The sequence below is a fragment of the Haloarchaeobius litoreus genome, assembly GCF_024495425.1.
Classification (GTDB): domain Archaea; phylum Halobacteriota; class Halobacteria; order Halobacteriales; family Natrialbaceae; genus Haloarchaeobius; species Haloarchaeobius litoreus.
Window position 1 is genome coordinate 932,905 of record NZ_JANHJR010000002.1, and the last position, 56,829, is coordinate 989,733.

Consider the following 56,829-nt stretch of genomic DNA (forward strand, 5'->3'; position numbering starts at 1 on the left):
GACCTGGCGCTCGACTCGCTCGATAGCCTCCTCTAGCCCGTCCGCCGAGGCATAGCCCTCGCCGGAGTCGGCCACGAGTTCGCCGTTCCCGGACCGGAGCCGCCACCGGTGCTCCCCTGCCGTATCCTCGTACCGCTCGAACTCCAGACTGCCGCCTTCAAGCCCCGACCTGACCGCGTCGATAGCCCGCTTCGCGTTCCGGCGTCGGGTGTAGCCCTGCCCGGAGTCGCCGATGATGTTGCCGTTGCGGTGGACGAGCCGCCAGCGCCACTTCCCGCCCCGGTCCTGGAACACCTCGAACGACACCGGATCGAACCGCAGGTAGTCCGCCGGTCCGACGTTCCGCCGCACGCCCTTCAGCGCGCGGGTCAGCCCGCTCCGCGTCGAGTAGCCCTCGCCCGAGTCCGCGATGACCTGGCCGTTCTCGTGTCTGAGTCGCCAGCGCCACTCGCCGCCGCGGTCCTCGTACAGCTCGAACGTCGCGTCGCTCTCCTCCCTCTCGGTCTCGGCCGGCAGCAGCGGCATGTCGTCGAGGGCGTCCTCGCCGGTCTCCGCGGGCTCCTCGTCCGCGGCCGCCGCCGGCGTGGCGTGGACGACCGTCGCGCCGAGTGCGTTCCGACGCACGCTCTGGAGGCCCTTCTGCGCGTTGTGCTTCCGGGTGTAGCCCTCGCCGCCCGTGGCGATGATGTTGCCGTTGCGGTGCCGGAGCCGCCAGCGGAACTCGCCCTTCCTGTCGGGGTAGAGCTCGAACTGCGCCCTGCTCGTCCGGAGCGCGTCGAGTTCGTCCGACAGCGCCGTCACCTCGCCCTCCAGCTCTGTCTGCTTCGCCTCGGCGTCGGCGCTGGCCTGCTCGCTCGCCGCCACCCCCTCCTCGACTTTCCGGGCGAGGTCGTCGCGCTCCTGCCTGACGGATTCGAGTTCGTCTCGGAGCGCCGCCTTCGCCGTCTCGGCGTCGGCGCTGGCCTGCTCGCTCGCTGCAGCCCCCTCCTCGACCTGTCGGGTGAGTTCGTCACGTTCGTCGGCGAGTTCGTCACGTTCCCGGCTGACCGACTCCAGCTCGGCTTCGAGTTCGGATGCACGCCCGCTCGCCTGCGCCGCCGCCGCACCCGTCCGCGTCTCGGTCGGGCTCACGAGGGGGACGAACACCCCACCGACGCCGATGATGGCGATACCGAGCGCGTACAGGATGGCGACCGGCTGGTTCCCCGTCGTCGTGCTCCAGTCGACTGGGAAGACGACGGTGAACCAGACGACAGCGATGGCGCACATCGCCAGCCCGGTGTACGTCGTGTACGTCGCGGTTCGCTGGAGGGGGAGCCTGATGACCGGACCCGCGACCAGTAGCGCGATGCCCGCTGCCGAGAGCACGATGCTCGTCTCCCGCATCATCGTCGCGCTCTCGCTGGTCAGAAACAGCGCGATTCCAGCGACGCCGAGCACGACTCCCACCGCGAACACCCAGTAGCCGTACGCCTCGTCCCCCGTGTTCGCCGCCCCGATTCGGTCCTCGTAGGCCGACACCAGTGTACCGCCTTCCTTGTCGTCTGTTGCCATATAGCACATGCTGGACGCGATACAGAAAAGTGCTTTCACGGTTCTTCATGAATTCCAGCGGAAGGGACCCCCTGTCGTCCGGATCCTGCTTCCAACGAACGGTCGACGATGAGAGACAGCATCGCGAGTGATCGGCTCGCCGGCGGTCGCTCGAAACCGCACTACTGCTTGCAGGTCGTTCCTCCCCGCTCGCGTCTCGGAGACCCCTCGCTGCGCTCGGCGTCTCCCTACTCCTCGAACCCGTCCTCGAACCTGAACGTCCCGTCGCGCTGCACGACCTCGCCGTCGACCTCGATGTACGAGTCCTCGCTCATGTCGACGATCATGTCCTGGTGGACGACGGAGTCGTTACCCTCGTTGTTCTCGCCGATGTTCTTGTCGTAGGCACGGCCGAGCGCGAGGTGGATGGTGTCGCCCATCTTCTCGTCGAACAGCATGTTGTAGGTGAACCGGTCGATGTCGCGGTTCATCCCGATGCCGAGCTCGCCCAGCCGACGGGCTCCCTCGTCGGTGTCCAGCACGGCCGAGAGCACCTCCTCGTTCTTCTCCGCAGAGTGCTCGACGACCTCGCCGCCTTCGAACTTCAGGTAGACGTTCGTGACCTCGCGGCCCTGGGCCATCAGCGGCTTGTCGAACAGCACCTCGCCCTCGACGCTGTCGGGGACGGGCGCGGTGAACACCTCGCCGCCGGGCATGTTGTTCTCGGCGGTGTCGTTGATGGTGATGTTGCCCGCGACGGACATCGTGATGTCGGTCGTCTCGCCGCTCACGATGCGGACCTCCTCGGCGGGGTCGAGTATCTCGACCATGTGCTCCTGGAACTCGCGCTGTTCGTCCCAGTCCTTGTTGATGGCGCTCCAGACGAACTCCTCGTACGCCTCGGTGCTCATCTCGGCCTTCTGGGCGTCGCCCGGCGCTGGGTACTGCGTGACGACCCAGTTCGACTCCATCACCGTCTCTTGGATGGGCTTCATGTGCTGGCTCCGTGCCTGGTTCTTCTCCGGGGGCACGTCGCTCGTCTCGAACATGTTCGCGGAGCCACGGATGGAGATGAAGGCGTCGGTCTCCTCGGCGGCGGCGAGCGTGTGGGAGGGCGTGTCGAAGTCCTCGGGGTCGGCGGCGAGCATGTACGCGCGGTTGACGCGGCTCGACTGGAGGCGTGTCTGCGGGTGGGCACCCTTCTCGCCGAGGAGTTCGGCGATGGCGACGGCGAGGTCCTCCGCCTCGGGCGGTCCCGTCACGGTGACGTTGTCGCCGGCTTCGACCTCGGCACAGTCCTCGACGAGTATCTTGGCGTGTTCCCGAACGCGTTCGTCCATACCCTCGCTTACGACAAGCGACTGATATTCGTTTCGAAACACCGCCATGGATAGGCATGGACGAGAACGGCTTCGGGAAGAACGCGGTTACCGTCGGCTGCCGGGCTGCGGGTCGACGTGCGGTTCGCCCATGAGGTCGTCGAACGGCTTGTCGTCGAGCCAGCCGAGCAGGGCGACGAGCTGCTCGGTCGCGGCCTCGAACAGCTGCTCGCCCTTCTCTGCGGTCGCGTCGGTCTGGTCGCCGAAGACGCCGTTCGGGGAGTTGTCGATAGCGTCGTAGTAGTTCCGTGCGCCGTGGACCGTCGGCTCGCCGTCCACGAGGTTCACGCGGCCACCGTCGCGGGCCTCCGCGAGCCGGTCCTCGTGGACGTTCTCCGGGTCGAGGTACTGGAGCATCGCGGTCTCCTTCGGGCCGCCGTGGGGCCCGTTGTGCTCGAACAGCTCGTCGACGAGGTCGGGGATGGACTCGTCCCACATCCACTCGACGGCGAAGGCGACGCGGTCGTCGCGGAGCCGCCGACCGACCTCGCGGAGGTGCTGCATGTTGCCGCCGTGGGCGTTGACGTAGACGACGCGGTCGATGCCGTGGTGGGTGAGACTCCGCGTCATGCTCTCGACGTAGTCGCGGAACGCCGGCGGGTCGACCGACATCGTCCCGTGGAACTGCCGGTGGTGCATGCTCACGCCCACGTTCACCGTCGGCGTACAGAGGTAGCCGGCGCGGTCGGCCGCCTCGCGGGCGAGGTTCTCGGCGATCACGTGGTCGGTGCTCTCGGGGAGGTGTGGCCCGTGTTGCTCCGTCGACCCGAGCGGGACGACCGCGAGCGACTCCTCGGCGAAGTAGTCTCCGAGGTCCGGCCACGCCTGGTCGGCGAGGTACATGAACGTGGACGGGTCCCGGTCGGACAAAAGCATGGCCCTCCCGGCCAGCCACGGGGTGGAGTCCGCGTTCGAACGATGGCCGCTACTCGCTGCCGCGACGGCTGCTCCCGCCGCGACGCGAGGACTCCTCACGGTCACCGGACGACTCGTTCCGGGCGCGGTCGCCGGAGCTCCCGTCTCGTGACCCGCTGCCGGAGGAACCGCTTCGAGACCGGTCGTCATCGGCGCTCCGACGGGCCGTCTCGACCGACGACCCCGTTCTCGAACGGGTATCGCCGCCCGTGGACCCGGAGTTCGACGCCGACCGGTCCGACTGTCCACTCGCCGAGCGCCCCTTCGCCGAACGCCCCTTCGCCGAGCGCCCCTTCGACGAGGGGTCGCTCGACGACGTACGTTTCGAAGGTCCTCCGGTGGGGTCACTGCTCCGTCCCGTTCGGGTCTCCATTCCCGAGGCGCGCTGGGGGGTGCCCGGCGTGGTCGCTCCAGCGCGTCCGATGGATGCGCTCTCGGTCCCGGCCTCGACGGCGTCGGCGACGACCTTGTACGTCGTCCCGGCCATCCCGGCGAGCCAGACCGCGACGCCAGCGAGGACGAACACGCCCCCGATGAGAACCGCGAGCAGGCCGCCGCCGGTCGACCCGTTGTCGACGGCCGCGATACCGAAGGCACTCGTGAGGAAGAAACCGACGAGTGCGATACCGCCACCGACGACCGTCACGAGCAGCTGGTACCCCATCAGTTTGAACCCGTACTTGATCCCGTCCGCTGTCGAGACAGCTGTCATGATCCCACCATGGGTCAATCTTGTCAAACGGATGTATAGTTCTTCTCGCCGACTGGTGGCCGGCTCGTGACCGCTCCGTCGCTCACGCCTCAGCGAGCCACTGCTGTCGCCACCAGAGGTAGAGCCCGGTGACGACGAGGTTCAGGTACGGCACCGCGAGGAGGTAGTACGCGGCCGATGGCGTGCGACCGGTCTCGTGGGCGACGTATCGCCGGTCGAAGTAGAGGGCGAAGGGGGCGAGCGTCGGCGTCAGCACCACCCCGAGTTCGAGCAGGCCGCCGCCGTCGCCGATCCACGGCACCGTTCCGGCCGCGATGGCGGTCGGGTCGGCCGCGATTCCGATGGCGGCACCGAGGACCGTCAGGGCCGCGGGGACGAGGACGCCGAGCCACCAGCGACTGCTCGGGACGGCCGGTTCGTACGGCGTCTCCGCGTCGGCCCGGCGGGCGGCCTGCCGCTCCGCCAGGCGCTCGCTCCGGTCGCGGTCCGGGACCGACCGTTCACGGGATGGTCGCTCACGTCGGCGGCGTTCACGGTAGCCGCCAGCGGCCTCGCGCGGTGGTTCGCGCTCGGAACCACCGGGTTCGGCCCGTCGTTCCGGTTCGGTCCGTCGCTCGCGTTCGTACTGGACCTCGCCGCCACCGGCCCCGGTCGTTCGGTCACGGCCCTCCCGTGGCGGCTCCCGACGCTGGCGGCGGTCACGCGACTCGTCCCGTCGGTCGCGTCGAGGCCGCTCACGATAGTGGCTCTCGCCAGCCTCGCGCCGTCGCTGGGGCGACTCCGGGCCGTCCGAGCCGGTGTCGGCTGCGCCGTGCTCGCGCGCCGGTTGCTCCCGTCCGTCCGCGTCGGTGCCGACACCGTCTCCGTCCGGCTGGTGCGCGCCACAGCCGGTACACCGGACCGCCTGTACGACGAGCACGGCACCGCACTCTGGACAGTGCTTCTGCCACGGCTCCAGGCTCGCCTCGTCGGTGTCGGTGGCATCGGCCCGGCCGGTGTCGTCCCCGTCCTCGGCCTGCGCGCCGGCGTCGGCCGGCGGTGTGGCTCCCTCGTCGGTGCCCGTCGATGCGGGTCTGGATGGGGCTGTCTCCCGCGGGTCCGGGTCGGTCGCCCACACCATCTCCGGCGACTCGGGGGACTGTTCGTCGTCGTCGGCCTCCCCGTCAGCCGGGCTGTCGCCGGACGCAGCGTGTGGCCCAGCGGGGGCCGTCGCCCCGGCCGACTCGCCGCCTCTGTCGGCGGCGAGCGCCGTCCCACAGGCCGAACAGAACCGGTCCCCGGCGTCCGCCCGCGTGCCACAGGATGGACACTCCGTCGCGTCGGCACCACCGTCACGACTCATTGGATGTTGACACGTTCGGCTGGGGGAGGCAAATAAGTTCCTGCGCAGACGGACGAACTCAACGCCTTTCATCCTGCACTCCGTACGTGGGAACGATGCGCCGCCGTGCCCTGCTCTCCACCCTCGCCACCGCCTCCATCGCCGGTTGTAACGGCCTCACAGACGACGGGCGGACGACGCGGCCGCCACTGGACGTCGAGACTGCCACGCCGACGGCGACCGAATCACCGTTCCGGGAGCCGAGCGTCGCGCCCACCCCGACCACCGGGACCGAGGTCGGTCCCGACCACCGGCTCGTCTCGCTCCGAGCCATGGGCGTTCCCGACGGACTCGCGCTGGAGGCCGGCTTCGTCGGCGCGGCGACCGAGTCGCATCCGGCACTGCTCTGGGTCGGGCTCCGGAACGTCTCCGAGGCCGACCGGACGGTCGAGTTCGGGGCGACGCCGCCCGTCTCCACGTACCGGCTCCGCGGCGGCGATTTCCCGCTCTACCTCGTCCCCGCGCCCCGCCCCGAGCCGACCGATGGCGTGCGACTCTGGAACGCCTGCTGGAAGACCCGCTCGCAGTCCGTCGTCGAAGCCGAGGACACCACCCGGTCGGTGACCATCCCGCCCGGGGCGACCGTCGGCGGCCGCTACGGCGTGGTCGTGATGCGCGGCGCGGACGTCTGCCTCCCGACGGGGCAGTACGAGGTCGTCGGTGACGGCGGCTGGACGCTCGGGCTCTCGGTGTTCCCGTGGCGTGGGACGGCACCGCAGGACTCGCAGTTCGAGGACCCGTCGACGCCCGCACTCGCGGCGAACGACGGTGTCGTTCGCTGGTTCCACGAGTCCGATGCCGACACGACCCGCTACCTCGAACCGAGCGCCGAGCAGGTCGGGCTCACGAACGGGCGACTCCGGGCGACGCTGCACAACTACGGGCCGGGCTCGCTGGTCCACGACGAGACGTGGGCGCTCCTCCACCAGCACGAGGACGACTGGAATATCGTCGCGCCGCTCGCGACCGCCGTCGAGGACGATGAGACGGTCGTCAGACCCGGCCAGCGGGACCCGACGACGCTCGGCCTCGGCAGGCTGCCACGCCTCGACTACGGCGACCCCGCGACGGTCGGCGGACTGGTGCCGGGGCGCTACGCGGTCGTCTACCCACGCGTGGCGGTCTGGAGCGGGAATCGACGGACTGGAACCGACGTGTTCGCCGCGCTCGTCGACCTCGTCGGGGATGCGCCCGACCTCGCGCCGTCTGGCATGGTCGAGTCGACGGACCGCGTCGGGGACCGGCTACAGGTCCTCGCCACCGGGGACTCCGGCCCCTCGAACGCCGTCGTGACCGTCGAGCGCACCGCAGCCCTGCCGGACCGGTCGCTCGTCCTGTCGCAGGTGCTCCAGTTCGAGGTGCTCCGGGACACGCTGGCCTACCTCGACGACGACGGCGACCTCCGTCGGGTCGAGCTCCGGACGCCCGAGGTCCGCCGCGAACGGTTCGCCACCGGGGCGGCGAACCTGGTGCTGCCGACGGTCCCGGGCGGCGGAATCGTGTTCGCCTTCCGGGGGAGCGGCTACCGCGTCGAGATGGAGTCCGGCTGAGTTCCCACGACGGCCACGGACCGCTCGACAGCCCGCAGCGGGGCCCCGGAAGCCGCACACCCGCCGTCGCCACACCGTATTTGGGTATCCGGACCGAAGCCGAGGCATGGAGCTCTTGGAGGACAGCCTCGTTCCGGAGGAGGCCCACGGCATCAAGGCCGAAGCGCGCGAGTTCGCGGCCGAGCACATCGAGCCGAACGCCAGGGAGTGCTTCCAGCGCGGCGAGTACCCGTGGGAGATACTCGAAGCCGGCCAGGAGGCCGGGCTGGTCGCCCAGGACATCCCCGAGGAGTACGGGGGTCGAGGGCTCGCGCTCTCGGAGATACTCGCGATGGCCGAGGAGTTCTACAGGGCGGACGCGGGCATCGCGCTGACGCTCCAGCTCGCCAGCTTCGGCTGCGAGATAATCTACGAGTACGGCGACGAGGACCAGAAGGAGGAGTACCTCCGTCCCGTGGCGGAGGGCGACCAGATATCGGGGCTGGCGGTCTCGGAGCCCGACACCGGCAGCGACCTCGCCGGGATGGAGACGACGGCGACGAAAGAGGGCGACGAGTACGTCCTCGACGGCGAGAAGTACTGGATCGGCAACGGCGTCGAGGGGGACTGGATCACCGTCTACGCCCGCACCGGCGACGACGAGGACAACCGCTACGGCAACCACTCCGTCTTCATCGTCCCCACGGACATCGACGGCTACGAGGCCGAGCACATCCCCGAGAAGATGGGCTTCCGTGCGTCGAAGCAGGCCCACATCACCTTCGACGGTGCGCGCATCCCGGCGGAGAACCTCGTCGGCCACGAGGGGAACGGCTTCATGATGCTCGCGGACTTCTTCAACCACGGCCGCATCGTCGTCGCGGGCCACGGCCTCGGGCTGGCGGCCGCCGCCATCGAGGAGGCCTGGGAGTTCGTCCACGACCGCGAGCAGTTCGGGCGCACCATCGCGGACTTCCAGTCGGTCCAGCACGACCTCGCCGACATGCTGCTCGAGTTCGAGTCCGCCCGGTCGCTCGTCTGGCGTGCCTGCGGGAAGGTCCAGGACGGGCAGAACCCGGGCTACTGGGCCGCGATGGCGAAGACGAAGGCGACCGAGACCGCCACCCAGAACGCCGAGCTGGGGATGCAGCTCCACGGCGGTCGCTCCGTGCTCGACGAGCGCCGCATCGCACGGGTGTACCGCGACGTTCGTATTCCGGTCATCTACGAGGGGGCGAACGCCATCCAGCGCAACCTCATCTACCGGCAGGCGTAGCCCGGCAACCGCTCGCGTTCGGCGACTCCCCCTGGGCCTGACCGGGGGAGACAACCACAAGCGTCTTTATCGCGACACCGAAACAGAAGCTCAACCGAATCGCGACCGGTCACCCACGGCGAGACGCGCCCGGTCGGGAGCAGGACTCCACACAATGACGGCCACGAAACGGGTTCTCATCATCAGCAACGACGCGCAGTTGCGCGCCAGTCTCGCCGCGCCGCTGCAGTGGTCCTACCCGAACGTCGAGGTCCTGACCGCCGCCGGCTTCACCGGCGTCATCGAACACCTCGCCGACGGTGACCTCGACTGCATCGTCAGCGACATGGCGACCATCGACGCCGCCCCGGCGGTGCTCCAGGCGACCCGCGAACGCCACCCCGACATCCCGCTGCTCGTGCTCACCGAGTACGAGGCCGAACGCGGCAGCGGCGCGGCCGTGATGGAGGTCGTCGACTTCATCGACGGCGTCGGCGACGCCGGCTCCGACGACGCCTTCGCCGCCTGGGTCGCCAACTCGGTCGTCCGCAACCCGACCGACGCCGCCCCGCCCGGCGGGAGCCGCCCAGAGGACCTCGTCCGCGACGTGAAACGGGCACTCGTCGACGCCTCGTCGCCGATGGACATCGAACAGGCCGTCTGCGAGCAGCTCACACTCGGCGGCCGCTACACGTTCGCGTGGATCGGCGAGTACGACAAGCGCGAGGGACAGGTCGTCCCGTGGGTGTCAGCGAGCGCGACCGACGACTGGCCGGTGAGCGTCACCTTCCCGGTCGGCCGCGGCGGCGGCCAGCAGACCGTCATCGAGCGCGCGCTGCGGACCCGCGAACCCCAGGTCGTCAACGACATCGACGCGCACCTGGCGGCCGTCCCCTGGCGCTCGGCGGCGACCGAACGCGACTGCAACGCCGTCGTCGTCGCACCGCTGTACTCCGACGACGAGCTCTACGGCGTCCTCGGCGTCTACTCCGACGACCCCGGCGGGTTCTCCGAGATGGAGGTCAGCGCCCTCTGGGAGATCGCCGGGAGCGTCTCGCACGTCCTCGACACCATCGCCATCCGGGGGCGCATCGACCAGCAGGAGCGCGTGCTCAGACGGTACGAACGGCTCGTCGAGACCGTCGGCGACGGGATGTACGCCCTGGACGCCGACGGCCACTTCATGACCGTCAACAACGCGATGCGGTCGATGACCGGCTACAGCCGGGAGGGCCTGCTCGGCGAGCACATCTCCATCGTCCTCGATCCGGCGGATGTCGAGCGCGGTGCGGAGCGCATCCGTGAGATGGTCGCCAGGGACCGGATGGAGGGCGAGACCGCGGAGGTGACCGTCCACACGAAAGAGGGTCGTAGCTATCCCTGCGAGGTCCAGTTCGCGCTGCTGCCCTACGACGACGACGACGAGTTCCGCGGCACCGTCGGCGTCATGCGCGACATCACCGAACGGAAGCAGCGCGAACGCGAGCTCCAGCGCCAGAACGAGCGCCTCGACGCGTTCGCGAGCATCGTCAGCCACGACCTCCGGAACCCGCTCGGCGTCTCGCAGGGCTATCTCGAGCTGGCGATGGAGAGCGCCTCGGAGGACGTCGGGGCCTCGCTCGAACACGTCGCCGACGGCCTCGAACGGATGGAGGACATCGTCGCCGACGTGCTCGCCATCGCCAGGCAGGGCCAGACGGTGACCGAGACCGAGTCGATGGAGCTGGAATCGCTGGTCCGCGAGGCCTGGACCAACGTCGAGACGCCCGCGGCGACGCTCACCGTCGAGTGCTCCGGCCGGGTCGAGGCGGACCGCTCACGGCTCCTCCGGGCGTTCGAGAACCTGTTCCGGAACGCCATCGAGCACGGCGGCGACGACGTGACCGTCGAGGTCGGGCTGTTGTACGAGGAGCCCGAGCACACCGTCGACACCGGTGGGTTCCAGTTCCCGGAGGAGGGTGGTACCGGCGTCGAACACGTCGAGGCGGAGACGCCGACGATGGTCGGGTTCTACGTCGCCGACGACGGCGAGGGGATGCCCGAAGAGGTGCGAGAGAACGCGTTCGACTCGGACTTCTCCACGTCGGACGAAGGTCTCGGTATCGGACTGTGGGTCGTCAGAGAAGTTGCGAGTGCGCACGGCTGGACGACGCGAGTCGTCGAGAGCGAGTCCGGTGGGGCGAGGTTCGAGTTCTCGAACGTGGAGTCACCGTGATCAGCTGCCGCCGGGGAGGTCCTGGAACGCGCCGACGAAATCGTCGTGGTCCTGCATCCCGGAGACGGTCTGGTCGACGCGCTCCCGGAGTTCGTCCACGCGCTCGCAGAGCTCCCTGTACTCCTCGTTGTCTTCGAGCTCACGTTCGGACTTCTCGGACTCGAGGAGGGACTTCTTCGAGACGAGGGCGTAGTACTCCTGGATGTCGGTCTCGTACTCGGACCGGCCGGTGACGCTCTCGACGACCTCGAGGAGCTCGTCCTTCGAGACCGGCTTGACGAGGTAGTCGTCGAAGCCCATCTCGATGATGTCGAAATCGGGGTCGACGGCGGTGACCATCACGACGCGACAGTCGTAGCCGTCCTCGCGGATACGGTCCAGCACCTCGTCGCCCGAGAGACCGGGCATCCGCCTGTCGAGCAGTACGATCTCGACAGAGTCCTCCATCAAATCCAGCGCTGACTCGCCGTCGTAGGCCGCCTCGACGTTGTAGTCCGCCTGGAGCCACGCGGCGAAGAGATCCGCCAGTCGTGACTCGTCGTCGACGACGAGCACCTCGAGGCCACCAGATGTGTCGCCAGCCCCTTGACCGTCGTTTTCTGCCACGTTCGGCCAATGGTGTCTATGGTTCATAAATGCCGCGCCCACGTTTCTTGCTTCTGATACAATATCGCGGAGATAACAACAGTCGGCGGGTTCTCCCTGTCACATCTACCCGAGATGAACGTGTCCAGTGGGACTACGGGGCGACGCGGTCGTACCGTCCCGAGAGATACTCGACGACACGGTCGACGACGTCCGGGTCGTACGTCCAGCAGCCGTAGAATCCCTCTATCTCACCCTCGCGAGCGATGAGCGCACACTTCCCCTCGGGCGTGTCACCGCCGTCGAAGGCGACGAACCAGGTGAGCCGGAGCTCCTCGTTGTCGTTCGCGTGGACGTGCAGGCCGTCGACGTCGACGCTCGCGTCCGGCGACCCGTAGATGTGTATCTCGAGGTCGGTCGTCGCGAGGCGACGGTACACGTCGGCCTGGCCGGAGAAGCGCGAGAGCTGCTGGAACCCGACGTGGAGCTCGCCGGTCGCATGCCGGAACGCGCGGTCCTCTATCTCGCGGGTCACGTCCATCATCCGGCCGGTGTCGTAGGACGTGAACGTCGTCTCCTTCAGCGGCGAGAGCAGGTCGGCGTGGTCGGCGTCGTCGATACCGAGCCCGTCGCGCCCCGGCGTCGGGCCGTCCAGGAGTGCCCGCAGTTCGTCGCCGGTGACGGCGGTGTAGAACTCGTCGGGCGCGGTCAGCGTTGCGAACGTCGGTGCGTCGGCGACCGTCTCGTCGACGTCGACACGGACGTTCATGTCCTCGACGAACGACGCGAGTTCGGTGTCCAGCGACGACGCTGCCGGCAGGTTGAACAGCGTCAGCGTCTTCTCGCTCGACCGGACCCGGTCGACGATGTCGAGGAGTGTCACACCCTTACTCGCGTACGGGAGGATTTGAGGTTTGCCCCTCGAAGCGTGGCCCGTGTGCACGCTGTCGGCTTGGAATCGGGACGAAAAATTCGCCGTCGCAGCCGGACGTGGCCGCCGCAGTTGGTGTCGTTACTTGCCCTCGAACTCGGGGTCGTCGTCGCCGAAGAAGGCGTTGATGCCCTCGTGGACGTCCTCGCTGGCGACGACGTGACCGAAGCCGAGCGACTCGACCTCGAGGCCGGCCTCGACGTCGTCCCAGCCCTTCAGCATCGCGCGCTTGGTGAACCGCTGGGCGAGCGGCGGGCCACCGGCGAGCTTCTCGGCGTACTCGACGGCCGCGTCCGCGAACTCGTCGGGGTCGTACACCTCGTTCACGAAGCCGTAGTCCGCCATCGCCTCCGCCTCGAAGCGCTCGGCGGTGAGGATGATCTCCTTCGCACGACCCATGCCGACGATGCGCTGGAGACGCTGCGTACCGCCCCAGCCGGGGATGAGACCGAGGTTGAACTCGGGCTGGCCGAACTCGGAGCGCGTCGTCGCGACGCGCACGTCGGCACAGGTCGCGAGCTCCATGCCGCCACCGAGACAGTAGCCGTCGATGGCCGCGACGACGGGCATCTCGACCTCCTCCAGACGGCCGAAGGTCTCCTGGCCGTACTTCGAGAGTTCGACGGCGTTGAACGGGTCCGCGCCGCCGCCGGCGATGCTCATGAAGTCCGCGCCCGCGGAGAACGCCTTCGAGCCAGCGCCGGTGAGCAGGATGGCGCGAACGTCGTCGTCCTCGTCCATGAGGTCGATGGCGGCGTCCAGCTCCTCGATGAGTTCGAGGCTGATGGAGTTCATCTGCTGGGGCCGTGAGAGCTCGATCTGGCCGACCATGTCGCCGGGGTAGCTGACCTCGAGCGTGTCGAAGTCGGGTGCGCCCTCCGCATCGCCCTCGTCCTGGTCGTAGAAACCGCCCTCCTCGGCGACCGTCGCGAGGTAGTCGAACGCCTCGTAGCGCGGGTGGCCGGACGCCTCGTACGCCTCGTCCAGTGCGTCGGCGAGCTTCGCGACGCCGTACTCGTCGGCGAACTTCGCCGGCCCCTTCGGCCAGCGCCCGCCGAGCTTGACGGCGGTGTCGATCTCCTCGGGCGAGGCGACGTCGTCGCCGACGAGGTAGGCGACCTCGTTCGCGAGCACCGCGAGGAGACGCTCCTTGACCGTCTCGCTGAACAGGTCGTCGTCCATCGGAACGTCCGCGCCGTCACCGTCCTCGTAGTCGTAGAAGCCCGTCCCGGACTTCTGGCCGAACTCCTCGTTCTCGACCTTCTCGACCATCATCGGCGCGGGCTCGTAGCGGTCGCCCGCGACCTCGTGCATGTAGTCGAGGACGTGGTAGCCGACGTCGATGCCGACGTAGTCCGACAGCTCGAAGCTCCCCATCGGCAGGCCGATGTCGAACTTCGTCGTCGCGTCGACCTCCTCGATGGTGGCGACGCCCTCGTCGACGAGCCACGCGGCCTCGTTCATCAGCGGGACGAGGACGCGGTTCACGATGAAGCCGGGGACGTCCTTGCGGACGCGGACCGGCGTCTTGCCGAAGTCCTCGGCGAGGTCCTCGACGATGTCCAGCGTCTCGGTGTCGGTGTGCTCGCCGGAGATGACCTCCACGAGGTCCATCCGGATCGGCGGGTTGAAGAAGTGCATCCCACAGAAGCGCTCCGGCCGGTCGGTGAACTCGGAGAGGTCGGTGATGGAGAGCGAGGACGTGTTCGTCGTGAAGACGGCCCGGTCGGGGGCGTACTCCTCGACGTCCGTCCACGTGTCCTCCTTGATATCCATCTTCTCGGGGACGGCCTCGATGACCACGTCGGCGTCGGCGACGGTCTCCTCGAGGTCGACGAGCGGCGTGACGCGGTCGAGGGCGGCGTCGGCCTCGTCCTCGCCGATCTGCTCGCTGTCGGCGAGCTTGCCGAGCGACCACTCGATCTTGTCGTAGCCGCCCTGGACGAACTCGTCCTTGATGTCCCGCATGTTCACATCGTAGCCCGCGAGTGCTGCGACTTCGGCGATACCGTGTCCCATGTTGCCCGCACCGAGAACTGCGACGGTGTTGATTTCTTCCAGCTCCATGGGCCACAACTCAATTGGAACCCGTTTCAAGGTTTCCCTTAGCGAACACGAAAACTCCTTGCCAGTTTAGAACCGGGTACATACCTTTTTAACGAACAATGCGTTAATGGTTTACTATGGATTTCGCGCTGTCAGACGAGCAGAAACAGATCAAGGAGGAGGTCGCTCGCTTCGCCGAGAACGAAGTGAAGCCGGTCGCACAGGAGTACGACGTCGAGGAGAAGTACCCGTGGGAGGTCATGGAGAAGGCCGCCGACGCCGGGCTGCTCGGTGCCCACATCCCGTTCGACTACGGCGGAGCCGACTACGGCAACCTCGAATCCGCGCTCATCACCGAGGAGCTGTTCGCGGTCGACCCCGGCATCGGCCTCTGTCTCACCTCCGCGTCCTTCGGCGCGGACGCCATCATGGAGTTCGGGACCGAGGAGCAGAAGGAGCGCTTCCTCTCGCCCATCCCCGAGGGTGAGGCCATCATGGGCGCGGCCATCTCGGAACCCGACACCGGCTCCGACGTCTCCTCCGTCTCCACGCAGGCCGAGAAGGACGGCGACGAGTGGGTCATCAACGGCACCAAGATGTGGATCACCAACGGCTCCATCGGCGACTACTACGTCGTCCTCTGCCAGACCGACCCCGACGCCGAGGGCCGCTACAACGGCTTCAGCCAGATCGTCGTCGAGGCAGACCGCGACGGCTTCGAGGCCGAGAAGATCACCGGCAAGCTCGGCATCCGTTCGTCGGACACCGCCGAGCTCATCCTCAACGACGTGCGCGTCCCCGAAGAGAACCTCATCGGCACCCGCGGCATGGGCTTCCTCCAGCAGATGCAGTTCTTCGACGAGACCCGCACCGCCGTCGCCGCACAGGGCGTCGGCATCGCCAAGGGCGCGAACGAGGCCGCGCTCTCGTACGCCCAGGAGCGCGAGCAGTTCGACCGGCCCATCTCGGACTTCCAGGCCATCCAGCACAAGCTCGCCGACATGCACACCCGCACCGAGGCCGCCCGGATGCTGACCTACAAGGCCGCCTGGAACGTCGACCAGGGCGAGGACATCACCAAGCTCGCCTCCATGGCCAAGGAGTACGCCTCCCGCGTCGCCGTCGACGTCGCCAACGAGGCCGTCCAGATCCACGGCGGTGCCGGCTACGTCAACGACTTCCCCGTCGAGCGGTTCTACCGCGACGCCAAGATCACCCAGATCTACGAGGGCACCACCGAGATACAGAAGAACATCATCGCCCGCGAGCTGCTCGGGAAGGGCTACTAGGCGACGACCTTTTTCTTCGTTGGGTCGCTCGCTGCGCTCGCGACCACTCCTCGAAAAAGCTCGGCCAAAAAGGCCGGGCGCTCACTGCGTTCGCGCCCGGTGAACCGCGCAAAGCGAGGCGACGCAGTCGCCTCGTTGGCGAACGGGCCGGAGCCCTCGGAGGCCCGTGAGCCCGCTTCGCTCGCGCGGACGTTCACCTCCTTTCTGTGTCGGCTCGGGTTCGTGGAGCGGCCGTGGAGGGTCGTGTCACCGGGTGGTTGGTCGGTCGTTGCCGCACAGCTGCTACTCCGGCTTCGGCACGTAGACGAGCGGGACGTGGCCCCAGGCCCACCGCTTCTCGGGCTTCTCGGCGACCGCCCAGATGCTGCGGGGCCAGGTGCCGACGGCGTTGCGGATGGCGTCGAACGAGAGCGTGCTCTCCTCAGCCATCACGAGGCCGAAGCGCTCCCCGTACTCGCCGGGGTCGCGCCGCGGGTCGTCGCTCTCCTCGAGTTCGGCGTGCTGGGCGCGGAACTGGGCCGCGCCGAACTCGTTCACGTACCCGAGCACGAGGTGGCCGCCGGGTGCGACCGCGTCGTACATGTTCTGGAGGGCCTGCTCGGACTCGGTCACGTAGGCGAGGGTGCCGTAGCACAGGACGAGGTCGAACTGGCGGCCGGGGTCGAACTCGGGGAGGACCGTGCGCTCGAAGCTGACGTTCTCGAGCCCCTCTCCCGTGGCACGTTCGCGGTTCTCGTCGAGGATGGCCTCGGCTGCGTCGTAGCCGACGACGTCCGCGTCGGGGTACCGTTCCGCGAGGTCGAACGTGACGACGCCCGGACCGCAGCCGACGTCCGCGACGGAGTCGATACCGCCCGTTTCGGTGATGAGGTCGGCGAGCGCCTCCCTCACGTGGTGTGCGCTCGGAGTCGCGCTCTCGTGGTCGTCCGTGTCCGCGGTGCGCCAGAACTCGTCCCAGTCGATGGTCTGCTGGTGTGTCTCTGTCATCGTTATTGTCGGTCTTCGTCTGTTTTCCGTCGTTGTCACTCGGCGTCGCTGTTCGCTGACGTGGCGTATTGCCGGCCTGTCGGGCTTCTTGCCGGGATTGAGGGATAGCTGCCGCTACTCCATAAAAGTTGCCAAAATTGTTTAGCTTACTCCTTGCTTACATATTCTCCCGCCGGGCACTTAGTCGTTTCGGGAGTGGAGTGGACCGCTTATCCCCGTCCGGGTCCTGGGGTCCGGTACACAGATGAGTCAGGACGCGTACGACCACCTCCGAACCGACCCCGAGCTGGGTACCGTCGTCGAGGAGCACGGTGCGCTCGAACTGGAGCCGGCCGACGACCTGTTCGAGCGGCTGGTCCGGTCCATCGTCAGCCAGCAGGTCTCCACGTCGGCGGCGACCGCCATCAGGGAGCGCCTGTACGACGCGGTCGAGATAACGCCGGCGGCCATCCTCGCCGCCGATGAGTCGACGCTGCGCGACGCCGGGCTCTCCGGGCAGAAGGTAGGGTACGTCCGAAACGTCGCCACGGCGTTCGAGGAGCACGGCTTCACGGCCGCGTACTTCGACGAACTGTCCAACGAGGCCGTCGTCGACGAACTCACCGACATCAAGGGAATCGGCGTCTGGACCGCCAAGATGCAGCTCATGTTCAGTCTCGCTCGCCCCGACGTGTTCCCGGTCGAGGACCTCGGCATCCGGAACGGTATGTGCGCGCTCTACGGCGACGAACTGACCCGCGGCGAGATGGTCGAGACCGCCGAGCGGTGGCGGCCGTATCGTTCGTACGCGTCGCTCTACCTCTGGCGGACCGTAGACTGAGCGAACCCCATCGGCAGACCGGTAGAAACGACGGGCAAGTTCACCGCTGTCCCCGGGGAGAGCGTAGTTCTCCCGCCACCGTCGGTAAAATTAGGCCGTCCACACGTCCACCGTAGCACAGAACCGCGGACCACTCGTTCTCCTTTCACTCGGCTTGGGAGGCGCAAGTGGCACTTTCACCACGGACGAGGCGAACTGAGCCGGTGAGACCGGTTCACACGACAGCGAGCGGGACGGTCTCGGGATAATTCGCGCAGTTTTAACGAGTGCGCGACTGACCCCTCGCCCAATGGTAGAGACGGAGTCGGCCGAACCTGCCGATGCATCGGACCCACCCGACCTGGAGTTCTACGGTGGGCGTGCCGCGAGCGCGGTCCCGCTCGCCGTGTTCGTCGCCTGGGCAATCTTCCAGAGCGGCGTCCTCGGTGTCGGCGACACGCAAGGACTGGTCGTCGGGATGCTCGTCGGCCTCATCGCCGGGCTGTTCCTGGTGAGGGGCTCGTGGAAGGACTACGCGGACACCATCTTCGACGGGATGACACAGCGCGTGGCGGCGACCGCGGTCGTCGCCTGGCTCTGGGCGGGCATGTTCGCGAACGTGCTCCGGGCGGGCCAGTTCGTGAACGGCCTCGTCTGGGCCGCCGACGTCACCGGTGTCGCGGGCGACCTCTTCCCGGCGCTGACGTTCGTGCTCGCCGCGCTGCTCGCGACCGGTATCGGGACCGGCTACGGCACCGCGATCACGTTCACGACCGTCGTCTTCCCCGCGGGTCTCCTGCTCGGGGCGAACCCGACGCTGCTCTTCGCCGCCATCCTCTCCGGTGCGGTGTTCGGCGACAACCTCGCGCCGGTCTCGGACACGACCATCGTGAGCGCGGTCACCCAGGACGCCGACATCGGGGGTGTCGTCTCCTCGCGGCTGAAGTACGCGCTCGTCGCGGCGGTGTTCGCGTTCGCGGCGTACGTCCTCGCCGGCCTGTCGATGTCCGGCATCGAGGTAACCGGTGCGGGGACGAGTCTCGCAGAGCAGGCGAACGTGGCTGGCCTCGTCCATCTGGTCTCGATGGGCGTCGTCATCGTGACGGCGATACGGGGCCGTCACATCGTCGAGGCCGTCTCCTGGGGGCTCCTGACCGCCGTCGTGGCGAACCTCGCCCTCGGGCTCTCCTCGCTGGCGGACATCGTCGTGTTCGTCGCGCCCGCCGAGACGAGCCTCGCGTCCGAGTTCGCGTGGCTCCCCATCGTCCGGATCGCCGGGCCCGACGAGTCCGTCGCCGTCGGTGGGGCGCTCTACGACGGTGCGGTCGGGTTCTTCCCGCTCATCGTCCTGACGCTGCTCATCGTCGCGGCCGCGGAGATCATGATCCGCGGCGGCGGCTTCGAGGCCATCCTCGACTTCCTCATCGGCTCCGTCGCGACGACTGTCCGCCGTGCGGAGCTGACGATGGTTCTGGGGACGGCGCTGGTCAACGGGATGATCACCATCAACACCGCGGCCGAGATCGCCATCGCTCCGTACATCGCGCGGCTGGGTGGGCGGTTCAACCTGAACGGCTACCGGCGCGCCAACATCCTCGACGCGAACACCTCTGCCCTCGGCTACATCTTCCCGTGGGGTGGCGGCCTGCTCGCGGGCTACGGCGCGATGACGAGCCTGACCGAGAGCGTCCCCTGGTTCACCGAGGCGATGGTGGTCAACCCGGTCACCGTCTGGCCGTACGTCTTCCACGGCTGGTTCCTCGTGGCGGTGTTCGTCTTCGCGGCGTGGACCGGCTACGGCCGCGAATACGTCCACGACCGCCAATCCGCGGAGGTGGAGCGCGTATGAGCGTCCTCTCGTCCGTGTTCGCCGGCATCGGCTTCCGGACGCGAACCCCGTCGTTCACTCCCGGGCAGGAGGTGACCGCGTTCGTCAGCGGGGTCCAGGACGGCGACGCGGTGCTCCGGATCGGCGACTCGCGGCTCGCCGTGTCGGGCGTCGACGACCCGAGCGCACTCGTCGACGAGCGGGTCCTGGTCCGCGTCGAGGCGTTCGACGAGTCGAGCCACTCCGGCAGTGCGACCCTCGTCGACGTCATCGAGGGGCGCGGACTGTAGTCGGCGACTGCCCGCCCGTTAACCGACGAACCGGCGGGAGGAGACGGCGAAGCTACCCGCGAGCGAACCACCTATTGGCCTCGGTTGCGTCGCCCCGACGATGACAGGCGTCCGTCGTGCTGGCGAGGTGTCGCGCGAGTGAGCGTCCGGAGCGACGCGGCCGAGGGAGCCCGCGCCATCGGCCCGTTCATGCTCGGAGTCGTCCCGTTCGGGCTCATCACCGGTATCAGCGCGATCGAGGCCGGATTCGATGCCGTGCAGACGGTCGCGATGTCGGTCCTGGTCTTCGCCGGCGCGTCCCAGCTCGCGCTCATCGAGCTCGTGGGTGACGGGGCCCCGGTCGCGGTCGTCGTCGCGACCGCGGCCGTCGTCAACCTCCGCTACCTGATGTACAGCGCGTCCATCGCACCCTACTTCCGTGACTTCTCGCCGCCGTGGAAGTGGCTCTCGGCGTACGCGCTGACCGACCAGTCGTACGCCGTCGCCGTCACGTCGTTCCGCGACGACGAGCCGTCCAAGCACCGACGGCGCTGGTACTACCTCGGCGCGGCGTTCGCCCTCTGGGGGGTCTGGGTCGTGTCGACGGCCGTCGGGGTCGTCATCGGCGGGAGCGTCCCGCCGGGCCTCTCGCTGGAGTTCGCCGTCCCGTTGACGTTCCTCGCACTGCTCGTCCCGTCCCTGAAGGACCGCCTCAGCGGGCTGGTCGGCGTGATCGCGGGGGGCGTGGCCATCCCGGCGGCCGCACTCCCGCTGGACCTCGGGCTTGTCGCCGCCGCGCTGATCGGGCTGACCGTCGGCGTCCTCGTCGACACGTTCACCGACTGGGCGGACGACGAGCCGGCCGGCGAAACGGAGGGCGAGCCATGAGCTACGACGCCACGACGCTCTGGGGTATCGTGGCTGCCGTGGGCGTCATCACGCTCGCGCTTCGGCTCTCGTTCATCCTGCTGTTCGGCCGGGTCGACGATATCCCGAACCGCGTCGAACGGACGCTGGAGCTCGTCCCGGCGGCGGTGCTCGCCGCACTCGTGGTACCGGCGGTCGTCGCGCTCGACACCAGCCTGGCGCTGCAGGCCGAGCCGGCGAAGGTCGTCGCGGCGGTCGTCGCCGCGGCTGTCGCCTGGCGCACCGAGAACGTCCTCGCGACCATCGCGGTCGGCATGGGCGCACTCTGGCTTGTCGGGATGGTCGTCTGAGCAGGCCACGAGGACGACGAATATCCGTATGTCACCCCAGTATCGTCTGATTCTGACCATTCTAACGGTTCCAATGGTGATATCTGGAAAGGGGCCGTCATATACCTGCTATCGGGAGAAGCAGGCGAACCTTCGTAAATGACACAGTATTAAGTGTGGTGGCCACAACTTGGGCAAGTGTCATTCCCACCTGTCAGGGAATGGGGAACCATGGGAACCACGACTGACACCACCACGACAGAGACCACACCGACCGACTCGAATCGACCACCGGACGGCGGCGGCCCGTCGAAGGGGGAGCTGTTCGAGGCGCTCTCGAACGACCGACGCCGGGAGACGCTGCGGTACCTGCTCCGACAGGAGGACGGGGAGACCACGAAGGGGGAGGTCGCCCGTCACATCGCTGCGCAGGAGACCGACAAACCCGTCGAGCAGGTGACCTCCGACGAGCGGAAACGGGTGTACATCGCCCTCCACCAGACCCATCTGCCCAAGCTACACGACCTCGGGCTCGTCGAGTACGACTCCTCGCAGGGGGCCCTCCGACTCAGCGACACGTGCGATGGACTGGCCGTGTATCTGGACGTCGAGGCCGGCGACGACGCTGGTGACACACATCCCTGGGGACGGTACTCCCTCGGCATCGGCCTCGCAGGCCTCGGCGTCAGCGGCGTCCTCGCGACCGGCATCGGCCCGGCGACGGTCGGGCCGGGGCTCGGTGTCGCGGCGGCGCTCGCACTCGCGGTCACCGTGACCGGTGTCGCACAGACGTACGGGGAAGAACTGGACCCGCTACCCGCTGGCGAGGAGCTCGAACGGTAGCTACTCGAGGGTCTCCTCCTCTTCCTCGCGGTCCTCGCTGTCGCTCCCGGCGTCGACGCGCTTGGACACGTCCACCTGGTAGTTCCCGAGGATGTCGCGGCCGAGGAGGATGGGGTAGTCCATGTGCGAGCGGTCCTCGACGCTCGCCGTGACGGTGTGCTGCTGGCCGCCCACGCCGACCACGAGATCGACGACGGGCCGGGACTTTCCCTGCTTCAGGCTGCCGGATTTGACGCGCATCACGGACTTGATCGGGCCGGCACCGACGTCGGCCGCCAGCCGGGTGTCGATGCTCGTCCGCGTCGCGCCCGTGTCGGACTTCGCGATGACCGTCTTCGAGCCGGAGGTGCCGGAGACGACGACCTCCTCGGTGTAGCCGACGACGAGCGGCTCGTCGCTCGTCGTCTTCGACTTGATGGGCGTACACGCCGGCATCGAGTCGTCGAGCGTCGCGGAGAGCTCGCGGACGCGCTCGTCGTCGACCTCGCCGCCGGCCTCCTCGATGGCGAGCTTCGCGATGTACGGCGCGGGCGACCGCTCGGTCGCCTTGTACAGGCCCTTGAAACCGGCCGTCGGGTTCACCTCGAGGACGAACCAGCCGTCGTCACCCTCGACGATGTCGACGCCCGCGTAGTCCAGGCCGACGACCGAGGCGGCCCGCTTCGCAATCTTCTTGACCGTGGTCGGCAGGTCCTCGGTCGCGTCCTGCACGTCGCCACCCAGTGCGACGTTCGTCCGCCAGTCGTTGTCCGGCGCGTAGCGGTACATCGCCCCGACGACCTTGTCGCCGACGACGTAGACGCGGATGTCGCGGTGGCGCTCGCCGTCGCGCTCGATGAGCTTCTGGAGGAACGCGTACCGGTTCCCGACCTTCGCGTTGACCGGGTCGCCCTGGCCGACCTTCCAGGTGCCGCCGCCGTGGGTCCCGATGGCGGTCTTGTAGACGGCCTCCTCGCCGAACTCGTCCCGGTGGGCGTTCAGCTCGTCCGAGTCGAGCGCCATCAGTGCCTCGGGGACCTGGATACCCTCGTCCGCGAGGGCCGCGGCGCTCGCGATCTTGTGGGTCGCCCGGAGCGTCGCCGACGGCTCGTTCAGCATCGGTCGCAGCGTCGCGATCGTGTTCGCCAGGCCGAGCTCCTCGCACGGCTGTTCGGTGTTCGAGAGGAGCATCCGGTTCGCGACGACGTCCACGTCCGGCTTGAGCGTGGCCCCGTCAGGACCGACGCGGACCGAGGTGTTCTCGGTGCGGAGCCACTCCGGCTCGTGCCCCAACTCCTCGATCGCGTTGCAGATCGCCTTCGATTCCTTGCTGCTGTGGAGACTGAGAACCCCCACCGTCACTGGAGAAGATGTACCCATAGCGGATTGACTCGACCCCACATCAAAAACGTTGCCAGTTCCGAGCAGCCCTGTGCCGGTCACGCACGGGGGATGCGAGTCTCAGAGGTAGGCCGCGTCCCAGCGAGTCGCCTTCCGGCGGTTCCCGCAGCTGTTGCAGACGACCTCCTCCATCGTCCCCATCGCGGTGTCGAAGGAGTTGCACGCCCCGCAGTACAGGCCGTAGCGCCGTTCACGCTCGGGGTCGACGTACGCCTCGTAGAACTGGCCCTCGGTGCCACGATGGGCCTCGGCGTAGTTCACGTACGCGGTCTCGTCGTCGACGGTGACCTCGTCGAGCGCCTCCCACTCGACGTGTTCCTCCTCGGTCGCGACGAAGATGTTCTCCGTCAGCGTCTCGTCGGCCACGGTGACGGTCCGGTCGCCGGCGCGCTCGAAGGCGTGGGCCGCGTAGAACTCGTTGCCGCGCCGGTTCCCGTCCAGCACCGCGCCGGATATCTGCTGTGCGCCGTGTTCGACGAGAGCCTCCTTCGTCTCGGTCAGCAGCCGCGACCCGTAGCCGTGGCCCCGATGGTCCGGGTGGACGTGGAGCCAGAGTATCCGGCCGTCGGACGGGGTCTTCCCCACGATCTCGCTCTGGGAGAAGGCGACGATACCGGCGTCGTCCTCGGCGACGAGGAGGACGGCCTCGTCGTCCGCGAGCTGCTCGGCGAGCAGGTCGGCCGCGTACCACTCCTCCAGGGCCACGTCGATGGTCTTCGGGTCGAGCATGTGGTGGTAGGAGTCGTGGAGCGACGCCGCTGCGACGGCCCGCAGCGCCTCGAAGTCGTCGGCGGTTGCATCCCGGATCTGCATACATGCCCCTTGGGTCGGAACTGACATAATACTCCGCCAATGGCGACAGCGAGTGGCCGTTCGTCCACTTTCACGCCGCGGTGGTCCGCCCGTCTGTAGTTTTCGGCGTAGAGAGCCCACACCCGGAGATACCACCGACCTGACGGCGACGGGGACGGACGCACACACTCTTATGCCGTGAGCGTCGCAGATGAGGTATGGCATCGGACACGGTTCCCTCGGAGGACAACGAGCCCTTCACCTACAACGGTGGGCGCGTCGACCCCGGGGAGACCGCGAACATCAGATACGGCATCAGCGAGACGTATCTCGGCGACCCGGTCCGCATCCCGGTCACGATACTCAACGGCAAGCACCCCGGACCGACCGGCTTCCTCTCCGCGGCGGCCCACGGGGACGAGCTCAACGGTATCGAGGTGGTCCGCGAGGTCGCCCACGAGTGGCCGCTCGACGACCTCCACGGCTGTCTCGTCTGCATGCCCGTACTCAACGTTCCCGGCTTCCTCGCCCAGCAGCGCTATCTTCCCATCTACGACCGCGACCTGAACCGGTCGTTCCCCGGGCACGAGGAGTCGACGAGTGCGAAGCGGATGGCGCATCGCATCTTCACGAACTTCGTCGAGCCCTGTGACTTCGGCATCGACTTCCACACCTCGACACGTGGCCGGACGAACATGCTCCACGTACGCGCTGACACCGGTCACAGCGGCGCGAACCGGGTCGCACGCGCGTTCGCCTCGAACGTCATCATCTCGAGCGAGGGCCCCAGCGGCTCGCTCCGCCGGGAGGCCTCGGAGGCCGGGACGCCGACGATCACCGTCGAGATGGGCGAGGCACACCGCTTCCAGCGCGAGTTCATCGACAACGCACTGGACGGCGTGATGAGCGTCCTCGCGGAGTACGGGATGCTCGACACGGAGGCGGTCCGCTGGCCGGGCTGGCGCACCATCATCCAGGAGAACGACGAGAAGACGTGGCTCCGGGCGGACGTCGGTGGGATGGTCGACATGCACTACGAGTGCGGCTCGCTCGTCCACGAGGGCGACAGCATCTGCACCATCACCAGCCCGTTCAAGACCGACAACACGTCCGTCGACGCACCCTTTACCGGCGTCCTCGTCGGCGTGCTGGAGAACCCGGTCGTCTACCCGGGGAACCCGCTCTGTCACCTCGTCGAGCTCGACCAGAAGACCCTGCGGGCGGTCGAGCGCGAGCAGTCGCCACCGGTCGGTCGGTCCTGACTGGACTGTCGCGCCGACCCCTCCGGAGCGACTTCCGGCAGGGGCCGCGAAAGAAGTAACTTCTATACCCCCACGGTCCAACCCTCCCACAGAGAGCATGAGCCAGTCTTACAATCGTGGCCTCGTCGAGGACTTCAGTCGCTGGAAGGAGTTCTCGGCCGGCATGTGGGCGTGGATATTCCACAAGTTCACGGGATGGGTTCTCATCGGGTACCTGTTCACCCACATCGCCGTGTTGAGTACGGCGATCTCGGCACAGCAGGGAGGGACGGTGACCAACAGCGCAGGCGAGACGGTCGACGTGTACACGAACACGCTGACCTTGCTCGAGAGCACGTTCGTCGTCCGGCTGCTCGAGGTCGGGCTGCTCGCGGTCGCCGTCTTCCACATCCTGAACGGCATCCGCCTGCTGCTGGTCGACCTCGGTATCGGGCTGGAATCGCAGGACAAGACGTTCTACGCGTCGCTCGTGCTGACCGGCGCCATCATCGTCGCGAGCGTCCCGACGTTCATGGCGGGAATCGGGGGGAGCTGAGATGTCGGCAGGCGCACCCACCTCCTTCGAACGCGGCGGACGCATGTGGCTGCTCCAGCGCGTGACGGCGGCGTTCCTCGTCGTCGTGCTGGCGTTCCACTTCTTCCTGCTCCACTTCTACCACCACGCCTTCGAGATCACGCTCATGGGCACGCAGACGCGGATGCAGGACGTCGGCTACTTCGCGACGATGTGGCTGTTCCTCGTGACGGCGACGTTCCACGGGGTCAACGGCGTCTACAACGCGCTGGTCAACCAGGGCATCTCCGGCACGCCCAAGACGGCCGTCAAGGTCATCCTCGGGCTCGCCGGTCTGCTGCTCGTCGCACAGGGTACGCGAGTCGCGCTGTACATGAACGGGTTTCTAGCATGAGTACGCAAGTTCCCGAATCCGAGACCGAGACAGAGACCGAGGCGGAACCGGCCGGCGAGTCCCACCAGGAGCGCCGGATGGCCGAGAAGGCGGCCAAGCGGGAGTACCGCGACGCCGAGAAGAAGGCTGAGGCGGAGCTCCGGGCGGCCGAGGAGTCGGTCCACCTCAAGGTGTTCCGGTACGACCCCGAGGTCGAGGACAAGCAGGAACCCCGCTTCGACGACTTCTACGTCCCGTACACGAAGGGGATGACCGTCCTCGACGCGCTGATGTACGCCCGCGACCACTACGACTCGTCGCTGACGTTCAGACACTCCTGCCGGCAGGCGGTCTGTGGCTCCGACGCGATGTTCGTCAACGGTCGACAGCGACTCTGCTGCAAGACCCAGCTCTCCGAGATGGCGGAGCCGGTCCGCATCGAGCCGCTCCCGCACCAGGACGTGGTGAAGGACCTCGTCGTCGACATGGAGCACTTCTACGACCAGATGCACGCGGTCGAGCCGTACTTCCAGTCCGAGGACGTCCCCAAGGAGGAGCAGCGACAGAGCCGGGAGAACCGGGAGAAGATCAAGATGTCCACGCGCTGCATCTGGTGCGGTGCCTGCATGTCCTCGTGCAACATCGCCGCGGGCGACAACGAGTACCTCGGACCGGCGGCCATCAACAAGGCCTACCGGTTCTACATGGACGAGCGGGAGGACGAGGAGGAGCTGAAGGAGCACCGGCTCCGCATCCTCGAACAGGAACACGGCGTCTGGCGCTGTCAGACCCAGTTCTCCTGCACCGAAGTCTGCCCGAAGGACATCCCCCTCACCGAGCACATCCAGGAGCTCAAGCGCGAGGCGGTCAAGAACAACCTCAAGTTCTGGTAATCAACAATGTACGAACACGACGTCATCGTGGTCGGCGGCGGTGGCGCGGGACTCCGCGCCGCCATCGCGGCCCAGGAAGAAGGAGCGGACGTGGCTATCGTCACGAAACTCCACCCCGTCCGTAGCCACACAGGCGCGGCCGAGGGTGGCATCAACGCGGCGCTGCGCGAGGGTGACGACTGGGAGCTCCACGCCTACGACACGATGAAGGGGTCGGACTACCTCGGTGACGCCCCCGCAATCGAGACGCTGGCGCAGGACGCCCCCGAAGAGGTCTTCCAGATCGAACACTGGGGCATGCCGTTCTCCCGCGAGGAGGACGGGCGCGTCTCCCAGCGCCCGTTCGGTGGGCTCTCGTTCCCGCGGACGACCTACGCCGGTGCCGAGACCGGTCACCACCTGCTGCACACGATGTACGAGCAGGTCGTCAAGCGGGGCATCCAGGTGTACGACGAGTGGTACGTGATGGACCTCGCCGTCACCGACGAGGAGACGCCCGAGGACCGCTCCTGTCACGGCATCGTCGCCTACGACGTGCAGTCCGGCGAGATAGCTGGCTTCAAGGCCAACGACGGGGTCATCCTCGCGACCGGCGGTCCGGGACAGGCGTTCGACCACACGACCAACGCGGTCGCCTGCACCGGTGACGGCTACGCGATGGCCTACCGCGCTGGCGTCCCGATGGAGGACATGGAGTTCGTCCAGTTCCACCCGACGACGCTCCCGAGCACGGGGGTGCTCATCTCCGAGGGTGTCCGCGGCGAAGGCGGTATCCTCTACAACGCCGACGGCGAGCGGTTCATGTTCGAGCACGGCTACGCGAACAACGACGGCGAGCTCGCCTCGCGTGACGTGGTCTCACGTGCGGAGCTCACCGAGGTCAACGCGGGCCGCGGCTTCGAGGACGAGTACGTCATGCTCGACATGCGCCACCTCGGCGAGGAGCGCATCGTCGACCGGCTGGAGAACATCCTCCACCTCGCGGAGGACTTCGAGGGCGTCGACGGGCTGAAGGAGCCCATGCCGGTCAAGCCCGGCCAGCACTACGAGATGGGTGGCATCGAGACCGACGAGAACGGTCACACCTGCATCGACGGCCTGTACGCCGCGGGCGAGACGGCCTGTGTCTCGGTCCACGGCGCGAACCGCCTCGGCGGCAACGCCCTGCCCGAGCTCATCGTCTTCGGCGCGCGTGCCGGAACGCACGCGGCCGGCGGCGACCTCGGCGAGGCCCAGATCGAGACGGGCGAGCGCGGCGACATCGAGTACGACGACACCGAACTCCCGTATCAGCCCGGCGAGGTCGGCATGGACACCGGCGGCGTCGCGGCGGACGGCGGTGCGGTCGCGGCCGACGCCGACGCGGTCGTCGAGCGGGAGGTCGAGGCCCAGCGCGAGCGCGTCGCGACCCTGATGGAGCGCGACGAGGGCGTCCAGCACTCCCAGATCCGCGCGGACCTCCAGAAGACGATGACGAAGAACGTCAACGTCTTCCGCGAGGAGGAGGGCCTGAAGCAGGCACTCCGTGACATCCGCGAGATCCGCGAGGCCTACCAGGACGTCTACGTCGACGACCCGTCGCGCACGTTCAACACCGACCTCCAGCAGACCATCGAGACGCGCAACCTCATCGACGTCGCCGAGACCATCACGCTCGGCGCGCTCGTGCGCACGGAGTTCCGCGGCGCGCACTGGCGCGCGGAGCACCAGGAGCGCAAGGACGACGAGTGGCTGAAGCACACGCTCGTCGGCTGGAACGACGGCGACCCGACCATCTTCTACCGCCCGACCATCCTGGAGGGCGAGAACAAGACGTACGAGCCGAAGGAACGCTCGTACTGAGGGCCCTTCGGTCGGGGCTTCGGCCGTCGTTTTCTCACGGCTCGACGCTCACCCGTCGACCGCACTCACACAGCGCATCGGCTACGGGATGACGCCGTGCGCTTCCGGCGTCGACATGAAGAACATCGCCCAGAGAATCATCAGGGCGACGACGACGAGCACGAGGAGCCTCGCCCGTGGCATGGAGTCAGGTCTGCTGCGGGACGCGGAGGGCGGTCGACCGCGGGACATGGATCATCGGACGTGGACTGGAGCCAAATAACTACTCCAGCACGGACAGAACAGAACTCGTATCTCCCGGCTGGCGGAGAGTACCCCCGGTCCGACCTCAGAGCCCGAGTGCGGTGAACAGGTCGTCGATGGTCACCCCGAGCTCCGACATCACCTGGAAGCCGAGGAAGATACCGACGATACCCATGATGCCCGCGAGGTTCGGGGGAGCGGGGATGGGGATCTCGACGAACTTGAACAGCGCACCGACCGTGAAGCCGGTGAGCGTGGCGAGGAAGACCTGCATCGTGTTCATGGCAACCTCAGTGGTCTCTCGCCCGCGAATAAAAGCCGTTCCATTCCGGGATAGGACCATGCTACCATACACGCACGGAACTGACCCAAAGTCGCCCCCGCCTCTCGTTCCCGTGAATCGGGAACTACAGCCGGTATATACGTTCTGTCCGGACATCTGTATGAGTGTAGGAGGAAAGAACAATGGCAACCAATCAACTATCGGCCGGCGCGAACACGTTCGAGAGCAAACTCGGTGGCATCACCGTCAAGGGCAAGGCACACAGCCTGAGCGCGTGGTTCGTGCTCGCACTCCGGCTGATGATGGGGTACGCGTTCCTCTACGCCGGCTGGGAGAAGGTCGCGGCCGGCGGGTGGACGGCGAACGGCTACATCGAGAACGTCGCGGCGGCGAACGGCAACCCGCTCGAGGGGATGTTCGCGGCCATGGCGGCCTCACCCATGTTCATGGACTTCGTGAACGTCGCCGTCCCGTGGGGTGAGCTCCTCATCGGTCTCGGGCTCATCGTCGGTGCGCTGGTCCGCCTCGCGGCGCTCTTCGGCGCGCTCATGATGCTCATGTTCTACTTCGGGAACTGGAGCGTCGAACACGGCGTCATCAACGGGGACTTCGCCTACATGCTCGTGTTCCTGGCCATCGCGGCGTTCGGTGCGGGCCGCATCCTCGGCCTGGACACCTACATCGAGCGGTACGAGCTCGGTGGCGAACCCCTCGTCGAGAAGTACCCGGCGCTGCGCTACATCCTCGGCTGAGGCGGTAGCGGGCGTGGGTTCGGCGGCTTTTCCTTTCGTTCCAGTGTTTCAGTGAAACCTGTCGTAGAGCACGTCGCCCACGAGTCCACCCACCAGCAGTGGGAGGACGAGAAACCCGGCGACCTGCAGCAGAACGAGCGTCGCCCAGCGGGTCAGCGGCTCCTGTGGCGGCCAGAGTGCGTCGAGCAGGAAGCCCGTGATGTAGCCCCAGAAGACGACGACGAGCACGAGCGAGACGACGGCCGAGCAGGCGAGCCGGAACCGGAGTCGCCCCCAGTCACGGCTGCGGTCCTCGCCGACGCCCGGCGGGTCGGGCCACTCGCGGTCGTCGCCGTCGTCGCGTGCCATACCTGGGCTACCGGTGGGAGACACATCAACGTCGCGCTCGCAGCCGGCGGTCCTGACCCGGCGTCTCAGAGCTCGATGCGCTCGACGAGCTCGTCGGTCTCGTCCGCCTGAACGGCGACGATGCGGACGAACTCCTCCAGCGTCGAGCCCTGCAGCTTTGCCTTCAGCAGGTTGTCGACCTGGTAGACGCCTGCGGCGCTCGTCATCTCGATCTCGACGAGCACGGGGTAGTCGTCGCCGGTCTGGAGCGAGACGTTCCGTATCGCCTGACTGGAGAGGGTATCGATGCCGCGCCCGCCCTTCTTGTACGGGATGCGCGAGCGGCCGCGCTCCATGTCGAGCGCGTCGGCGATGCGGACGACGCCCGCCTCGCGGGTCAGTGGCTGCTCCTCGGTGTGGTGGCAGAGGATGGCGTGCAGTACCTCGCCCTTGATGCGAACCGCGTCGGGCTTCTTGTAGAACTCGGGCAGGATGCGGTCGAGCTCGTCGGCCGCCAGCGGGATGGAGTAGTAGGTGTGCGAGTCGCGGTGGACGACGTGGCCGATGTCGTGCAGGGTCGCCGCGAGCGCGATGATGACCGGCTCGTCGGCCTCGTCGAGGCCCTGCTGGCTCGCGCCGTTGAACTCGATACCGGCCTGCTTCAGCAGGTCGTAGAGGCAGAGCGCCCGGTGACGGACGATGGAGATGTGCTTCGAGCCGTGGTCGTTGTACCCCTTGCGGTCGACGGCGTTGACGTTCTGGGCCTCGAGGTAGGTCGTGATTTCCGGGTCGTTCTCGACGAAGTCGAGCACATCGTTCAGGCGGTCGTCGGGGAAGGCGTGCGGCTCGCCGGGGCGGTAGATACGGCCGGCAGACTGGCTCTCTTCGGTGTCACTCATACCGTTTCACTCGTCTCCCCGAGTACAAAAGGGGTGGGTGTGATCAGTCGGCGGCGGCCCCGATTGGGGCGGTGGCGGTAGCCGCGGCGGCCTCGCGGACCGTATCGTGGTCCGGTTCGACGGCGACCTGTTCGACGTCGCCGTTCGCCATCGGTGCCGTGAAATCGGGTGCGTCGGCGCCTACGTCTACCATCGACGGTGCATGTGAGTGGACCGGAAAAGGCCGTTCGGTTACCGAATCCACGTCAGTTTCACATATGGGTCGAGCAAAAAGGTTATAATTACCAGCGGGCAAGCATCGCGTAGAGATGGCACTTGCAACCACACCGCTGTTCGTCGGCGGACTGGGCGCTCCCGAAGTCGTGCTCATCTTCCTCGTGGTCGTGCTGCTCTTCGGAGCCAACAAGATTCCGAAGATCGCACGCTCCACCGGTGAGGCGATGGGTGAATTCCAGAAGGGGCGAGAAGAGGTAGAACAGGAACTCGAAGAAATCCGCGATGGGACCAAGGTCGACACGGGTTCGAGCAGTACTGGCTCCGCCAGCTCGGACGCGACGGTCGAGCCGGACCCGATCGACACGGAGTCCGAGACGGAGACGGAGACGGAAACCGACTCCGACTCGAAGTAACCGGCTTTTTTCGCGGACGAGATATCGAGGGCGTGTGGCCTAGTGGATAGGGCGGACGGTTCCTAACCTTCAGATCGTGGGTTCGAATCCCACCACGCCCGTTGTCCGGCGAGCGAGCCGTGATAACGGGCGGTGGGTTCGAAGCAGGGAGGAGCGTGCTCCGACCGTGGTTCGAATCCCACCACACCCGCTGCCTGTCACGAGCGAACGCGGGTGACTGCAGCGGGAGAGGGGTTCGTGGACGCTGCGAGTCCCAGCCTGCGCAGGGGGCGACGCGACCGAGCAGGACCTCGGAGGGAACCCTCCCACGCTGGCAGCAGGACAGCCAGTCGACCGACGAGTCTGGTTCGTACGTGCGAGAGGACTGTCGGGACGTTCGACGGGCGGACTCGGCGCGCGACCGCACGCCGTCGGTGGGTGCGCGGAGACGGTTGATGTGGACGTCTGACACGGCCGCGTATAACGGTTTGGCGAACCCCAGCATGGGCGAATCCGACACTTAATTCTGTCCATTCGGGGACGAATGCATAGAACGAGACTTTAGTATTATGGCGAAAGTGGGGAAAATAAGCGGATACGTAGCTGCCGAAGCTGACCGCTAATCGCAAGTGGGCGGGCGGGTAATACGAGAATAACTAACCATACTGACGGGATAGCTGGCTGGGTTTCAGATCTGATAATCGGTGGAAGGTTTTTTGCTCGCGTAGGAAAAGGGGTAGTCAATGGCTGTTAACGACGCCGACGGTTCAGAGGCGAATCAGTTCGAGGGGACTGATGAATCGGCCTCCACGTCGGGTGACGGCCCCCCTGAACGTCCGGTCGAGGGCTCGGACACCAGAGTGGGCGAGTACACGTGGCGGGACTTCATGCAGGAGTACGGGTACGAGGACGAAGTCTCGGCGCTGTACGCGGGCGTCAACCGACAGACGACGGAGGATTCAGAACGCCTCGGATTGGGCAACAGCGAGGGCGAAGTTGCAACGGCACCGCACGGTTCGGCGTGGGACAAGGTCGAGTTCGACCCCGAGGTGTACCTGGGCTATCACCCGGACGAACTGGCAGACAACATAACCGAATACGCGGGTGCGAACGGCAAGTGGCTCTGGCAGGAGTTCGCCGCCTACTGCGACCCCGAGACCACCCCCGTCGTCAAGGACGAGTGGACGTGGGAGCACTTCAAGTGGGAGTACCACTACGAGGACGACGGCTCGATTCCGACCGACTCGGCCGGCGAGACGGTCGAGTTCGACGAGGAGGAGTACCTCGGGTTCGAGGCCGAGGACACCGAGGGCGTCCTCAGTCAGGCAGACGACTTCGCACAGGAGCTCGACGACCTCGTCGAGGAGCGCACGGTCAACGTCACGCACGAGGACGAGGACGAGTTCTTCTCGACCGACGCGGGCAACACGACGGTCGTCAACCGGTACGACCTCGAGAAGGCGGTGCCGCGGGAGAAGAAGCTCCACTTCCGCGAGGAGGAGCGCTACTGGGTGAACAAGCCCTACGCGTTCGTCATCATCTTCCACTCCGAGAAGGAGAACGAGAAGAAGTACTACGCGATCGAGCCGCACATGAACGAGATCGAGGGCGACCTCCAGGAGTTCATGTCCGGCAAGCTCCGGACGGCCATCAAGTACTCCGACGACGAGGTCACCGTCGAGGGGGACGAGGACGCCCGGCGGGAGGTCATCGACCGCGAGACGAAGCGGCTGCTGAGGCGGTACGACCTGTTCTCGGGATCGACTCGCGGGCGCGGGTCCTCCGGCGGCGGTGGCGGTATCGTCCAGCAGATCCGCCAGATGTTCGACACGGCCGACGACGAGGAGACCGTCGACGCGGGGTTCGAAGGCACACCCGAGGCACTCGACGGCATCAAGGCACGTCCGGAGCCCGTCGTGGTGGCGGAGAACGCCGACACACTCAACGAGTACCAGGTCGAGAAGCTGCTCTACCTGCTGAAACGGAACTTCATCGGCTACGAACGCATCGACCCCATCAAGCACGACATCAACGTGGAGGACATCTCCTGCAACGGGCACAACTCGCCCGTCTTCGTCTACCACAGCGGCTACGAGCAGATCATCTCCAACATCTTCCACGGGCACCACGAGCTGGACGACTTCGTGGTCAAGTTGGCCCAGCGCTCCGGCAAGGGTATCTCGAAGCGGCGGCCGCAGGTCGACGCGACGCTGCCGGACGGCTCCCGTGCCCAGCTCACGCTCGGACGCGAGGTGTCCGACCACGGGACGAACTACACCATCCGTCAGTTCAACGATGTCCCGTTCACCCCCATCGACCTCATCAACTGGAACACGTTCTCGCTCGACGAGATGGCGTTCCTCTGGCTATGCATCGAGAACCACAAGTCCCTCATCTTCGCCGGCGGGACGGCGTCGGGGAAGACGACGAGCCTGAACGCGATCTCCCTGTTCATCCCCTCGAACTCGAAGATCGTCTCCATCGAGGACACACGCGAGGTCGAGTTGCCCCAGCGCAACTGGATCGCGAGCGTCACCCGCCCCTCGTTCAGCGAGGACAGCCAGGGTGACGTCGACGAGTTCGACCTGCTGGAGGCCGCACTGCGCCAGCGCCCGGACTACATCGTCATGGGTGAGATCCGTGGTGAGGAGGGTCGGACGCTGTTCCAGGTCATGTCGACCGGCCACACCACGTACACCACGTTCCACGCGGACTCCGTGGGCGAGGTCCTGAAGCGGTTCACCACGGACCCCATCAACGTCTCGAAGACGATGTTCACCGCGCTGGACCTGGTGTCCATCCAGACCCAGACGCGTGTCAGCGGGAACAAGGTCCGTCGGAACCGCAACATCACGGAGATCAACCACTACGACGCCGAGAACGACGAGATCAACGTTCAGGACGTCTACCAGTGGCAGGCCGAGACGGACGAGTTCCTCAAGATGGGTGAGTCGAACACCCTGGAGGAGATCGAGTTCGACCGCGGCTGGAACCGCGAACGGCTGGATGACGAGCTGTTCCAGCGCCGGGTCATCCTCGCCTATCTCATCAAGAACGGGCTCAGCAAGTACGTCGAGGTCGCCGCGACGGTGCAGGCGTTCGTCAACGACCCCGAGACCATCCTCGCGCTCATCGCGAACGGGCAGCTGGAGGAGAGCCTCGACGACCTGCGCGAGATGGAGTCCGTCTACATCGACGTCGACCCGGAGGACGAGGAGCTGGTCCCCCGGCCGGACCCCGACGACGAGACGTACAACCTCGCCCAGGACATCCTCGAACGCGCCGAGGAGTCGCTGTTCGAGGAGTACCGCGACAAGGAGCTGAGCGGGCTCGGCATCGAGTCTGCAATCTCCGGCTCGGGCATGGAGGAGGAGGAGTCCTCCATCGAGGCCGAACCCGGCGACGGGGGCGACTTCGACTTCGGGGACTCCGTCGGCAGCGACGACAACCCGTTCGAGCTCGGCGACGACGACGGCGATGACTTCTCGTTCTCGGGCACGGACGAGGAGGTCGACGACGGCCCGTCGTGGCTGAGCGACGAGGGCGACGGCTTCGACTTCGGCGAGGACGCCGGCTTCGGGGCGAGCTCGGACGACACCGCCGAGGCCCAGGCGGACGCCGGGGCGGCCGGTGGCACCGAACCGGCACCGGAGGGAACGCCGGAGCTCGAGGCGGGAACGAGCGCGGGCGACGAGCCAGCGACCGACGACGGGCCGGACGGCGAGGCTCCGGTCACCGACGCGTCGACCACGGACGATGCCGGCGGTGAGACGCCCGAACTCGAGGAGAGTGCGAGCGATGTGAGCGCGGAGTTCCCGGCGCTCGACGAGGGCCAGGAGGAGCCGACGTTCGACGACGCCGACGCCGACGAGCCCATCTTCTCGGACGCCGACGACTCCGGCGGCGAGTCGATGTTCGACGCCGGGGCGCGGGAGGAGACGGCGACCGAGGCGGACTCCGCCGACTCCGATGCGACCGACGCATCGGTCGCGGACACGACGGAACCGGGCGTCGAGAACGCGGGCGACGCCGACGCGGCAGCTGTCGGTGACGAGTCCGCAGAGGCGTCGGCAGACGCTGATACCGCGAACGAATCCGAGGAGTCCGCGCCCATCGACGACGAGGAGGCGTTCTTCGGCGGCGAGGACGAGCAGTTCTTCGAGGAGGACGACGAGGAGGTCGACTCCATCTTCGGCGACGAGAGCGGCGGCATCTTCAGCGGCAGCGACGACGACGCGGACGAGGACGACGGAGGCATGTTCGGCTCCGCCGCCGAGGAGGTCGAGGAGGAGGACGCCGGGATGTTCGACGAAGCCGAGGACGATGACGACACCATCTTCGGTGGCTCCGACGATGCGGACGGAGCAGCGGACGGTGAGGACAGCGTCTTCGGCGACGCGGAGGACGAGGAGCGCGGTGACGGTGATGCCGAATGAGCCTCCAGACCCGTACCGACGCCGGTGAGAGCAGCGGATTCGACGCCTCCACCGACTCGCTCGGGGACATGTTCTACCCGCTGTACGAGCGGCTGTTCGACGAGAACTCCGACTTCGTCGCCGACGTGGAGACGAAACTCGCACAGGCCCGGATGGCCGACACCGTCGAGATGTACCTCTCGCGCTCGCTCGGTATCGGAGTGCTCTCCGGAGGGGCGCTGTGGGCGCTCGGGACGGCCATCGGCTACCTGCTGTTCATGACCGGTATCGTCGCGACGGACAACATCCTCGGGGCGACCATCCCGAACCAGACGCTCGTCGACATCATCAACGCCATCAAGGTCCCCGCGCTGGTCGTCGTGACCGGGCTGTTCCTCGGCTCCATCGGCTTCGCGATGGGCTTCGGCGCGCTCGTCGCGGTGCCGTACTCGCGGGCGTCGGCACGGAAACGAGAGATCAACATGCTGCTGACGGACGCGGTGTCGTTCATGTACGCGCTCTCCGTCGGCGGGCTGAACCAGCTCGAGATCCTGGAGGCGATGGCGAAGGCCGAGGACACCTACGGGGAGGTGGCGAAGGAGTTCCAGTCCATCGTCCAGGAGACGGAGTACTTCGACACGGACTACCGGACAGCCATCCGGAACCAGGCGATGGAGACGCCCAGCGACGAGGTCGCGCAGTTCCTCACCGACATGCTCTCCATCGTCAACTCAGGCGGTGACATGGAGAACTTCCTGAAGGACAAGAAGGACAAGCACATGCGGACCGCCAAGCAGCAACAGGAGATGACCCTGGAGACGCTGGAGCTGTTCGGCGAGATGTACATGACGCTGTCGCTGTTCCCGCTCCTGCTCATCATCATCCTGGTCATCATGCGGATGCTGGGCGAGGCCGACCCGATGATGCTGTACGCGACGGTGTACGGCCTCATCCCGATGACGGGCGCGGGGTTCCTCGTGCTCGTCTCGACGGTCAAGCAGGACGAGCCGGGCGACGGCTATCTCGACCCGGCCGACGCCGACGACCGCCTCTCTGTCCAGAAGGGGTCGGGCCTGCTGAACCTCGGCCTCGTCGAGGAGTTCACGGGCGAGTACGCGATGTTCGACCGCATCAAGAACAAGGAGGGGACCTACGAGACGATGCAGGTGCTCAAGGCACCGCACATCTTCTTCCGGGACAACCCACTGTACACGCTGACGCTGACGATCCCGCTCGTGCTCGTCATCACGGTCGTCGCGATGGTCTCCGGCGCGATACCGACTTCGTGGGACGGGATGATCGACCAGCCGGTCTGGGGGACGTTCATGTACATCTACATGCCGACCTACATCGTCGTCCTGCCGCTGGCGGTGTTCCGCGAGTGGAACGTCCGCTCGCGCAGCGTCATCACGAACAGCATCTCCGACAACCTGCGGAAGCTGTCGAGTGCGAACGACACCGGACAGACCCTGCTCGAGTCGCTCCGGACGGTCTCCGAGACGACGAGCGGGAAGATGGCGACCGAGTTCGAGACGATGCACGCGAAGGTCAACTACGGGATGAGCCTCAAGCACGCCCTCGTCGAGTTCAACAACAAGTACCACATCCCGCGCATGGCACGGACGGTCAAGCTCATCTCGAAGGCACAGGAGGCCTCCAGCCAGATTACGGACGTGCTGACGACGGCCGCACAGGCGTCGGAGAACCAGGACGACATCGAGCGTGAGCGCAAGTCACGCACCAGGATGCAGGTCGTCATCATCCTGATGACCTACCTGACGCTGCTCGCAGTCATGGCGATCCTGAAGACGCAGTTCCTCGACGTGCTGACCGGGCTGAACGACGCCAGTGGCGGCGGTGCGTCCAGTGGACCGAGCCTCGGTGGTGCGGTCAACACCGGGCGGCTCTCGCTGCTGTTCTTCCACGCAGTGACGATGCAGGCCCTGCTGTCCGGGCTCATCGCGGGCTACATCCGCGACGCGGACATCCTGAGCGGGCTGAAGTTCGTCCTCGTGCTGATGACGATCGCACTCGTCGTGTGGGCGGCGGTGGCATGAGAACGATGAAGACGACGGGAAACACGCTCCAGCGCGGTTCGGACCGGGGCCAGACCACGCAGGACTTCGCGGTGGGCATCAGCGTCTTCCTGCTGACAGTCGGGTTCACGTTCGGCTTCCTGCCGACGCTCCTGAGCCCGTTCGGGTCGCCGGTCGGCGACGACATCACGGCCAAGTCCGACCGCGTCGCGGGGACGATGATCAGCGACCTCACGGTCGACGGCGAGCCACGGACGCTGAACGCGACCGAGCTCGATGCGTTCATCACCGCGAACCCGACCGAGGAGGACCTGCAGGAGTACTTCGGCTTGCGGGCGTCGGCGGACGTCAACGTCACCGTGATGAACGTTCAGGAGGGTGGCGGCAGGACCGTACTGCAGGTGAACGGGAACCGAACAGTGGCTGGGGACGAGTATCGCTCACAGACGCCGGCAGCGTCGACGACGAGGGTGATACTCGTCTCCGGTAGCCGGTGCGACGTCCAGTGCGTGCTGGTGGTGAGGGTGTGGTGATACGATGAACGACGACAGGTCACAGGCGTACACGCTCGAGGGGTTCATCGGGTCGATACTGCTACTGACGGCCATCCTCTTCGCGTTCCAGTCGGTCGTCATCCTTCCGACCACGTCGGGGTCGGTGAGCCTCGACATCCAGGAGCAGCTCCGGACGTCCGCCAACGACATCATGATCATCAGTGCGGACGACGGAGACCTCTCCTGTCAGGTCCGGTACTGGAACGAGTCGTCGGAGCCGTACTTCGCGGAGGGACAGTCGCGGGACCGAGGCTACGGCGTAGACCCACCTCCGAACGTCAGTTCGTGTGACGCCGACGGGACGCAGTTCGGCGCGATGTTGAACGAGACCTTCGGCGAACAGGAGCAGGAGTACAGCATCTTCGTCTCCTACCGGAACGGGACCGACACGGAACAGGTGGCCATGGTCAGTCGTGGATCGGAGAACGCGCCAGCGGTATCGACCACCTACACGGTCACGTTGTACGACGACCAGCGCATCCTCGGGGACTGTGCGTCGACGTGTCCCACCCTCCACGAGGCATACAACACCACCGGCTTCCCGATTCCGGAGGCGAACGAGTTCGAGGACAGTCCCATCTACAACGTGGTCGTCATCCGGGTGATCATATGGTAGGACTGGACGAGGAGCCCTCGCGTGCACAGATCGTGCTCGTCGGGGCGCTCGCCATCGCGTTCATCGTCCTCGGCATCGTCGTGGTGTTCAACACGAGCCTGTACGCCGAGAACGTCGACTCGACCGGAACCGTCTCGTCGGTGAACCAGGCAGAACAGGTCCGTCACGCGGGCGGTGGCAGCGTCGCCGGGCTGGCGTACCGGGTGAACGAGGGAGAATTCGCGTCCACGAGCGAGCTAGCGACAGCTGTCAACGACAACGCCAGCAACCTCAGTGCAGTCTGGCAGTCGCTGTACGCCCGGTCCCAGCCGACCGTGGTGAACGCCTCGCTCGACGAGTCTAGCTCGGAGTACGGACTGCGGGTGTCCCAGTCGGCGACCGGCGACTTCCGGGCACGGAGCGCGTCGCCGACCCAGGCCAACTGGACGCTGACGCCGACGACCGGCACCCACTCGGATGTCGGACGGTTCGAGCTGACGCTCGAACGTGACTCGCTCGACATCAGTCAGACCGGTGCGTTCCACCTCTCGGTACTCGGCAGCAACGAGAGTGGGGACTGGCAGTGGCGGAACGTCTGGTTCACCCGTGATGGCAGTGGGAACGTCACGGTGTATCTCGCCGAGAACAGCAGTGCGACAGACCCCAGAACGACCTCGTTCGATTGGTACGAGGAGGGCGGGACGGAGGTCTGTGACATCTCGGTCGGCCCGACCGCCGAGGTGGACCTGGTCAACGGCTCCATCGAGGGGCGCAACTGCTTCGAGTTCCTCGGCGGCCTGCGCCCCGTCTCGAGCACCGACGGGTACGAGGTGCAGTTCCGGAACGGCGGTAACGTCTCGGGCCAGTACGCGGCGTATCTGAGCACGACCGCCTTCGAGACTGGGTCTTTCGGTACCAGTGTCGGGGTGGCCGGCGGTGATGCGCCCTACTACAGCTACATCGTCTGGGAAGCGAGCGTCGTAGTCGAGTACGATTCGCCGTCTGCATCGTACACGCGAACAGCCACCGTCCCCGTCTACAACAGCACACGATGATACGAGAACCGACAGACGACCGTGGTGTCTCTATCGCACTGACGCACGTCCTGACCATCGGCATCACGACCATCCTCGTCGCGGGTCTGCTGCTCGGCGCGAGCGGCCTGCTCGAGGAACGGAAGACGGGTGCCGCCCAGACCGAGTTGCGGACGCTCGGGAACCGGATGGCCGAGGACATCGCGAACGTCGACCACGAGGCCGACGGTGCGAGCGGGCAGATCGTCCTGCAGACCAACCACCCCACACAGGTGTCGGGAACGGGGTACGCGGTGTCGCTGTACGGGACCGGTGCCGCGGAGTGCGGCACGTATCAGAGCGACGCTGACGTTGCCTGTCTCGTGATGGATTCGCCACAGGCCGACGTCAAGATCATCGTCCCGTTCCGGGCCACGACGCCCATCACCGAGAGCAGCGTCAGCGGCGGTGACTTCTTCATCGTCTACGACGGCTCGACGATCAGTATCAGCAGCCAGCGGCCACCCGCGCTGGCACCGCCGTCGGTCCCGCGGGTCGCGGGGGTGAGCGCATGAACGCCCTCGACGACCGGTCGGTGAGCGACGTGCTCGCGTTCGTCCTCGTCTTCTCCATCATCATCACCTCGGTCGGGCTGGTGTACAGCGTCGGCTTCAGCAGCCTGAGCGACTTCCAGGAGTCCGAGCAGAAGACGAACGCAGCCCGTGCGTTCGACGCCCTGTCGACGGTGTTCGACGACGTCCAGGAGGGCCGGGCAGTCGCCCGCAACGGCGAGTTCAAGCTCAACGGCGGCACCATCCAGCTGAGCCGGGAGAGCGAGTTCGAGGTCTGGGTGAACGATTCGGGTGGGAGTACCCTCTGGAGCGGGACCAACACCACGGGCTCGATACAGTACACCGTCGACGGCACCACAATCGGGTACGAGAACGGTGCCGCGTTCCGCCGAGACGGCGACGCGTCGGCGATGTACAACGAGCCGTCGCTACTCTGCGAGGGTGACCGCGCCGTCGTCTCACTCGTCGTCCTCGTGCCGGACAACGCGACCGCTCAGAGCGGGGACGGCAACGTCCTCGTCAAGGCCCGGGCCAGCAGCTCCGAGGTGCTGTACAGCGCACAGGGCAGCGGCTCGGCCGCCGAGAGCGTCAACCTCTCGTTCTCGAACAGCGCGTTCGGGGATGCCTGGGACCGCTATCTCGTCGACAACGGCTGGGACGACCTCGGAAGCGGTGAGTACGGCTGTTCGGCCGACACCGTCGTCGTTCGAGTGACGGTCATCGACGTCGAGATTCCTGCCCCACGGTGACGCCCTCCCCCGCTCTGGAATCGCGGGAGTTAAAAGGGACTGTCCTCTTACCAGTAGATACGGGCGCTTAGCTCAGCCTGGACAGAGTACTTGGCTTCGGACCAAGCTGCCGCGGGTTCAAATCCTGCAGCGCCCACTCGAAATTACCCCGTTCTGCAGCAAATACAGAAACACCGAGAGACGGTTCCAAACGGTAGAATCCGGCCGATTCGAGGATTCCCGATCGGGGCCTGGAATCGGAGCCCAAGCTGTTCCCTGACGCTCCCCCTCGCCATCTGGCGGTTATTTCTGCAGACCCGGACTGGTCATCGTGAGCGCAGTCCGGCGCAGTCGCTCACGGAGTCGGCTTCGGTCAGAAGTCGCTCACGCTGACGACACGCGACAGTGGGTCTACTGGATGTGGCCTTCGGCGCGGAGCTGATCGGCGTCCTGACTGGTGTAGCGCCATTCGATGTTGGCCTTCTCGTCCTGCCAGTCCCACGGCTCGACGAGGACCACGTCGTCCACTTCGATCCACGTTCGGTACTTCATCCGACCGGGAATGCGTCCCAGTCGTTCGACGCCGTCCTGACAGTGGACGCGTACGTGGTTGCCACCGAGGTGCTCCGTCACTGTGGCGAAAAGTTCGTCGCTGTTGGGCATCCGAAGGTTTCGCCGCTCTTCGTGTTCACTCACAACCTATATAGGGAGGAACGACGGTTAAATCCTCCGAGAGAACGTCACACCAACTCATCCCCGGCAGAGGACGTAGAGCGACGCTGTCTGCCGGGTTAGCCGTCCCCTGCGGCCACTCCGACCAGTCGGTCGAACGCTCCGCTCGCCGCGTGGACGTGACAGTACGTGCCGACGGTCCGGTACTCGGTCAGTCCGTCCCGTCCGTCGGCGATGCCGTCGCCGCGCTCGACGGCGAAGGCGAACCGGGCGTCGCCGTCGGGCTCGGCCGAGGAGTAGTGGAACCCGTGACCGCGGAGCCGGTCGCCCGTCGCGGCCGTCGGGCCGTCAGCCGTCGCACGGATTTCCACGTGGTCGAGCGCCCGGTAGCGGTCGTGCAGTCGTACGTCGGCGGGGAGGACGCCGGCCATCGGGTAGCAGTCGCCGTCGGCGGTCGTGAGCGACCGGGACAGTGCCATCAGGCCGCCACATTCGCCGAGGACCGGGAGTCCCTCGGCGGCGCGGTCCGCAAGCGACGCGAGCGCGGGGCCGTCCGAGAGTGCGGCCGCGTGCCGCTCCGGGTAGCCGCCGGGCAGGTAGACCGCGTCGCAGTCGGGCAGGTCGTCGCCGGCGACCGGGGCGAACGTCGTCACGTCCGCGAGCGAACGGAGGCGCTCCATCGTCGCGGGGTAGACGAACCGGAAGGCGTCGTCGCGGGCGACCGCGACGGTCGGGTGCTGGTCGGCGTCGGTCGTCGGCTGGCCAGACCGACCCCTCTCCGTCGGCCGTCGGGCCTCACAGGCCAGTTCGAGCAGTCTGCCCACCCGAACGTGTTCCGCGGCCGCGTCGAGCGCGTCCCCGTCGACGGGAGCTTCGTCGCCCATGTGGAGTCCGAGATGACGGTCCGGAATCTCCAGCCCCTCCTGTGGCGGGACGCGCCCGAGGTACGCCAGCTCGTCGGGGAGCGCGTCGCGGATACCCCGCTCGTGGCGACCGCCGTGGGCGCGCTGGGCCAGCACCCCGGCCACGTCGATGTCGACGTCGATTTCGTCCGCGTAGGCACGGAAGCCGAGCGCCGTGGCGGCGACGCTCTCCATCCCTCCGCTCGCGTCGACGACGAGGACGACCGGGAGGTCGAGGGCCGCAGCGACCGCCGCCGTACTCGACACGTCGCCGTCGTACAGCCCCATGACCCCCTCGACGATGCAGACGTCGCCGTCGCCGCGGCGGAAGTTCCGGCGGCAGCCGTCCTCGCCCTCCATCCAGGTGTCGAGCGTGCGCGACGGCGTCCCTGCCACCTGTGCGTGGTGGCTCGGGTCGATGAAGTCCGGGCCGGCCTTCGCCGGCTGTACGTCGTGGCCCTCGCGCTGGAGCGCTCGGATGGTCGCGAGCGTCGCGACGGTCTTGCCGACGCCCGAGCTGGTGCCGGCGAGGACGACGCCTCTCACGGCTGTGGCTCGCCGGCGGCCCGGGTCGCGAGCAGGTCCTCGACGAGGTCGACCACGGTCTCGCGGACCGTCGCCATCGAGACGCCGTCGCGGGCAGCCATCGCGAGCGCCCCGCCCATGCCGACGCCCTCCTTCGCCTCGCCCGCGACGTAAGCGTTCGTCGCCGGGTGGTCACGCTGCTCGAAGCCCGGGTCGGTCGCACGCAGCGTCAGGTCGAGGTCGTCGGCGAGTCCGTGGACCGCCGCGCTGTCGTCGTCGGCGACGAACGACGTGGTTTCGAGCGACAGAGCGGTATCGACCCCGGCGTGCCGGGCCAGTGCTGCGGCGGCAGCGAGCTGGGTCCCGCCTGCGAGCCTGACCCTCGTGTCCGTCTCGGTCGCGCCAACGACGAACCCGGCGACGACCGCGAGTACCGGGTCACCGACCCGTCGGAGGGCCTCGACCGGGTCGCCGGCGGCCCCGCCGGGCTCGAGGTCGCTCGCCACGAGGGCGGCCTCGACGACACGGCGCTTGCGATCCAGCGGGTTCTCCGGGAGCGACGAGGAGACGGCGGGGCGTTCGCCCAGCGCGGTCAGCACCCCGAGCGCCGTGGTCGTCCCCCCGGGGATGGTCTCCGCGACCGCGAGCTCGTCGTCCGGGAGCCCAGCGGCGAACGACCTCGCCCGCTCGAACAGCCGCTCGGCGTTCGGCACCGGGTCCACGTCCCTGATGTCCGCCCCAGGCTCGTCCCCAAGGTCGACGGTCGGTGCGCCCGTCGGCCGCGCCAGCCCGGCGTCGACGGCGGTCACGTCGAACCCGACGTGCTCGCGCACCGCGCGGGTGGCGACCGCGGGGGTGGGACAGCCCGTCGGGCTGACGGGCACGACGGGCGACCGCACCGGCTCGCCGTACTCCAGAATCTCCAGGTCGGCACTCGGCGTGTGACGGAGCGCGTCCGCGTCGGCACCTGCGGCGCTGATGCCGTCGATGGCCGCCGTCTGCGTCGACCCCGCGACGACGACGAGCCTCACGGCGTCGTCACCTGCCGTTTCTGACCGTCGCCCCCGCGGGTCCGCCCCCGGCTCGCTCGGAACATCAATACGTCGTATCTAGAACAACTGCACTTTAATGAGTCGGTCGCGGGAACGCGCCGAAGACGTACCCGCGGACCGGGCGTCAGTCGTCGCCGGGGTCGATACCGAGCTCCCGGTTGACGAGGTCGACGGCGTTCCTCACCGCCCCGACCGAGGAGAGGTAGCCACCACCGACGCTCGCCTTCAGCGCCAGCGCGGCTCTGCCGGTGAACACCGTCGGCCCGACCTGTGCGACCGCGCCGTCGCCCACCGAGACGAGCCAGCCGGGCGACTCGAAGTCGAAGCGGTCGAGCCGGGGGTCGAAGTCGCCCGGCTCGCCGTCGCTGAGGTGCTCGACCATCCGGTCGATGTTCTCCGCTGCGACGCGGGCGGCGCGGATGGCCGACTGGGAGCTCGCCGGGACGGCCTCGCCGTCGTCGTCGACCATCCGGGCGGCGTCGCCGACGGCGAACGTCGTCCGGTCGAGCGAGAGCGTGCTCCGGACGACCGGCCGCTCGCCCGCCATCGCGTCCGGCCCGCGGATGCCACCGGTCCAGATGAACTGGTCGTACTCGATGGTGGTGCCGTCTTCGAGGTGGACCGCGTCCGCGGTCGCGCGCTCGACGGTCGTGCCCGTCCTTACGTCCACGCCGCGCTCGACCAGCTGGTCGTGGACCGCGCGCTGGAACCGCTCGGGGAAGTTCGGCGCGACGCTGTCGAACTGTTCGAGCAACGTCACGGTCACACCCGCCTCGGGCAGCGTGTCGAACTCGCCGAAGTCGTCGAACTCCTCGTCGAATCCCGTGTCGAACTCGTCGTCGCCCGGGTCCGCCGACGGTTCGGCCGCGTCGACGGCGTCGTCCGCAGGGTCGTCGTCCACGTCGGTCGCGGGCTCCGCGTCGGCCTCGTCGAGCGAGATGCGGACCTCCTCCTGTTCGGCGGCCTCGGCCTCCATCTTCGCCTCGCGGTCGTCCGCGGCGACCTGGGCGAGCTCCCCGGCCACCTGCACGCCCGAGAGCCCGGCCCCGCCGACGACGACGTGGCCCTCGGTCCCGCGCACGGCGTCGAACTCCTCGCGGATGCGGTGGGCGTGTTCGAGCCGCTTCAGCGGCGTCGCGTGCTCCTCGACGCCCGGCAGGTCGTAGAACGCGGTCTCCGCGCCGAGACAGACCGCGGCCACGTCGTAGGACATGGTCGTACCGTCGGCGAAACGGACCACGCGGTCCTCGCGGTCGACGCCGGTCACGCGACGCTCGCGCACCTCAGCACGGTCCACGAGGTCGGTCAGCGGGATGGTGATGACGTCGGCGAGGGAGGGCTGGCGGACGACCCGGTGGAGCTCGTGCTGGACGAGGTGGACGCCCGTGTCGTCGACGAGGACGAGTTCCACGTCCTCCGGGAGCCGCTTCTCGAGTTTCTTGGTGAGTGTGACTCCGGCGTATCCGGCACCGAGTACGGCGACTCGCATGGGTCCCACTTGGGTCCGGGACTCCTTAGCCGGCCGGGTCGTGAACCGGTCACCATCGGCGGCCCGTCGAGACCGAAAGAGCGTAAAACGGGGACGGTGAACCGGTGGGTATGCTCCCCCGGTTCGTCGGCCGGCTCGGCCCCGCCGACGCGGTGACGACGGCCAACGCCGCACTCGGGTTCGTCGCCGTCGTCGTCGCCTTCAGCGACGTCGAACTCGCCGCACGGCTCGTGCTGCTCGGGGCCATCGCCGACGGGCTGGACGGCGTCGTCGCGCGCTACGCCGGCGGCTCGCAGGTCGGCCCGTACCTCGACTCGCTGGCCGACGTGGCGACGTTCTGTGTCGCGCCCGCGGTGCTCGTCTACGCGACGGTGGACGCCGCGTGGCCCGTCTCCTTCGACCCACTCACCGCGAAGACCGCCGCGACGGCGGTTATCCCGGCTCTATTCGTCGCCATGGGCGTCGTCAGGCTCGGCATGTACACGGCGTACGACGCGGGCGACGAGTACACCGAGGGCGTCCCGACGACGCTCGCGGCGACCATCATCGGCTCGACGGTGCTCTGTGGCGTCCACGACCCGATGCTGCTGCTCGTCGGCACCGCCGCGTTCGTCTACCTGATGGTCTCGACCGTCCGCTACCCCGACCTGCTCGCGCGTGACGCGCTGCTCATGGGCGTCGTCCACGCGCTCGCCGTCCTCATCCCTTACCAGTTCGGCCGCACGTTCCCCTGGGCGCTGCTCACCCTCGGACTGGCCTACCTCGTGGCAGGACCCCTGTTCTACTGGCGCGGCGGGTGGGTCGTCACGAAATTGTATGGAAACGCTTAGGGAGTCGCTGGCCCGACACTCGCGCATGAACGTGACGGTAACGGGTGGTACCCTATGAGCGAGGACGAGGGCGACGCCGGCGACGAGAGCACCGAGGAGGTCGCTGTCGCGGACGTCGAGTCCCTGCGAGAGCGCCTCGACGACATCAGCGAGGCGCTCGACGCCGCCGAGACGGAGGCCGAGCTCGACGAGGTCGAAGCAGACATCGAGGCGCTCGAAGGCGACCTCGAGGCCGCGGAGCTCCCCGAACCGGACGACGAGGACGAGGAACCGCCGGCCGAGGCGCTCGAGAGCGACCTCACCGACGCGCGCGACGACCTCGAAGAGCAACGCGGCCCCTACGGCGAGGACGTCGTCGCGAACGTCGAGGAGGCGAAGTCCACGGTCGCCGACACACGCTGGACCGAGGACGGCGAGCCCGACGTGATAGCCGCGGTGAACGACTTCCTCGGGACGGACCTGCTCGACGTCAGTGCGGACGCGGACAGCATCGAGGACGCCGAGACGTTCCTCGAGGACGCCGCCGCCACCGTCGAGGCGATGGGGCTCGACCCCGACGACGACACCGAGGACATCGCGAGCCTGCTCGCGGCCAGCGAGGAGCTGCTCGCCGGGCTCGAGGACGCCGAGGAGTGGGACGACCTCTCCCAGAAGGAGATGCTCGACTACCACGGCTTCTACGACGTCCTCGACCACCGCAAGGACTTCCCGCCGGAGTGGAACGCCATCAAGATATTCGAACGCGACATGGACGCCGAGAAGATCCTCATCGGCCTCGAGATGTTCGAGTCGGACTTCATGGAACGCCACTGCCTCGAAGCTCTGGAGAACTTCGGGCCCGAGGAGGCGCTCGACCCCATGATGCAGCGCGCCCAGCGCCGCGACAAGAAGGCGGTCAGCATCCTCGGCAAGATCGGCAGCGACGAGCCCGTCGAGACGCTCGTCGAGTACGTCGACGCCGACTCCGACAAGGAGCTCCAGAAGGTCACCTTCCGCGCGCTCGGCGAGATCGGTAGCGAGGAGGCAACCCAGGCGATCGCGAACAAGCTCGCAGCCGAGGACGCGATGACCCGCTCGCGTGCCGCCCGCGCGCTCGGGCTCATCGGCGACACCCGCGCCGTCGAGCCGCTCGCGGACGTCCTCGCGGACGACGAGGACGACACCGTCCGCTCCAGCGCCGCGTGGGCGCTGAACCGCATCGGCACCGAGGCCGCGCTCGACGCCGTCGGCGAGTACGCCGACGACCACTCCTTCCTCGTCCAGGAAGAGGCGAAGAAGGCGGTCTGAACGCACCCTTTTTGTAGGAAGGCGGGGCCAGACCCCGCGTGTCCGGCGCGAGAACACTCGCTGCGGTCGTCCTCCTCTGCCTGGCAGTGACTGCTGGGGTCGGCGCAACCGGTCCCGACGCTGCCGTTCCTGGCGACCCCGACGCCACCCCCGACGGGTTCGACGCCGTCAGGCCGCCGAACGAGAGCACCGAGACCGACGCACCCCGGCTCGTCGCCGTGTTCCCGAACCCCGTCGCGGAAGGGGACGCCGGCGAGCACGTCGTCGCGAGCTTCCCAGAACCGACCGCCATCGGGAGCTGGACGGTCGGTGACGACGATGGCACCACATCACTCCCGAACGTCACCGTCTCGGGGCGAATCGCGTTCACCGCCAACCCGGCCGCCCTCCCACCCGGGGCGAACGCATCGGTGGACCGGGTCGTCGCGGTCGAGGACTTCCCACAGCTCGCCAACGCCGGCGAACGCGTCGCGCTCGCACGGAACGGCTCCCGGGTGGACACACTGGCCTACGAGGACGCGCCCGAGGCCGAGCGCTGGACCGGCACAGCGTGGGTTCCACGGGGCGCGACCGACCTCGACCCGGCCCGGGGTGGACCGGGACGTGTCCGCGCCTTCGTCACGCCCGACAGCGCGGTCCCGCTCGACTCCATCGCCGCCGCCGACGACCGGGTCCTGCTGGCAGGATACACGTTCACCTCCGACCGGGTGACCGACGCGCTGCTGGCCGCGGCCGACCGCGGGGTATCGGTTCGGGTCCTGGTGGACGACGCGCCCGTCGGTGGGCTCTCCGCACGCGAGGTCGCCGCACTCGACCGGCTGCAGGCCGGTGGCGTCTCCGTCCGGCTCCTCGGCGGCGAGGCCGCCCGCTACGACTACCACCACGCGAAGTACCTCGTCGCCGACGGCAGGGCGCTCGTCCTCACAGAGAACTGGAAGCCCTCCGGCACCGGCGGCCACGCGAACCGCGGCTGGGGCGTCGTGCTGAACGGCTCCGAGCCGGTGGCGGCGCTGAACCGCACGTTCCACGCCGACTGGACGGCACACGACGCCGGCCCGTGGCTCGACCGGCGGGAGTCCGTCGACCCGGTGCTGCGGGAGCCCGCCGCGGGCTCGTATCCGACGCGCCTCCAGCCGGCGACGGTGCCCGTCGATTCGACGACCGTGCTGGTCGCCCCGGACAACGCCGAGGACTCGCTCGTGTCGCTGGTCGCCGGCGCGGAGTCGTCGGTCCGCGTCGAGCAGATGAGCGTCGGCGGGGTCGACACGCCGCTCGTGCAGGCGGCCATCGCAGCCGCGCGGAACGGGAGTCGGGTCCGGTTCCTCCTGAGCAGCGCGTGGTACGCCGAAGAGGAGAACGGACGCGTCGTCGAGCGGCTGAACGCCATCGCCGAGGGCGAGGGGCTGGACATGGAGGCCCGACTCGTCGACCCCGGCGACCGGTTCGAGAAGCTACACGCGAAGGGCGTCGTCGTGGACGAGCGCCACGTCGTCGTCGGCAGCGTGAACTGGAACACGAACTCGCTCCATGACAACCGCGAGGTCGCGGTCGTGCTGACGGGCGACCGGGTGGGCCAGTACTACGCCGAGGCGTTCGACGCGGACTGGCGCGGCGGCGATGGCGGCGACGGCGGCCTGCGACCGCGGCTGCTCTGGGTCGCCGCCATCGCGGCCGCTGCGCTGGCGGTGCTGGTGTGCTGGCGACGGGTGCAGTTCGAGTACGAGGGCGAGCTACAGGGCTGAGAACGGGCGGGGAACCGCGAGAAGTGGGCGTTACTCGGTGAGCGGCGAGGTACTGCTGAGGTCCTCGTCGAGGTCTGCTTCGGCCATCTTCTCGACGAGCGAATCGATGACCTCCTGCCGTCGACCCTTCACGAACTTGATGGAGCCGACGACGAGGTGGCCGCCACCGGAGACGCCACCGCCGACGATCTCCTCGTCGAGCTCGGTGACCATCTGCGGGATGTCGAGGCGCACGCCGTCGGAGCGGAGGACCGCGAAGTCGGGCCCGTACCCGATGGTGATGACGGGGTCGCCCGTCTCCTCGACCTTCCGGTCGTGGATCTCACCGGTCGTCTTCCCCGGCGCGGGGTAGGTGAACCGGTGGGCGTGGTTCTCCACGTCGATGGTGTAGAGGTGCGCGCCGTTGTCGAGCGGTTCGTGCTCGACGTGTGCCATCGCGGCGTCGAGCTGGTCGTCGACGGCCTCCTCGGCGCGGGTCGAGAGCACGTCGACGAGTCGGCGGTGCCGGGACTCGTCGTCGACGCCGATGTTGAGCACGTCGTCGATGAGGTGGCGGCCGGAGTCGTAGCGGAGCCAGTGTGCGCCGTAGTCGAGCGCCTCGCTGATGGCCTGCAGGTCCGCTTCGTCGTAGCCCTCCGCGGCGGCGAGCTCGAGGTAGTCGTCCATGGCCTCGGCCTTCGAGCGGTCCGAGAGGCCGGCGACGGCGGGGACGTGCCGCAGGTCGTCGGTGAGGTCCGGGTAGATCATCCGGGCGAGCTCGACGCACATCATGCCCGTCGTGATGCGGTAGTCCTCGTCGTAGAGGTACGGGTTGACGTGGGCGTCGAGCAGCGGGTCGACGGCCTCCGGGTCGGGGTGGTGGTGGTCGAGCGCGACGATGGGGATGTCGTAGTGCGCCAGCGTCTCGTAGGCGGGGACGTCCTCCTCGGTCGACCCGTTGTCGAGCATGAGCACGAGCGGGAGCTTCTGCCCGTGCTTCGCGCGGTCCTCCAGCGCGAAGTTGAGGTCGCGGGTCGCGTCCTCCATCTCGTAGAAGGGTGCCTTGCTGGGGAGGCGTTTGAACAGGTGCCGCGGCGCGCTGGGGTCCTGGTGGACCTCGGCGATGAAGCCTTCGAGCGCGCGCTGGACCGGGACCGAGGCGCACATCCCGTCACCGTCTGCGTGGTGCCGGACGCGGATGGGGCGGCCCTCGATGACGGTCTCGCGGAGCAGCCGGGCGACGTCGCGGATGTCGTCCCGGAGCTTCTCGAATGCGTCCCACTCGACGAGCGGCTCGACGTCGTGGGGTTCGGCCCACTCGGCGGTCGCGGCGTCGATGCGCTCGCGCACCTCGGCTGCCTCGTCGTCCGCGAGCCCGGTCAGCGAGCCGACCTCGAGCTGGACGGCGTCCTCCCGGTTCTCGACGACGCCGGTCACGCGGACCACGTCGTCGACGGCCACGTCGGGGTAGGCACGGACGCCCGCGGCCTCGAACGCGGCCGCGGGGACGACGCCGTGCTCGTCGCGGACCTGGAAGATGGTTGGGCCGCCGGTCTGCTTGATCTGGGTGACGATACCCTCGACGTGGACCTGCTCGCCGAGGTTGGTGTCGAGGGCGGTCGTCGCGGTCGGACGGTAGTCGTGGTCGACGGCCTCGACGCGGTAGTCCCCGATGTCGACGGGCGCGAAGGAGATGTCGCCGTCGTCGCGGACGTTGTCCACCTCGACGACCAGCTCGTCGTCGACGGCGTACGTGCCGTCGAGGGTCGATTCGTGGACGAGACCCGAGACGGAGTCGGAGAGGTCGACGAAGATACCGTACTCGACGATGCCGTTGACGGTGGCGAGATAGGGCGTGTCGGATTCGATGTCCTCGACCGTGCAGTCGGGTGCGAGGTCGTAGACGACCGGCACGTCCCCGTCGCCAGCGTCGTCGCCGACGGAGTCGGTTGTCATGTTGGCTGTGAGTTCGAAACGACCGCGTATAACCCTTGTCAAGACGAACGCACGCGCCGAACGGCGAACGCTGCTTTCGGAACGTTTAGCACCGGCGAGGCGCGAGGGAAGGACATGGGACTGTTCGACCGGTTCTTCCAGCGCCAGGGCGTCGTCGGCATCGCCCGCGACACAATCGAGTTCGCGCTGGAGTCCGCCGAGGACACCCACCCCAACGAGTACATGGGGATGCTGCGTGGGACGCCCGCGAAGCACCTCGACATGGACCAGCGGGGCTACGTCATCACGGACATCCTCGTCATCCCAGGCACCCGGTCGAACCCGGTGAGCGCGACGGTCGACTCGAACATGATCCCGAACGACATGCGCTCGCTCGGGAGCATCCACTCGCACCCGAACGGCGTCCTCCGGCCGAGCGACGAGGACCTGGGCACGTTCACCTCGGGCACCGTCCACATCATCATGGGAGCGCCGTACGGCCGCAACGACTGGCGCGCGTTCGACCAGCACGGCGAGTACCGGGACCTCCCGGTGCTCGACGTCGACCTGGAGGACCACGAGGAGTTCTTCGACTTCACACAGGCAGACATCGACGCGGAACTGCGACGAGACAAATGACCGAAAATCCGACGACCGTCATCGCACAGGGGACGTTCGACATCCTCCACCCGGGGCACCTCCACTACTTCTCGGAGGCCGCGGCGCTGGGCGACGAGCTCCACGTCATCATCGCCCGACGGGAGAACGTCACGCACAAGGAGAAACCCATCCTGCCGGACCGCCAGCGACGCGACATGGTGGCCGCACTGGAGATGGTCGACGAGGCACACCTCGGGCACACAGAGGACATCTTCGTCCCCATCGAGCGCATCGACCCGGACTGCATCGTCCTCGGCCACGACCAGCACCACGACGAGGCCGCCATCGCGGACGCCCTGGCGAGTCGCGGCATCGACTGCGAGGTGCGCCGGGCGAGCGCCCGCGAGCCGAAGTACGAGGGCGAGCTCCTCTCGACGGGTCGTATCGTCGACCGCATCCTCGAACTGCGCGACGGCTGAGAGGACCGACGGGCCGCCGGTACCATCATTACGGTCGGTATCGTCTGCTCCGGTATGTCATCCGGACGGCCGGACGGCGACCACGGTCGGTCGGTCTGCCTGCTCCGGGCCGGATCGCTCTCCATCGACCTGACTGCGTCGCTCCACGACAGGGATTTCACGGTCGAAGAGTGCGAGCTGTCGGTCGGGTCGGACGCGGAACGGTGCTTCTCGCTCCTCGGGGCGACGGCGGACCCACCGGACGCAATCGTGCTCGTCACGAACGACCCGGCGGTGCTCGACGCCACCCAGCTCGGGTCGTTCGACCCCGTCGTCGTCGCGACGAGCGACCGGGCGGTCGAGCGGGCGGTCCACACGGGCGAGTATCCGGTCTCGGGCGTCTGTCGGGTCACCGACGACTCCGCGGCGGCGACGCTCGCCTGGGTCGTCGACTCGGCTATCGAGGTCCACGAGTACGAGGTCCGTACGGAACGACTCCGTGTCGACACCGCGCTCATCCGCGAGGTGAACACCGCCATCGTGCGGGCGACCTCGCAGGCGGAGATCGAGCGCACCGTCTGTGAACGGCTGGTCGGCACCAGGTACACGCTCGCCTGGGTCGCGTCGGGGCACGGGAGTCCGAACGAGATTCGTGCGGTCGCTGGGAACACCGATTCCGACAGTGACGTCCTGCCGCTGGCGACTGGTGTGGACGGTGACGGCCCACTGGCGACCGCGCTGGCGACACACGAGACACAGGTCGCGTGGAACGCCCCGCTCGACGAGCGGTTCCGCCCCGACGGCGTCGACGGCCCGTTCGGCGTGGCCGTCGCGCCGCTCGTGTACGAGGAGCGCTGTTTCGGGCTGCTCGTCGTCCACTCGCCGAACCGGGAGGACGTCGACGAACAGGCCCGGGAGCTGCTCACCGACATCGCGGAGAACGCGGCCCACGCCATCCAGGCTGCACGCGACCGGGAGACGGTCCGGCAGAGCCGGAACCGGCTGGAGGCCATCACGGGTGCCATCCCCGACCTCGTCATCGTCTACGACGAGAACGGCCGTTACGAGGAGGTGCTGACGAACGAGCCGGTGCTCGGACTGGCGGAGTCCGAGGTGCTCCTCGGCCGGACGGTCCACGAGCTGCTCCCCCACGACACGGCCGACAGGGTTCTGGGCGCGGTCCGCGACACCATCGAGACCGGCGAGGGCCAGACCATCGAGTACTCGGTCCCGTTCGAGGGGGAGACGTACGTCTGGGAGGCCCGGACGACGCTGCTCGAACGCGACGGCGGCGGTCGCGTCGTCTTCCTCGCTCGCGACGTGACCGAGGCCCACGCGTACCAGGCCGAACTCGAGGCGAAGAACGAGCGGCTCGACGAGTTCGCGAGCTTCGTCAGCCACGACCTGCGGAACCCGCTGAACGTCGCACAGGCCACGCTCGAGATGGTCGAGCCGTCGGACGGGGACTCCGCGACCTACCTCGCGGAGGCCCGGGACGCGCTGGCCCGGATGGCGGATCTCATCGAGGACGTGCTGGCGCTCGCCCGACAGGGGGCCGTCGTCGAGGACCCGACGCGGACGCCCCTCGAACCCGTCGTCCACCGTGCGTGGGCCACGGTCGATTCGGGCGACGCGAAGCTCGACGTCGGGCCGGACCTCGGACGGGTGCTCGCGGACCCCGACCGGCTCCAGCAGCTGTTCGAGAACCTCTTCCGGAACTCGGTGGAACACGGCTCCACCGACGACGACCCGGTGACCGTCCACGTCGCGCGGACGCCCGACGGGTTCCGGGTCGTCGACGACGGCCCCGGCATCCCGCCCGAGAACCGCGAGAAGGTGCTAGAGCACGGCGTCACGACGCACGACTCCGGCACCGGGTTCGGGCTCGCCATCGTCGACCGCATCGCGGCCGCACACGGCTGGACGGTCGCGGTGGTCGACCCACCGTCGTCAGACCCCGGGGCCTGCTTCGAGATAGCCGGCGTCGAGTTCGTCTGAGCCGCCGCTGACGGGCGAGCGGGCGGGAGAACGGGAGCCGCCTCAGATGTAGTCGTGCTCGGCGAGCCGCTCGACGCCCTCGCGGAGCCGTTCCTCGCTGGCCGCGTAGGAGAGCCGCGCGTAGCCGGGCGTGCCGAACGCGCTCCCCGGCACCGTGGCGACGTGGGCCTCGTCGATGGCACCCTGGCACCACGCCGAGTCGTCGTCGTCGACCGGGAGCATCATGTAGAACGCCCCCTCCGGCACCGCGACGTCGACGCCGTGCTCTGCGAACAGGTCGACGAGCATGTCGCGGCGCGCCTCGAACGCCTCGGTCATCTCTTCGACGGCCTCGTCGCAGTTCGAAAGCGCCTCGACGCCCGCGTGCTGGACGAAGTTCACCGCCGAGGAGACCGAGTGGCTGTGTATCTTCCCGGCCTGCGAGACGAGCTCCTCGGGCGCGGCGAAGTAGCCGAGCCGCCAGCCCGTCATCGAGTACGCCTTCGAGAAGCCGTTGACGGTGATGGTGCGGTCACCCATCCCGTCGAGCGTGCCGAGCGAGATGGGCTCGGCGTCGCCGTAGGTGATCTCCTTGTATATCTCGTCGGAGATGACGAGGAAGTCGTGCTCGACGGCGAGGTCGCGCACACCTTCCAGGGCCTCCCGGGAGTAGACCGCGCCGTGGGGGTTGCCCGGCGAGTTCACGACGAGCAGCTCCGTCTCGTCCGACACCGCCTCGGCGAGGTCGTCGAGCGCGGGTTCGAGCGCGAAGTCGTGCGTCGCGGTGTCGACGCGGGTGAGCGAGCCGCCCGAGAGCTTCACCATCGCCTCGTAGGACACCCACGCGGGGTCCAGCAGCGCGACCTCGTCGCCGTCGTCGATGAGCGCGTTGATGATCTCGTACAGCGCCTGCTTCCCGCCGGGGGTGACGATGACCTGGCCGGGGTCGTAGTCCAGCCCGTCCTCGGCCAGCTTCCCGGCGATGGCCTCCTTCAGCTGCGGGATGCCGTTCGACGGCGCGTAGCCGGTGTGGCCGGCGTCCATCGCGTCCTTCGCGGCCTGCACGACGTTCGCCGGGGTGGGGAAGTCCGGTTCGCCGACGCTCAGGTCCACCACGTCGACGCCCTCGGCCTCCAGTTCGGAGGCGGCGTCGGAGATGGCCAGCGTCGCGGACGGTTCGACTCTCGTGACTCTCTCTGCGAAATCCATGCTCATAGTCGTTCTACCAGTTTGACAGCACCCTCGACGGCCTTCGCGGCGTTCCCGACGCGCTCTCTGGCCTCGGCACCGCTCATGCCGGGGCCCGTGACGCCGAGTGTGACCGGCGTGTCGCGGTCGAGGCTCACGTCGGTGAGCTTCTGGGCGGTCGCGTGCCCGATGACGTCGTCGTGGTCCGTGTCGCCGGTGACGATGGCACCGAGCACGGCGACCGCGTCGACGTCGTCCCGGCGTGCCAGCCGGTCGGCGGCCAGCGGGGCGTCATACACCCCCGGGACGTGGACGGTCTCCGCGACCGTCGCGTCCGCCTCGGCCGCCGCATCTCTCGCGACCGACTCCATCTCCTCGGTGACCGAGGCGTTGAACTCCGCGACCACCAGTCCGAGCGAG

General features: G+C 67.8%; 52 protein-coding genes and 2 tRNA genes (2 of these 54 cut by a window edge). 32 read left to right on the forward strand and 22 right to left on the reverse strand.

Annotated elements, in window-relative coordinates:
• The 5 genes from NOW55_RS11575 to NOW55_RS11595 form a co-directional block, all read right to left on the reverse strand.
• Positions 1-1,554, reverse strand: partial view of a YegP family protein gene (locus tag NOW55_RS11575; protein WP_256400248.1) — the 5' portion only. 219 nt of this gene lie to the left of the window's left edge; only the first 1,554 of its 1,773 coding nucleotides appear in the window; it begins with the start codon at positions 1,552-1,554; the stop codon falls past the left edge of the window.
• Between the two features lie 227 nt (positions 1,555-1,781).
• Complete coding sequence (locus tag NOW55_RS11580) at positions 1,782-2,873, reverse strand: aminopeptidase (RefSeq protein WP_256400249.1); 1,092 nt, start codon at positions 2,871-2,873, stop codon at positions 1,782-1,784.
• An 87-nt stretch (positions 2,874-2,960) separates the two neighbouring features.
• The gene (locus NOW55_RS11585) at positions 2,961-3,755 is read right to left on the reverse strand and encodes a creatininase family protein (RefSeq protein WP_256400250.1); all 795 of its coding nucleotides are present in this window, start codon (positions 3,753-3,755) and stop codon (positions 2,961-2,963) included.
• An 82-nt stretch (positions 3,756-3,837) separates the two neighbouring features.
• Positions 3,838-4,539, reverse strand: a complete 702-nt coding sequence (locus NOW55_RS11590) for a hypothetical protein (protein ID WP_256400251.1) — start codon at positions 4,537-4,539, stop codon at positions 3,838-3,840.
• 82 nt (positions 4,540-4,621) lie between these two features.
• Positions 4,622-5,881, reverse strand: a complete 1,260-nt coding sequence (locus tag NOW55_RS11595; RefSeq protein ID WP_256400252.1) for a zinc-ribbon domain-containing protein — start codon at positions 5,879-5,881, stop codon at positions 4,622-4,624.
• Between the two features lie 95 nt (positions 5,882-5,976).
• Between NOW55_RS11595 and NOW55_RS11600 the strand changes: the two genes are divergently transcribed.
• From NOW55_RS11600 to NOW55_RS11610, 3 genes are all read left to right on the forward strand, one after another.
• The gene (locus NOW55_RS11600; RefSeq protein ID WP_256400253.1) at positions 5,977-7,470 is read left to right on the forward strand and encodes a hypothetical protein; all 1,494 of its coding nucleotides are present in this window, start codon (positions 5,977-5,979) and stop codon (positions 7,468-7,470) included.
• 106 nt (positions 7,471-7,576) lie between these two features.
• Positions 7,577-8,725: an acyl-CoA dehydrogenase family protein gene (locus NOW55_RS11605; protein WP_256400254.1), complete on the forward strand. Its 1,149-nt coding sequence runs from the start codon at positions 7,577-7,579 to the stop codon at positions 8,723-8,725.
• A 154-nt stretch (positions 8,726-8,879) separates the two neighbouring features.
• Positions 8,880-10,919, forward strand: a complete 2,040-nt coding sequence (locus NOW55_RS11610; protein WP_256400255.1) for a hybrid sensor histidine kinase/response regulator — start codon at positions 8,880-8,882, stop codon at positions 10,917-10,919.
• Here NOW55_RS11610 and NOW55_RS11615 read toward each other — a convergent pair whose 3' ends face one another.
• The 3 genes from NOW55_RS11615 to NOW55_RS11625 form a co-directional block, all read right to left on the reverse strand.
• Complete coding sequence (locus NOW55_RS11615; protein ID WP_256400256.1) at positions 10,920-11,525, reverse strand: HalX domain-containing protein; 606 nt, start codon at positions 11,523-11,525, stop codon at positions 10,920-10,922.
• A 133-nt stretch (positions 11,526-11,658) separates the two neighbouring features.
• Positions 11,659-12,387 carry a DICT sensory domain-containing protein gene (locus NOW55_RS11620; RefSeq protein WP_256400257.1) on the reverse strand — a complete coding sequence of 243 codons (729 nt, stop codon included), beginning with the start codon at positions 12,385-12,387 and terminating at the stop codon, positions 11,659-11,661.
• 129 nt (positions 12,388-12,516) lie between these two features.
• Positions 12,517-14,502: a 3-hydroxyacyl-CoA dehydrogenase/enoyl-CoA hydratase family protein gene (locus NOW55_RS11625; RefSeq protein WP_256400258.1), complete on the reverse strand. Its 1,986-nt coding sequence runs from the start codon at positions 14,500-14,502 to the stop codon at positions 12,517-12,519.
• A gap of 116 nt (positions 14,503-14,618) precedes the next feature.
• On the opposite strand from NOW55_RS11625, the gene NOW55_RS11630 reads away from it, so the two are divergent.
• Complete coding sequence (locus NOW55_RS11630; RefSeq protein ID WP_256400259.1) at positions 14,619-15,770, forward strand: acyl-CoA dehydrogenase family protein; 1,152 nt, start codon at positions 14,619-14,621, stop codon at positions 15,768-15,770.
• A gap of 282 nt (positions 15,771-16,052) precedes the next feature.
• Here NOW55_RS11630 and NOW55_RS11635 read toward each other — a convergent pair whose 3' ends face one another.
• Positions 16,053-16,757, reverse strand: a complete 705-nt coding sequence (locus NOW55_RS11635; RefSeq protein ID WP_256400260.1) for a class I SAM-dependent methyltransferase — start codon at positions 16,755-16,757, stop codon at positions 16,053-16,055.
• Positions 16,758-17,001: 244 nt separating this feature from the next.
• Here NOW55_RS11635 and NOW55_RS11640 point away from each other — a divergent pair, with 244 nt between their 5' ends.
• The 6 genes from NOW55_RS11640 (at position 17,002) to NOW55_RS11665 (ending at position 21,692) form a co-directional block, all read left to right on the forward strand.
• Positions 17,002-17,577, forward strand: coding sequence for a DNA-3-methyladenine glycosylase family protein (locus NOW55_RS11640; protein WP_256400261.1), 576 nt, complete (start codon positions 17,002-17,004; stop codon positions 17,575-17,577).
• A gap of 289 nt (positions 17,578-17,866) precedes the next feature.
• Positions 17,867-19,405: a Na+/H+ antiporter NhaC family protein gene (locus NOW55_RS11645; RefSeq protein WP_256400262.1), complete on the forward strand. Its 1,539-nt coding sequence runs from the start codon at positions 17,867-17,869 to the stop codon at positions 19,403-19,405.
• On the forward strand, positions 19,402-19,674 hold the full coding sequence (locus NOW55_RS11650; RefSeq protein ID WP_256400263.1) for a DUF7513 family protein: 273 nt from the start codon (positions 19,402-19,404) through the stop codon (positions 19,672-19,674). The genes NOW55_RS11645 and NOW55_RS11650 overlap by 4 nt, the downstream gene beginning before the upstream one ends.
• Positions 19,675-19,863: 189 nt before the next feature.
• Positions 19,864-20,541: an AzlC family ABC transporter permease gene (locus NOW55_RS11655; RefSeq protein ID WP_303648749.1), complete on the forward strand. Its 678-nt coding sequence runs from the start codon at positions 19,864-19,866 to the stop codon at positions 20,539-20,541.
• Complete coding sequence (locus NOW55_RS11660) at positions 20,538-20,870, forward strand: AzlD domain-containing protein (protein WP_256400265.1); 333 nt, start codon at positions 20,538-20,540, stop codon at positions 20,868-20,870. Before NOW55_RS11655 ends, NOW55_RS11660 begins: the two co-directional genes overlap by 4 nt.
• Positions 20,871-21,080: 210 nt before the next feature.
• Positions 21,081-21,692 (forward strand): DUF7344 domain-containing protein, encoded by a 612-nt coding sequence (locus tag NOW55_RS11665; protein ID WP_256400266.1) that lies wholly within the window; start codon positions 21,081-21,083, stop codon positions 21,690-21,692.
• Here NOW55_RS11665 and NOW55_RS11670 read toward each other — a convergent pair whose 3' ends face one another.
• Together NOW55_RS11670 and NOW55_RS11675 are read right to left on the reverse strand one after the other, a co-directional pair.
• Entirely contained in the window at positions 21,693-23,051 is a 1,359-nt protein-coding gene (locus tag NOW55_RS11670; RefSeq protein WP_256400267.1) for a RimK family alpha-L-glutamate ligase, read from the reverse strand. It lies immediately after the preceding gene.
• A gap of 81 nt (positions 23,052-23,132) precedes the next feature.
• Positions 23,133-23,885 carry a GNAT family N-acetyltransferase gene (locus NOW55_RS11675; protein WP_256400268.1) on the reverse strand — a complete coding sequence of 251 codons (753 nt, stop codon included), beginning with the start codon at positions 23,883-23,885 and terminating at the stop codon, positions 23,133-23,135.
• A 197-nt stretch (positions 23,886-24,082) separates the two neighbouring features.
• On the opposite strand from NOW55_RS11675, the gene NOW55_RS11680 reads away from it, so the two are divergent.
• The 5 genes from NOW55_RS11680 to NOW55_RS11700 all read left to right on the forward strand — a co-directional run bounded on the left by NOW55_RS11680 (position 24,083) and on the right by NOW55_RS11700 (position 28,748).
• Positions 24,083-25,126 carry a succinylglutamate desuccinylase/aspartoacylase family protein gene (locus NOW55_RS11680; protein ID WP_256400269.1) on the forward strand — a complete coding sequence of 348 codons (1,044 nt, stop codon included), beginning with the start codon at positions 24,083-24,085 and terminating at the stop codon, positions 25,124-25,126.
• A gap of 97 nt (positions 25,127-25,223) precedes the next feature.
• Entirely contained in the window at positions 25,224-25,661 is a 438-nt protein-coding gene (gene sdhC / locus NOW55_RS11685; protein WP_256400270.1) for a succinate dehydrogenase, cytochrome b556 subunit, read from the forward strand.
• A 1-nt stretch (position 25,662) separates the two neighbouring features.
• Positions 25,663-26,034: a succinate dehydrogenase/fumarate reductase transmembrane subunit gene (locus NOW55_RS11690; protein ID WP_256400271.1), complete on the forward strand. Its 372-nt coding sequence runs from the start codon at positions 25,663-25,665 to the stop codon at positions 26,032-26,034.
• Positions 26,031-26,906 (forward strand): succinate dehydrogenase/fumarate reductase iron-sulfur subunit, encoded by an 876-nt coding sequence (locus NOW55_RS11695; RefSeq protein WP_256400272.1) that lies wholly within the window; start codon positions 26,031-26,033, stop codon positions 26,904-26,906. Before NOW55_RS11690 ends, NOW55_RS11695 begins: the two co-directional genes overlap by 4 nt.
• A gap of 6 nt (positions 26,907-26,912) precedes the next feature.
• Positions 26,913-28,748 (forward strand): FAD-binding protein, encoded by a 1,836-nt coding sequence (locus tag NOW55_RS11700; RefSeq protein WP_256400273.1) that lies wholly within the window; start codon positions 26,913-26,915, stop codon positions 28,746-28,748.
• Positions 28,749-29,076: 328 nt separating this feature from the next.
• On the opposite strand, the gene NOW55_RS11705 is transcribed toward NOW55_RS11700, so the two are convergent.
• Positions 29,077-29,274 (reverse strand): XapX domain-containing protein, encoded by a 198-nt coding sequence (locus NOW55_RS11705; protein WP_256400274.1) that lies wholly within the window; start codon positions 29,272-29,274, stop codon positions 29,077-29,079.
• Between the two features lie 182 nt (positions 29,275-29,456).
• On the opposite strand from NOW55_RS11705, the gene NOW55_RS11710 reads away from it, so the two are divergent.
• Complete coding sequence (locus NOW55_RS11710) at positions 29,457-30,026, forward strand: DoxX family protein (protein ID WP_256400275.1); 570 nt, start codon at positions 29,457-29,459, stop codon at positions 30,024-30,026.
• A 48-nt stretch (positions 30,027-30,074) separates the two neighbouring features.
• Here the strand turns inward: NOW55_RS11710 and NOW55_RS11715 are convergent, their stop codons facing one another.
• The 3 genes from NOW55_RS11715 to NOW55_RS11725 all read right to left on the reverse strand — a co-directional run bounded on the left by NOW55_RS11715 (position 30,075) and on the right by NOW55_RS11725 (position 31,445).
• Positions 30,075-30,374 (reverse strand): hypothetical protein, encoded by a 300-nt coding sequence (locus NOW55_RS11715; protein WP_256400276.1) that lies wholly within the window; start codon positions 30,372-30,374, stop codon positions 30,075-30,077.
• Positions 30,375-30,439: 65 nt separating this feature from the next.
• Positions 30,440-31,252, reverse strand: a complete 813-nt coding sequence (locus NOW55_RS11720) for an HD domain-containing protein (RefSeq protein WP_256400277.1) — start codon at positions 31,250-31,252, stop codon at positions 30,440-30,442.
• Positions 31,253-31,295: 43 nt separating this feature from the next.
• Entirely contained in the window at positions 31,296-31,445 is a 150-nt protein-coding gene (locus NOW55_RS11725) for a hypothetical protein (RefSeq protein WP_256400278.1), read from the reverse strand.
• A gap of 115 nt (positions 31,446-31,560) precedes the next feature.
• Here NOW55_RS11725 and tatA point away from each other — a divergent pair, with 115 nt between their 5' ends.
• The 10 genes from tatA (at position 31,561) to NOW55_RS11775 (ending at position 41,930) form a co-directional block, all read left to right on the forward strand.
• Positions 31,561-31,881, forward strand: coding sequence for a twin-arginine translocase TatA/TatE family subunit (gene tatA, locus NOW55_RS11730; RefSeq protein ID WP_256400279.1), 321 nt, complete (start codon positions 31,561-31,563; stop codon positions 31,879-31,881).
• Between the two features lie 28 nt (positions 31,882-31,909).
• Positions 31,910-31,982: transfer RNA gene (locus NOW55_RS11735), tRNA-Arg, on the forward strand.
• A 621-nt stretch (positions 31,983-32,603) separates the two neighbouring features.
• The gene (locus NOW55_RS20795) at positions 32,604-36,296 is read left to right on the forward strand and encodes an ATPase, T2SS/T4P/T4SS family (RefSeq protein ID WP_368407756.1); all 3,693 of its coding nucleotides are present in this window, start codon (positions 32,604-32,606) and stop codon (positions 36,294-36,296) included.
• On the forward strand, positions 36,293-38,332 hold the full coding sequence (locus tag NOW55_RS11745; RefSeq protein ID WP_256400280.1) for a type II secretion system F family protein: 2,040 nt from the start codon (positions 36,293-36,295) through the stop codon (positions 38,330-38,332). Before NOW55_RS20795 ends, NOW55_RS11745 begins: the two co-directional genes overlap by 4 nt.
• A 5-nt stretch (positions 38,333-38,337) precedes the next feature.
• Complete coding sequence (locus NOW55_RS11750; RefSeq protein ID WP_256400281.1) at positions 38,338-38,844, forward strand: DUF7287 family protein; 507 nt, start codon at positions 38,338-38,340, stop codon at positions 38,842-38,844.
• A 4-nt stretch (positions 38,845-38,848) separates the two neighbouring features.
• Complete coding sequence (locus tag NOW55_RS11755) at positions 38,849-39,481, forward strand: DUF7288 family protein (protein ID WP_256400282.1); 633 nt, start codon at positions 38,849-38,851, stop codon at positions 39,479-39,481.
• A complete protein-coding gene (locus tag NOW55_RS11760) occupies positions 39,475-40,515 on the forward strand; it encodes a hypothetical protein (protein WP_256400283.1) in 1,041 nt (346 codons plus the stop codon). Before NOW55_RS11755 ends, NOW55_RS11760 begins: the two co-directional genes overlap by 7 nt.
• A complete protein-coding gene (locus tag NOW55_RS11765) occupies positions 40,512-41,048 on the forward strand; it encodes a DUF7266 family protein (RefSeq protein ID WP_256400284.1) in 537 nt (178 codons plus the stop codon). The genes NOW55_RS11760 and NOW55_RS11765 overlap by 4 nt, the downstream gene beginning before the upstream one ends.
• Positions 41,045-41,794, forward strand: a complete 750-nt coding sequence (locus NOW55_RS11770; RefSeq protein ID WP_256400285.1) for a DUF7289 family protein — start codon at positions 41,045-41,047, stop codon at positions 41,792-41,794. Before NOW55_RS11765 ends, NOW55_RS11770 begins: the two co-directional genes overlap by 4 nt.
• A gap of 61 nt (positions 41,795-41,855) precedes the next feature.
• A tRNA-Arg gene (locus tag NOW55_RS11775) sits at positions 41,856-41,930 on the forward strand.
• 254 nt (positions 41,931-42,184) lie between these two features.
• Here NOW55_RS11775 and NOW55_RS11780 read toward each other — a convergent pair.
• The 4 genes from NOW55_RS11780 to NOW55_RS11795 all read right to left on the reverse strand — a co-directional run bounded on the left by NOW55_RS11780 (position 42,185) and on the right by NOW55_RS11795 (position 46,413).
• Positions 42,185-42,469 (reverse strand): translation initiation factor eIF-1A, encoded by a 285-nt coding sequence (locus NOW55_RS11780; RefSeq protein WP_256400286.1) that lies wholly within the window; start codon positions 42,467-42,469, stop codon positions 42,185-42,187.
• 95 nt (positions 42,470-42,564) lie between these two features.
• Positions 42,565-43,893, reverse strand: coding sequence for a cobyrinic acid a,c-diamide synthase (locus NOW55_RS11785; protein ID WP_256400287.1), 1,329 nt, complete (start codon positions 43,891-43,893; stop codon positions 42,565-42,567).
• A complete protein-coding gene (locus NOW55_RS11790) occupies positions 43,890-44,903 on the reverse strand; it encodes a nicotinate-nucleotide--dimethylbenzimidazole phosphoribosyltransferase (RefSeq protein WP_256400288.1) in 1,014 nt (337 codons plus the stop codon). The genes NOW55_RS11785 and NOW55_RS11790 overlap by 4 nt, the downstream gene beginning before the upstream one ends.
• 145 nt (positions 44,904-45,048) lie before the next feature.
• Complete coding sequence (locus tag NOW55_RS11795; RefSeq protein ID WP_256400289.1) at positions 45,049-46,413, reverse strand: NAD(P)/FAD-dependent oxidoreductase; 1,365 nt, start codon at positions 46,411-46,413, stop codon at positions 45,049-45,051.
• A gap of 110 nt (positions 46,414-46,523) precedes the next feature.
• Between NOW55_RS11795 and NOW55_RS11800 the strand changes: the two genes are divergently transcribed.
• Genes NOW55_RS11800 through NOW55_RS11810 form a run of 3 tightly spaced genes read left to right on the forward strand, consistent with a single transcriptional unit; the run spans position 46,524 to position 50,272 of the window.
• Complete coding sequence (locus tag NOW55_RS11800) at positions 46,524-47,243, forward strand: protein sorting system archaetidylserine synthase (protein ID WP_256400290.1); 720 nt, start codon at positions 46,524-46,526, stop codon at positions 47,241-47,243.
• Between the two features lie 54 nt (positions 47,244-47,297).
• The gene (locus tag NOW55_RS11805) at positions 47,298-48,530 is read left to right on the forward strand and encodes a HEAT repeat domain-containing protein (RefSeq protein ID WP_256400291.1); all 1,233 of its coding nucleotides are present in this window, start codon (positions 47,298-47,300) and stop codon (positions 48,528-48,530) included.
• Between the two features lie 38 nt (positions 48,531-48,568).
• The gene (locus NOW55_RS11810; RefSeq protein ID WP_256400292.1) at positions 48,569-50,272 is read left to right on the forward strand and encodes a phospholipase D-like domain-containing protein; all 1,704 of its coding nucleotides are present in this window, start codon (positions 48,569-48,571) and stop codon (positions 50,270-50,272) included.
• A gap of 30 nt (positions 50,273-50,302) precedes the next feature.
• On the opposite strand, the gene han is transcribed toward NOW55_RS11810, so the two are convergent.
• The gene (han, locus tag NOW55_RS11815; RefSeq protein ID WP_256400293.1) at positions 50,303-52,207 is read right to left on the reverse strand and encodes a Hef-associated nuclease; all 1,905 of its coding nucleotides are present in this window, start codon (positions 52,205-52,207) and stop codon (positions 50,303-50,305) included.
• Between the two features lie 114 nt (positions 52,208-52,321).
• Here han and NOW55_RS11820 point away from each other — a divergent pair, with 114 nt between their 5' ends.
• The 3 genes from NOW55_RS11820 to NOW55_RS11830 are packed head-to-tail and all read left to right on the forward strand — an operon-like array spanning position 52,322 to position 55,242.
• A complete protein-coding gene (locus NOW55_RS11820; RefSeq protein WP_256400294.1) occupies positions 52,322-52,825 on the forward strand; it encodes a Mov34/MPN/PAD-1 family protein in 504 nt (167 codons plus the stop codon).
• Positions 52,822-53,265: an FAD synthase family protein gene (locus tag NOW55_RS11825; protein WP_256400295.1), complete on the forward strand. Its 444-nt coding sequence runs from the start codon at positions 52,822-52,824 to the stop codon at positions 53,263-53,265. The genes NOW55_RS11820 and NOW55_RS11825 overlap by 4 nt, the downstream gene beginning before the upstream one ends.
• A 54-nt stretch (positions 53,266-53,319) precedes the next feature.
• Positions 53,320-55,242, forward strand: a complete 1,923-nt coding sequence (locus tag NOW55_RS11830) for an ATP-binding protein (RefSeq protein ID WP_256400296.1) — start codon at positions 53,320-53,322, stop codon at positions 55,240-55,242.
• 42 nt (positions 55,243-55,284) lie between these two features.
• Here NOW55_RS11830 and NOW55_RS11835 read toward each other — a convergent pair whose 3' ends face one another.
• Together NOW55_RS11835 and ribH are read right to left on the reverse strand one after the other, a co-directional pair.
• A complete protein-coding gene (locus NOW55_RS11835) occupies positions 55,285-56,436 on the reverse strand; it encodes a pyridoxal phosphate-dependent aminotransferase (protein WP_256400297.1) in 1,152 nt (383 codons plus the stop codon).
• A protein-coding gene (gene ribH / locus NOW55_RS11840; protein ID WP_256400298.1) for a 6,7-dimethyl-8-ribityllumazine synthase crosses the window boundary here: on the reverse strand, positions 56,433-56,829 show its 3' portion. It continues 5 nt past the right edge of the window; the window shows 397 of its 402 coding nt (coding positions 6-402); its start codon lies beyond the right edge, outside the window; it ends in the stop codon at positions 56,433-56,435. The genes NOW55_RS11835 and ribH overlap by 4 nt, the downstream gene beginning before the upstream one ends.

Coding starts and splice junctions, on each gene's coding strand:
- NOW55_RS11705 (WP_256400274.1), bottom strand. CDS start 29,274: ATGAACACGATGCAGGTCTTCCTCGCCACGCTCACCGGCTTCACGGTC.
- NOW55_RS11820 (WP_256400294.1), top strand. CDS start 52,322: ATGGGACTGTTCGACCGGTTCTTCCAGCGCCAGGGCGTCGTCGGCATC.
- NOW55_RS11590 (WP_256400251.1), bottom strand. CDS start 4,539: ATGACAGCTGTCTCGACAGCGGACGGGATCAAGTACGGGTTCAAACTG.
- NOW55_RS20795 (WP_368407756.1), top strand. CDS start 32,604: ATGGCTGTTAACGACGCCGACGGTTCAGAGGCGAATCAGTTCGAGGGG.
- NOW55_RS11610 (WP_256400255.1), top strand. CDS start 8,880: ATGACGGCCACGAAACGGGTTCTCATCATCAGCAACGACGCGCAGTTG.
- NOW55_RS11600 (WP_256400253.1), top strand. CDS start 5,977: ATGCGCCGCCGTGCCCTGCTCTCCACCCTCGCCACCGCCTCCATCGCC.
- NOW55_RS11750 (WP_256400281.1), top strand. CDS start 38,338: ATGAAGACGACGGGAAACACGCTCCAGCGCGGTTCGGACCGGGGCCAG.
- NOW55_RS11835 (WP_256400297.1), bottom strand. CDS start 56,436: ATGAGCATGGATTTCGCAGAGAGAGTCACGAGAGTCGAACCGTCCGCG.
- NOW55_RS11745 (WP_256400280.1), top strand. CDS start 36,293: ATGAGCCTCCAGACCCGTACCGACGCCGGTGAGAGCAGCGGATTCGAC.
- NOW55_RS11650 (WP_256400263.1), top strand. CDS start 19,402: ATGAGCGTCCTCTCGTCCGTGTTCGCCGGCATCGGCTTCCGGACGCGA.
- NOW55_RS11800 (WP_256400290.1), top strand. CDS start 46,524: ATGCTCCCCCGGTTCGTCGGCCGGCTCGGCCCCGCCGACGCGGTGACG.
- tatA (WP_256400279.1), top strand. CDS start 31,561: ATGGCACTTGCAACCACACCGCTGTTCGTCGGCGGACTGGGCGCTCCC.
- NOW55_RS11670 (WP_256400267.1), bottom strand. CDS start 23,051: ATGGGTACATCTTCTCCAGTGACGGTGGGGGTTCTCAGTCTCCACAGC.
- NOW55_RS11720 (WP_256400277.1), bottom strand. CDS start 31,252: ATGAGTGACACCGAAGAGAGCCAGTCTGCCGGCCGTATCTACCGCCCC.
- NOW55_RS11770 (WP_256400285.1), top strand. CDS start 41,045: ATGAACGCCCTCGACGACCGGTCGGTGAGCGACGTGCTCGCGTTCGTC.
- NOW55_RS11765 (WP_256400284.1), top strand. CDS start 40,512: ATGATACGAGAACCGACAGACGACCGTGGTGTCTCTATCGCACTGACG.
- NOW55_RS11680 (WP_256400269.1), top strand. CDS start 24,083: ATGGCATCGGACACGGTTCCCTCGGAGGACAACGAGCCCTTCACCTAC.
- NOW55_RS11675 (WP_256400268.1), bottom strand. CDS start 23,885: ATGCAGATCCGGGATGCAACCGCCGACGACTTCGAGGCGCTGCGGGCC.
- NOW55_RS11595 (WP_256400252.1), bottom strand. CDS start 5,881: ATGAGTCGTGACGGTGGTGCCGACGCGACGGAGTGTCCATCCTGTGGC.
- NOW55_RS11690 (WP_256400271.1), top strand. CDS start 25,663: ATGTCGGCAGGCGCACCCACCTCCTTCGAACGCGGCGGACGCATGTGG.
- NOW55_RS11725 (WP_256400278.1), bottom strand. CDS start 31,445: ATGGTAGACGTAGGCGCCGACGCACCCGATTTCACGGCACCGATGGCG.
- NOW55_RS11825 (WP_256400295.1), top strand. CDS start 52,822: ATGACCGAAAATCCGACGACCGTCATCGCACAGGGGACGTTCGACATC.
- NOW55_RS11715 (WP_256400276.1), bottom strand. CDS start 30,374: ATGGCACGCGACGACGGCGACGACCGCGAGTGGCCCGACCCGCCGGGC.
- NOW55_RS11665 (WP_256400266.1), top strand. CDS start 21,081: ATGGGAACCACGACTGACACCACCACGACAGAGACCACACCGACCGAC.
- NOW55_RS11755 (WP_256400282.1), top strand. CDS start 38,849: ATGAACGACGACAGGTCACAGGCGTACACGCTCGAGGGGTTCATCGGG.
- NOW55_RS11655 (WP_303648749.1), top strand. CDS start 19,864: ATGCTCGGAGTCGTCCCGTTCGGGCTCATCACCGGTATCAGCGCGATC.
- NOW55_RS11805 (WP_256400291.1), top strand. CDS start 47,298: ATGAGCGAGGACGAGGGCGACGCCGGCGACGAGAGCACCGAGGAGGTC.
- NOW55_RS11580 (WP_256400249.1), bottom strand. CDS start 2,873: ATGGACGAACGCGTTCGGGAACACGCCAAGATACTCGTCGAGGACTGT.
- sdhC (WP_256400270.1), top strand. CDS start 25,224: ATGAGCCAGTCTTACAATCGTGGCCTCGTCGAGGACTTCAGTCGCTGG.
- NOW55_RS11795 (WP_256400289.1), bottom strand. CDS start 46,413: ATGCGAGTCGCCGTACTCGGTGCCGGATACGCCGGAGTCACACTCACC.
- NOW55_RS11605 (WP_256400254.1), top strand. CDS start 7,577: ATGGAGCTCTTGGAGGACAGCCTCGTTCCGGAGGAGGCCCACGGCATC.
- NOW55_RS11625 (WP_256400258.1), bottom strand. CDS start 14,502: ATGGAGCTGGAAGAAATCAACACCGTCGCAGTTCTCGGTGCGGGCAAC.
- NOW55_RS11660 (WP_256400265.1), top strand. CDS start 20,538: ATGAGCTACGACGCCACGACGCTCTGGGGTATCGTGGCTGCCGTGGGC.
- NOW55_RS11585 (WP_256400250.1), bottom strand. CDS start 3,755: ATGTACCTCGCCGACCAGGCGTGGCCGGACCTCGGAGACTACTTCGCC.
- NOW55_RS11695 (WP_256400272.1), top strand. CDS start 26,031: ATGAGTACGCAAGTTCCCGAATCCGAGACCGAGACAGAGACCGAGGCG.
- han (WP_256400293.1), bottom strand. CDS start 52,207: ATGACAACCGACTCCGTCGGCGACGACGCTGGCGACGGGGACGTGCCG.
- NOW55_RS11700 (WP_256400273.1), top strand. CDS start 26,913: ATGTACGAACACGACGTCATCGTGGTCGGCGGCGGTGGCGCGGGACTC.
- NOW55_RS11760 (WP_256400283.1), top strand. CDS start 39,475: ATGGTAGGACTGGACGAGGAGCCCTCGCGTGCACAGATCGTGCTCGTC.
- NOW55_RS11640 (WP_256400261.1), top strand. CDS start 17,002: ATGAGTCAGGACGCGTACGACCACCTCCGAACCGACCCCGAGCTGGGT.
- NOW55_RS11710 (WP_256400275.1), top strand. CDS start 29,457: ATGGCAACCAATCAACTATCGGCCGGCGCGAACACGTTCGAGAGCAAA.
- NOW55_RS11645 (WP_256400262.1), top strand. CDS start 17,867: ATGGTAGAGACGGAGTCGGCCGAACCTGCCGATGCATCGGACCCACCC.
- NOW55_RS11635 (WP_256400260.1), bottom strand. CDS start 16,757: ATGACAGAGACACACCAGCAGACCATCGACTGGGACGAGTTCTGGCGC.
- NOW55_RS11830 (WP_256400296.1), top strand. CDS start 53,320: ATGTCATCCGGACGGCCGGACGGCGACCACGGTCGGTCGGTCTGCCTG.
- NOW55_RS11630 (WP_256400259.1), top strand. CDS start 14,619: ATGGATTTCGCGCTGTCAGACGAGCAGAAACAGATCAAGGAGGAGGTC.